54 protein-coding genes and 1 tRNA gene (2 of these 55 only partly in view) are annotated in these 56,757 nt (G+C 61.7%); 42 read left to right on the top strand and 13 right to left on the bottom strand.

From position 1 onward, the window contains the following. The 3 genes in view from Q0799_RS10630 to Q0799_RS10620 are tightly spaced (each overlapping or abutting the next) and all read left to right on the top strand, a layout consistent with a single transcriptional unit that may run on beyond the window. Positions 1 to 773, top strand: the 3' portion of a protein-coding gene (locus Q0799_RS10630) for a GDSL-type esterase/lipase family protein (RefSeq protein WP_298398127.1). 337 nt of this gene lie to the left of the window's left edge; the window shows 773 of its 1,110 coding nt (coding positions 338–1,110); its start codon lies off the left edge, out of view; it ends in the stop codon at positions 771 to 773. Continuing rightward, positions 770 to 1,594 carry a glycosyltransferase gene (locus Q0799_RS10625; protein ID WP_298398125.1) on the top strand — a complete coding sequence of 275 codons (825 nt, stop codon included), beginning with the start codon at positions 770 to 772 and terminating at the stop codon, positions 1,592 to 1,594. The genes Q0799_RS10630 and Q0799_RS10625 overlap by 4 nt, the downstream gene beginning before the upstream one ends. Then, positions 1,594 to 3,018: a lipopolysaccharide kinase InaA family protein gene (locus tag Q0799_RS10620; RefSeq protein ID WP_298398124.1), complete on the top strand. Its 1,425-nt coding sequence runs from the start codon at positions 1,594 to 1,596 to the stop codon at positions 3,016 to 3,018. Before Q0799_RS10625 ends, Q0799_RS10620 begins: the two co-directional genes overlap by 1 nt. A 13-nt stretch (positions 3,019 to 3,031) precedes the next feature. Here Q0799_RS10620 and msbA read toward each other — a convergent pair whose 3' ends face one another. Continuing rightward, positions 3,032 to 4,816 (bottom strand): lipid A export permease/ATP-binding protein MsbA, encoded by a 1,785-nt coding sequence (msbA, locus tag Q0799_RS10615; protein WP_298398122.1) that lies wholly within the window; start codon positions 4,814 to 4,816, stop codon positions 3,032 to 3,034. 121 nt (positions 4,817 to 4,937) lie between these two features. Between msbA and Q0799_RS10610 the strand changes: the two genes are divergently transcribed. Next, positions 4,938 to 5,531, top strand: a complete 594-nt coding sequence (locus Q0799_RS10610; RefSeq protein WP_298398120.1) for a toluene tolerance protein — start codon at positions 4,938 to 4,940, stop codon at positions 5,529 to 5,531. An 11-nt stretch (positions 5,532 to 5,542) separates the two neighbouring features. Here the strand turns inward: Q0799_RS10610 and Q0799_RS10605 are convergent, their stop codons facing one another. Continuing rightward, complete coding sequence (locus Q0799_RS10605; RefSeq protein WP_298398118.1) at positions 5,543 to 5,812, bottom strand: hypothetical protein; 270 nt, start codon at positions 5,810 to 5,812, stop codon at positions 5,543 to 5,545. Between the two features lie 30 nt (positions 5,813 to 5,842). On the opposite strand from Q0799_RS10605, the gene Q0799_RS10600 reads away from it, so the two are divergent. Further along, positions 5,843 to 7,723, top strand: a complete 1,881-nt coding sequence (locus Q0799_RS10600; RefSeq protein ID WP_298398116.1) for a lipopolysaccharide kinase InaA family protein — start codon at positions 5,843 to 5,845, stop codon at positions 7,721 to 7,723. A gap of 99 nt (positions 7,724 to 7,822) precedes the next feature. Continuing rightward, on the top strand, positions 7,823 to 9,673 hold the full coding sequence (locus Q0799_RS10595; protein WP_298398114.1) for a nucleoside-diphosphate sugar epimerase/dehydratase: 1,851 nt from the start codon (positions 7,823 to 7,825) through the stop codon (positions 9,671 to 9,673). A 136-nt stretch (positions 9,674 to 9,809) separates the two neighbouring features. Here Q0799_RS10595 and Q0799_RS10590 read toward each other — a convergent pair whose 3' ends face one another. The 5 genes from Q0799_RS10590 to murJ are packed head-to-tail and all read right to left on the bottom strand — an operon-like array spanning position 9,810 to position 16,076. Beyond that, positions 9,810 to 11,279 carry a CYTH and CHAD domain-containing protein gene (locus tag Q0799_RS10590; RefSeq protein WP_298398112.1) on the bottom strand — a complete coding sequence of 490 codons (1,470 nt, stop codon included), beginning with the start codon at positions 11,277 to 11,279 and terminating at the stop codon, positions 9,810 to 9,812. Positions 11,280 to 11,283: 4 nt separating this feature from the next. Further along, positions 11,284 to 13,197 carry an EAL domain-containing protein gene (locus Q0799_RS10585; RefSeq protein ID WP_298398110.1) on the bottom strand — a complete coding sequence of 638 codons (1,914 nt, stop codon included), beginning with the start codon at positions 13,195 to 13,197 and terminating at the stop codon, positions 11,284 to 11,286. An 11-nt stretch (positions 13,198 to 13,208) separates the two neighbouring features. Beyond that, positions 13,209 to 13,868, bottom strand: a complete 660-nt coding sequence (locus Q0799_RS10580) for a transglutaminase-like cysteine peptidase (RefSeq protein WP_298398108.1) — start codon at positions 13,866 to 13,868, stop codon at positions 13,209 to 13,211. 13 nt (positions 13,869 to 13,881) lie between these two features. Beyond that, entirely contained in the window at positions 13,882 to 14,511 is a 630-nt protein-coding gene (locus Q0799_RS10575) for a YbhB/YbcL family Raf kinase inhibitor-like protein (protein WP_298398106.1), read from the bottom strand. Between the two features lie 14 nt (positions 14,512 to 14,525). Then, entirely contained in the window at positions 14,526 to 16,076 is a 1,551-nt protein-coding gene (murJ, locus tag Q0799_RS10570) for a murein biosynthesis integral membrane protein MurJ (RefSeq protein WP_298398104.1), read from the bottom strand. A 75-nt stretch (positions 16,077 to 16,151) separates the two neighbouring features. Here murJ and Q0799_RS10565 point away from each other — a divergent pair. Next, positions 16,152 to 16,227, top strand: a tRNA-Thr gene (locus Q0799_RS10565). 38 nt (positions 16,228 to 16,265) lie between these two features. Here the strand turns inward: Q0799_RS10565 and Q0799_RS10560 are convergent. Next, on the bottom strand, positions 16,266 to 16,412 hold the full coding sequence (locus tag Q0799_RS10560; RefSeq protein WP_298398102.1) for a hypothetical protein: 147 nt from the start codon (positions 16,410 to 16,412) through the stop codon (positions 16,266 to 16,268). A gap of 34 nt (positions 16,413 to 16,446) precedes the next feature. Next, positions 16,447 to 17,409, bottom strand: a complete 963-nt coding sequence (locus tag Q0799_RS10555; protein ID WP_298398100.1) for a diguanylate cyclase — start codon at positions 17,407 to 17,409, stop codon at positions 16,447 to 16,449. Positions 17,410 to 17,558: 149 nt separating this feature from the next. Between Q0799_RS10555 and Q0799_RS10550 the strand changes: the two genes are divergently transcribed. From Q0799_RS10550 to Q0799_RS10500, 11 genes are all read left to right on the top strand, one after another. Continuing rightward, positions 17,559 to 18,326 carry a 3-hydroxyacyl-CoA dehydrogenase gene (locus tag Q0799_RS10550; protein ID WP_298398098.1) on the top strand — a complete coding sequence of 256 codons (768 nt, stop codon included), beginning with the start codon at positions 17,559 to 17,561 and terminating at the stop codon, positions 18,324 to 18,326. A 56-nt stretch (positions 18,327 to 18,382) separates the two neighbouring features. Further along, complete coding sequence (locus Q0799_RS10545; RefSeq protein ID WP_298398096.1) at positions 18,383 to 20,824, top strand: heavy metal translocating P-type ATPase; 2,442 nt, start codon at positions 18,383 to 18,385, stop codon at positions 20,822 to 20,824. Further along, the gene (ccoS, locus tag Q0799_RS10540) at positions 20,824 to 21,027 is read left to right on the top strand and encodes a cbb3-type cytochrome oxidase assembly protein CcoS (RefSeq protein WP_298398095.1); all 204 of its coding nucleotides are present in this window, start codon (positions 20,824 to 20,826) and stop codon (positions 21,025 to 21,027) included. Before Q0799_RS10545 ends, ccoS begins: the two co-directional genes overlap by 1 nt. Before the next feature lie 374 nt (positions 21,028 to 21,401). Next, positions 21,402 to 22,829: a cytochrome-c oxidase, cbb3-type subunit I gene (gene ccoN, locus Q0799_RS10535; protein WP_298398092.1), complete on the top strand. Its 1,428-nt coding sequence runs from the start codon at positions 21,402 to 21,404 to the stop codon at positions 22,827 to 22,829. A gap of 19 nt (positions 22,830 to 22,848) precedes the next feature. After that, a complete protein-coding gene (gene ccoO, locus Q0799_RS10530) occupies positions 22,849 to 23,481 on the top strand; it encodes a cytochrome-c oxidase, cbb3-type subunit II (RefSeq protein ID WP_366940779.1) in 633 nt (210 codons plus the stop codon). A gap of 5 nt (positions 23,482 to 23,486) precedes the next feature. Next, on the top strand, positions 23,487 to 23,666 hold the full coding sequence (locus tag Q0799_RS10525) for a CcoQ/FixQ family Cbb3-type cytochrome c oxidase assembly chaperone (protein ID WP_298398088.1): 180 nt from the start codon (positions 23,487 to 23,489) through the stop codon (positions 23,664 to 23,666). A gap of 15 nt (positions 23,667 to 23,681) precedes the next feature. After that, positions 23,682 to 24,575: a cytochrome-c oxidase, cbb3-type subunit III gene (gene ccoP, locus Q0799_RS10520; RefSeq protein WP_298398086.1), complete on the top strand. Its 894-nt coding sequence runs from the start codon at positions 23,682 to 23,684 to the stop codon at positions 24,573 to 24,575. Positions 24,576 to 24,688: 113 nt separating this feature from the next. Next, positions 24,689 to 26,095 (top strand): cytochrome c oxidase accessory protein CcoG, encoded by a 1,407-nt coding sequence (gene ccoG, locus Q0799_RS10515; RefSeq protein WP_298398084.1) that lies wholly within the window; start codon positions 24,689 to 24,691, stop codon positions 26,093 to 26,095. An 18-nt stretch (positions 26,096 to 26,113) separates the two neighbouring features. Then, positions 26,114 to 26,614 carry a FixH family protein gene (locus Q0799_RS10510; protein WP_298398082.1) on the top strand — a complete coding sequence of 167 codons (501 nt, stop codon included), beginning with the start codon at positions 26,114 to 26,116 and terminating at the stop codon, positions 26,612 to 26,614. A 42-nt stretch (positions 26,615 to 26,656) separates the two neighbouring features. Next, entirely contained in the window at positions 26,657 to 26,779 is a 123-nt protein-coding gene (locus tag Q0799_RS10505; protein ID WP_298398080.1) for a DUF3149 domain-containing protein, read from the top strand. A gap of 16 nt (positions 26,780 to 26,795) precedes the next feature. Beyond that, positions 26,796 to 27,413 carry a hypothetical protein gene (locus tag Q0799_RS10500; RefSeq protein WP_298398078.1) on the top strand — a complete coding sequence of 206 codons (618 nt, stop codon included), beginning with the start codon at positions 26,796 to 26,798 and terminating at the stop codon, positions 27,411 to 27,413. A gap of 2 nt (positions 27,414 to 27,415) precedes the next feature. On the opposite strand, the gene Q0799_RS10495 is transcribed toward Q0799_RS10500, so the two are convergent. Beyond that, entirely contained in the window at positions 27,416 to 27,946 is a 531-nt protein-coding gene (locus tag Q0799_RS10495) for an NUDIX hydrolase (protein ID WP_298398076.1), read from the bottom strand. Between the two features lie 170 nt (positions 27,947 to 28,116). On the opposite strand from Q0799_RS10495, the gene motA reads away from it, so the two are divergent. From motA to motD, 23 genes are all read left to right on the top strand, one after another. Next, positions 28,117 to 28,974: a flagellar motor stator protein MotA gene (motA, locus tag Q0799_RS10490; protein WP_298398075.1), complete on the top strand. Its 858-nt coding sequence runs from the start codon at positions 28,117 to 28,119 to the stop codon at positions 28,972 to 28,974. Between the two features lie 33 nt (positions 28,975 to 29,007). Beyond that, positions 29,008 to 29,952 (top strand): flagellar motor protein MotB, encoded by a 945-nt coding sequence (gene motB, locus Q0799_RS10485; RefSeq protein WP_298398072.1) that lies wholly within the window; start codon positions 29,008 to 29,010, stop codon positions 29,950 to 29,952. A gap of 86 nt (positions 29,953 to 30,038) precedes the next feature. Then, entirely contained in the window at positions 30,039 to 30,404 is a 366-nt protein-coding gene (locus Q0799_RS10480; protein WP_298398071.1) for a response regulator, read from the top strand. 83 nt (positions 30,405 to 30,487) lie between these two features. Further along, a complete protein-coding gene (locus Q0799_RS10475) occupies positions 30,488 to 32,818 on the top strand; it encodes a chemotaxis protein CheW (RefSeq protein WP_298398069.1) in 2,331 nt (776 codons plus the stop codon). Between the two features lie 18 nt (positions 32,819 to 32,836). Next, a complete protein-coding gene (locus Q0799_RS10470; RefSeq protein WP_298398067.1) occupies positions 32,837 to 33,340 on the top strand; it encodes a chemotaxis protein CheW in 504 nt (167 codons plus the stop codon). 22 nt (positions 33,341 to 33,362) lie between these two features. Next, a complete protein-coding gene (locus tag Q0799_RS15185; protein ID WP_366940778.1) occupies positions 33,363 to 35,750 on the top strand; it encodes a methyl-accepting chemotaxis protein in 2,388 nt (795 codons plus the stop codon). Between the two features lie 23 nt (positions 35,751 to 35,773). Further along, positions 35,774 to 38,596 carry a methyl-accepting chemotaxis protein gene (locus Q0799_RS10455; protein ID WP_298398064.1) on the top strand — a complete coding sequence of 941 codons (2,823 nt, stop codon included), beginning with the start codon at positions 35,774 to 35,776 and terminating at the stop codon, positions 38,594 to 38,596. A 1-nt stretch (position 38,597) separates the two neighbouring features. Continuing rightward, positions 38,598 to 39,503 (top strand): CheR family methyltransferase, encoded by a 906-nt coding sequence (locus Q0799_RS10450; RefSeq protein WP_298398062.1) that lies wholly within the window; start codon positions 38,598 to 38,600, stop codon positions 39,501 to 39,503. An 11-nt stretch (positions 39,504 to 39,514) separates the two neighbouring features. After that, a complete protein-coding gene (gene cheD / locus Q0799_RS10445) occupies positions 39,515 to 40,123 on the top strand; it encodes a chemoreceptor glutamine deamidase CheD (RefSeq protein WP_298398061.1) in 609 nt (202 codons plus the stop codon). After that, a complete protein-coding gene (locus tag Q0799_RS10440; protein WP_298398059.1) occupies positions 40,123 to 41,193 on the top strand; it encodes a chemotaxis response regulator protein-glutamate methylesterase in 1,071 nt (356 codons plus the stop codon). The genes cheD and Q0799_RS10440 overlap by 1 nt, the downstream gene beginning before the upstream one ends. A gap of 77 nt (positions 41,194 to 41,270) precedes the next feature. Beyond that, complete coding sequence (locus Q0799_RS10435; protein ID WP_298398057.1) at positions 41,271 to 41,576, top strand: STAS domain-containing protein; 306 nt, start codon at positions 41,271 to 41,273, stop codon at positions 41,574 to 41,576. A gap of 125 nt (positions 41,577 to 41,701) precedes the next feature. Then, entirely contained in the window at positions 41,702 to 42,664 is a 963-nt protein-coding gene (locus tag Q0799_RS10430; RefSeq protein ID WP_298398055.1) for a chemotaxis protein, read from the top strand. A gap of 14 nt (positions 42,665 to 42,678) precedes the next feature. Next, entirely contained in the window at positions 42,679 to 43,617 is a 939-nt protein-coding gene (locus tag Q0799_RS10425; protein WP_298398054.1) for a chemotaxis protein, read from the top strand. A 25-nt stretch (positions 43,618 to 43,642) separates the two neighbouring features. Continuing rightward, positions 43,643 to 44,038 (top strand): chemotaxis response regulator CheY, encoded by a 396-nt coding sequence (gene cheY, locus Q0799_RS10420; protein WP_028994488.1) that lies wholly within the window; start codon positions 43,643 to 43,645, stop codon positions 44,036 to 44,038. A gap of 10 nt (positions 44,039 to 44,048) precedes the next feature. Continuing rightward, positions 44,049 to 44,888, top strand: coding sequence for a protein phosphatase CheZ (gene cheZ / locus Q0799_RS10415; protein WP_298398053.1), 840 nt, complete (start codon positions 44,049 to 44,051; stop codon positions 44,886 to 44,888). A gap of 12 nt (positions 44,889 to 44,900) precedes the next feature. Then, positions 44,901 to 46,808, top strand: coding sequence for a chemotaxis protein CheA (locus Q0799_RS10410; protein ID WP_298398051.1), 1,908 nt, complete (start codon positions 44,901 to 44,903; stop codon positions 46,806 to 46,808). Positions 46,809 to 46,992: 184 nt separating this feature from the next. Continuing rightward, the gene (gene flhB, locus Q0799_RS10405; RefSeq protein ID WP_298398049.1) at positions 46,993 to 48,126 is read left to right on the top strand and encodes a flagellar biosynthesis protein FlhB; all 1,134 of its coding nucleotides are present in this window, start codon (positions 46,993 to 46,995) and stop codon (positions 48,124 to 48,126) included. Then, complete coding sequence (flhA, locus tag Q0799_RS10400) at positions 48,127 to 50,211, top strand: flagellar biosynthesis protein FlhA (protein WP_298398047.1); 2,085 nt, start codon at positions 48,127 to 48,129, stop codon at positions 50,209 to 50,211. It begins immediately after the preceding gene. Then, entirely contained in the window at positions 50,208 to 51,662 is a 1,455-nt protein-coding gene (flhF, locus tag Q0799_RS10395) for a flagellar biosynthesis protein FlhF (protein WP_298398045.1), read from the top strand. Before flhA ends, flhF begins: the two co-directional genes overlap by 4 nt. Continuing rightward, positions 51,655 to 52,542, top strand: coding sequence for an AAA family ATPase (locus Q0799_RS10390; protein WP_298398043.1), 888 nt, complete (start codon positions 51,655 to 51,657; stop codon positions 52,540 to 52,542). Before flhF ends, Q0799_RS10390 begins: the two co-directional genes overlap by 8 nt. Continuing rightward, positions 52,542 to 53,297 (top strand): RNA polymerase sigma factor FliA, encoded by a 756-nt coding sequence (locus Q0799_RS10385; protein WP_298398041.1) that lies wholly within the window; start codon positions 52,542 to 52,544, stop codon positions 53,295 to 53,297. The genes Q0799_RS10390 and Q0799_RS10385 overlap by 1 nt, the downstream gene beginning before the upstream one ends. After that, the gene (locus Q0799_RS10380) at positions 53,290 to 54,030 is read left to right on the top strand and encodes a flagellar motor protein (protein WP_298398039.1); all 741 of its coding nucleotides are present in this window, start codon (positions 53,290 to 53,292) and stop codon (positions 54,028 to 54,030) included. Before Q0799_RS10385 ends, Q0799_RS10380 begins: the two co-directional genes overlap by 8 nt. Continuing rightward, complete coding sequence (gene motD, locus Q0799_RS10375) at positions 54,030 to 54,827, top strand: flagellar motor protein MotD (RefSeq protein WP_298398038.1); 798 nt, start codon at positions 54,030 to 54,032, stop codon at positions 54,825 to 54,827. The genes Q0799_RS10380 and motD overlap by 1 nt, the downstream gene beginning before the upstream one ends. Positions 54,828 to 54,852: 25 nt before the next feature. Here the strand turns inward: motD and Q0799_RS10370 are convergent, their stop codons facing one another. The 3 genes from Q0799_RS10370 to flgA form a co-directional block, all read right to left on the bottom strand. Then, positions 54,853 to 55,317 (bottom strand): flagella synthesis protein FlgN, encoded by a 465-nt coding sequence (locus Q0799_RS10370; protein ID WP_298398036.1) that lies wholly within the window; start codon positions 55,315 to 55,317, stop codon positions 54,853 to 54,855. Beyond that, positions 55,317 to 55,595 carry a flagellar biosynthesis anti-sigma factor FlgM gene (flgM, locus tag Q0799_RS10365; protein ID WP_298398034.1) on the bottom strand — a complete coding sequence of 93 codons (279 nt, stop codon included), beginning with the start codon at positions 55,593 to 55,595 and terminating at the stop codon, positions 55,317 to 55,319. The genes Q0799_RS10370 and flgM overlap by 1 nt, the downstream gene beginning before the upstream one ends. Before the next feature lie 63 nt (positions 55,596 to 55,658). Continuing rightward, on the bottom strand, positions 55,659 to 56,489 hold the full coding sequence (gene flgA / locus Q0799_RS10360; protein WP_298398032.1) for a flagellar basal body P-ring formation chaperone FlgA: 831 nt from the start codon (positions 56,487 to 56,489) through the stop codon (positions 55,659 to 55,661). On the opposite strand from flgA, the gene flgB reads away from it, so the two are divergent. Continuing rightward, a protein-coding gene (gene flgB, locus Q0799_RS10355; protein ID WP_245580509.1) for a flagellar basal body rod protein FlgB crosses the window boundary here: on the top strand, positions 56,472 to 56,757 show its 5' portion. 77 nt of this gene lie beyond the right edge of the window; only the first 286 of its 363 coding nucleotides appear in the window; the start codon lies at positions 56,472 to 56,474; the stop codon falls past the right edge of the window. The two genes, flgA and flgB, sit on opposite strands and share 18 nt — an antisense overlap.

Raw genomic sequence — 56,757 nt, 5'->3', positions numbered from 1 at the left:
TCGGCGACAGCTATTCCTTCGGACACGGTGTCAGCAACGAGGAAACTTACGCCTACCAGCTGGCTGCGCTGCTTTCTGGCTGGGAAGTGATGAACTACGCGGTGTCGGCGACCGGCACCGATCAGAACTACCTGATGTACGAGCACTACGGCAAGCCGTACAGGCCGGACGTCGTGGTGCTCGGCTTCTATGCGCTCGACTACAATCGCAACACCTACAGCTTCCGCGACTACGCCAAGCCGATGTTCGTGCCGATGGGTAGCGACGGTTCGCTGCAGCTGACCCATGTGCCGGTGCCGGCGCCGGAGGTGCTGATCGACGATTACCGCAGCGGTCGCAAGCAGATCGGTGGCTGGCATTACTCGTATGCGCTGGCTGTCTTCAAGCGGGCGCTGGCTGACCGTATCAAGCGTGACCGCGATCCGGGATCGCTTGGCCGGCGCACGCTGACCGGCATCATGGAACGCTTCGTCGCCAGCGTCCGCGCCGACGGCGGAACGCCGGTCTGGGTTAACTTCCCGATCCGCGACATTCTGGATGAGGAGGAGTCGAAGTATCGTGCAGTCACAGATTTTGCAATGGCCGAAGCGAAGCGTCTGGGTATGCCAGTGATCGATATGGAGCCGGTGTTCCGCGAGCAGCTCGCCAAGCGCCCTGAGGTCAAGACCTTTTGGCGTCCGGAGGAGGTTGGTGGTCACATGAATGCTGAAGGCAACCGGCTGACCGCGGTCGCCCTGCGCGACCTGCTGCAGCGCGAGGGAGTGCTGAAATGAGCGTGACCGGACAGGGCAAACTGGTCACCATCCTGGTGCCGAACTACAAGACGCCGGACATCACTAAAATCTGCCTACGCTTGTTGCGTCGCCACACCGATTTCAGCAGGGTGCATGTGATCGTGATCGACAACGCGTCTGGCGACACATCACTCGACTATCTGCGTTCGCTCGACTGGATCGAACTGATCGAGCGGGTACCGGAAGCAGACGACAACGCGCCGCTGTCGCACTCTCGCGCGCTCGATCTGGCCTTGGCCCAGGTGACGACACCCTATGTGCTGTCGATCCACACCGATACCTTCGTTCGTCGCTCGGAATGGATTGATGTCTTGCTGGCCCCTTTTGCTGAGGACGAGCGCCTGGCCGGCGTCGGTTCCTGGAAGCTGGAGAGCAAGACGACGCTGCAGCGCTGGGGGCGGCTGTTCGAGCAGGGCTGGAAGCTGGCGCTCTTTCGTTTGACCGGCAAGCGAAGCTTCCGCGCCGAACGTTTCGACGAAAGCTTGCACTACCTGCGTAGCCATTGCGCGATGTACCGCACTGACGTCATCCGCGAACTGAACACCGGTTTTTCCGACGAGCGCAAACCGGCCGGCAGCGCGATGTTCCACAAGATGCTCGAAGCCGGCTACCGGATGAAGTTCCTCGATTCGGTCGAGCTTGGTCAGTATGTTGATCACCTTAATCACGCAACGATGATCCTCAATCCAGAACTCGGTACCAGCGCCACCAACATCCGGCGCGGCGGCGCCCGGCTCAAGGACAAGCTACGCGGCATCGATGCCGAGGCGATCCTTGCCGACGCCAGCATGGATCGCTGATGCAGGAGCCGAGGCTCAGCGTCGCCGATCTGCGTTTTGCCGGCTGCTTGCCCGATCTGCCTTGCCAGCTCGAACTGGCAGATGGCGGCTTGCTGCGCATCGAGCGAGTACTGCGTTTCCTGCCAGGCAAGCGGCTAGTTGCGGATGGGCGCTACCGGGAGCAGCGCGTCCTGGCCAAGGTCTTTTTCGCACCAGCCTGGCGCAGGCATGTTAAGCGGGAGGCATCCGGTGTTCAGGCGCTCTCAGAAGCCGGCCTGCCAACACCTCGTCTGCTCGGCTCGCATGAACTTTCCGGTGGCGCTGCCGTCCTCCTTTTCGAGTTTGTCGAAGGGGCCGTCAGTCTTGCCGAATGCTGGCGGGCGCTGCGGGCGTCGCCGGACGACGAGGCGGCGTGGAATTTGCTGACCCCCGTTCTGCTTTTGCTCGCGCGCATGCATCGGGCGGGAATATGGCAGGCGGATCTGCATCTGGGCAATTTCCTACAGGCCGGCGATCACCTGCTGCTCGTCGATGGAGACGCCATCCACGTTGCCGCCGCACCATTGAAGGCGCGGCTGGCGAGCCGCAACCTAGCGCTGCTGGTCGCGCAATTGCCGATCACATGGGGGCGCCGCCTCAAGCGCTTGGTGGACCTCTACTGCTCGCAGCCGGGGGCGCTTCCCATGGATATGGTGGCGCTGGAGAAGGATGTCGTCGGCGAAAGGACGAAACGCCTGCGTGAATACCTGGCGAAGACCCTGAGGAATTGCACGGATTTCCTGGTCGATCACACCCCACGGCGATTTGTCGCTGTGCTGCGCCCGGAAGCGGCGCGCCTGAAGCCGCTGCTGGAACGGCCAGACGCGGTGATGGCGGCGGGCCAGGTGCTCAAGGACGGCGCTACTTGCACCGTCGTTCGCGTGCATCTCGGCGGCCTTGATCTGGTCGTCAAACGTTACAACTTGAAGAGCTGGCGGCATGCGCTGGCGCGCAGTTGGCGTCAGAGCCGCGCCATGCATTCCTGGCGCGAAGCCCATCGCCTGCGCTACTTCGGTCTCACTACGCCTCGCCCCCTGGCCCTCGTTGAGGAACGCCTGGGCGCGTTGCGTGGGCGGGCCTACCTGATCACCGAATACTGTGCCGGGCCGCGCCTCTGGGAGTCGCTCAGGCCGGAATCGCCGCCGACCGAGGCTGAGGCCTCGGCGATCCGTTCGGTGTTTCGAACCTTGTTCGAACTGAGGATCGCCCATGGCGACCTCAAGGCGGCAAATCTGCTGTGGCAGGAAGGCCGGGTTTCGCTTATCGACCTCGATGCGACCGTCCAGTACCAAAATGCTGCCAGTTTCCGCAAGGCCTGGGCACGCGACCGGCAGCGCTTGCTGCGCAACTGGCCTGCCGGGTCGCTACTCTGCCAGTGGCTGGACGAGAATTTGCCGGAGGCCTGAAAGCGGTTCCGGCTCAGGTTTCGCTGAACTGCATCGCGTGCAGGCGGGCGTAGTGCCCGTTCAATGCGAGCAGTTCTACGTGGGTGCCACGTTCGACGATTTCGCCCCGTTCCATGACTAGGATCAGGTCGGCGTGTTCGATAGTCGACAGACGATGGGCGATGACCAGCGTCGTCCGGTTGGCGGTGGCTGTTTCCAGCGCTGCCTGGATGTGGCGCTCGGATTCAGTGTCGAGCGCTGAGGTTGCTTCGTCGAGGATCAGCAATGGGGCATCCTTGAGGATGGCGCGGGCGATCGCCAAGCGTTGCCGCTGGCCACCCGAGAGCAGTACACCGTTCTCGCCGACCAGCGTGTCGTAGCCGTCGGGCAGGCGGGCGATGAATTCGTCGGCGTAGGCGGCGCGGGCGGCGGCGACGATATTTTCTCGCGAGCAGCCGGCGAGGTCGCCGTAGGCGATGTTGTTGGCGACGGTGTCGTTGAACAGCGTCACCTGCTGGCTGACCAGGGCGATGTGGCGGCGCAGGTTACGCAGTGTGTATTCCTCGACATCGACGCCATCGAGCAGGATAGCGCCGGCGCCATGGTGGTAGAAGCGCGGGATCAGGTTGGCGAGTGTCGATTTGCCGCTTCCGGAGCGGCCTACCAAGGCGATCATCTGCCCCGGTTCGGCGGTGAAGCTGATGTTATGTAGCACCGGTTGTTCGCTGCCCGGGTAGGTGAAGCTCAGGCTGCGCACTTCGAGCCGGCCGGCGATGTGGTCGCGCTCGACGGTGCCGCAGTTGTCTTCCCGGCGTTCGTCGAGCTGCGCGAAGATGCTCTCGGCGCCGGCCAGGCCCTTCTGGATCGTTGCGCTGACTTCGGAGAGCTGACGGATCGGTTTCGGTAGCATGCCGGCGGCGGTGATATAGGCGACTAGGTCGCCGGCCGTTGCGTCTCCGCGCAGGTAAAGGACCAGCGTTAGCAAAACTGCCATCGCGGAGAAGGAGACTAACTGCAAGGCTGGAGTGAAAATGGCACCAGTTTTGACCATGCGCAGTTGCTTGCGCATGTTGTCTTCGCTGGCAGCCTTGAATCGTCTGGCTTCGTAAGGCTCGCCGCCGAAACTGCGGACAGCTCGGTAGCCCTGAATGGTTTCCGATGCGACATGCGTCAGCTCGCCCATCGTCACTTGAATCTGCTTGCTCTGCTTGCGGAACTTGCGGCTGGCCCGACTGACCATGGCGCCGATGACCGGCAGGATGACGATCATCACTGCGGTTAGCTTCCAGTTCATCCACAGCAAGTAGCCGAACAGGAAGATCACGGTCAGTCCTTCACGGACGACAACCTTGATGGCGTCAGTCGCAGCCCCGGTGACCATGGTGACGTTGTAGGTGATGCGCGAGATCAGGTGGCCGGAATTGTTTTCATCGAAATAGCGGTTCGGCAATTGCAGTAGACTGTTGAAGAGCGCCTGCCGCAGGTCATTGACCAGACCTAGCGAGACTTTGGCCAGGAAGTAGTTGCCGAGGAAGGAGCCGACGCTGCGCCAGACTACGATCAGTAGCATCAGTAGTGGAACGCCAAACATCAGTTGTACGCTACCGATCAGCGGCAAGTCGTGATGTGTGGTTTCAGGCGGGGCGCTGAGGCCGTCGACGAAATACTTGAGTACCGCGGCCAGCATGGGTTCCGACGAGGCGAAGATACCGTAGCCGAGCAAACTGATGGCAAAGTAGCCGACGTATGGGCGGACGTAGAAGAGCAGCCGGAGGTAGATTTTCAGTGAAGAGGCGGACTGGGCACCGTCATGCGACATGGCTTGGTGATCGTGGATGCGGCACGCGTAATTGGAAGTGGGGCGAGTGTACCATGCGAGACATAACGAACCTCTTGTGCCTTCGATGCTAGAATCTCCTGATTTTTCCGGGTAATTTGGATTGAGAACGCTGACGCAGCAGGAATACCAGGCGATGCGCGAGGGTGCGCGCGTGCTCGAGGCCGATCCGCATGGCGCCAAGGTGCTTCTCCTCTCCGACGGGACGATCCTCAAGCTGTTCCGGCGCAAGCGCCTGATCACCTCGGCGATGCTTTTTCCCTATGCCGCGCGCTTCGCCGCCAATGCCCGCAAGCTTGCCGCGCTCGGTGTGCCGGTGCCGGACGTGATCGACGTCCTGCGCATCCCCGGGCTTGGTCGTGACGCCGTACATTATCATCCGCTGCCCGGTGTTACCCTGCGCCAGCTTGCCGGCGAGGCCTTGCCGGACGCGCGCAAGCGTCGCCTGCGCGAAGCATTCAACCGGCTGGTCGTGCTGCTACACGACAACGGGGTCTATTTCCGCTCGCTGCACATCGGCAACGTCATCGTCACGCCGGACGACCGGCTTGGCCTGATCGATTTTTCCGACATGCGCATCTATCCGTGGTCGCTCGGTACCTACCTGCGCCGCCGCAACATTCAGCGCCTGTACAAGGTGGCGGCGGAAATCGAGTGGATTGACCTACCGCTCATCCTCGGCAAGGGGCGGCGATGAGTATGGGCATGCTATGGCCTTTCCTGGCCTGCCTGTTGCGTGGCCGCCTCGCATTCCCCAGCGGTCATCAGCCACCTGCCGGGCACACTGTTCCGTTGCGGTTTGCCGGCGTCGGCGTTGCTGCTTCGCCCGATCCGGCAGTTGACGACTGGATCATCGCTACCCTGCGCACGGCCGGCATCGCCAACGTCCGTCTCGATTTTTCCTACGGTGATGCTGACGGGCCGGCCGGTCGTCTGCTTGATCGCCTGCTCGACGCCGGTTTCTATGTCGTCCTCCACCTGCTGCAGCCTTCCGAAGCCGCGCGGGCGATGCCCGATGCCACCGCCGTTGCCGTCTGGCGGCAGTTCCTAGGGGGCTCGCTGGATGCTTGGGGCGGGCGGGTGGCGATGATCGAAGCCTGTTCGACGATTAACCGCCAGCGTTGGGCCGGCTATACGCCGGACGGGTTTTTCGCTGCCTGGGACATCGCCTGTCAGGAAGTCCGGGAGCGCGGACTGCTGCTCGCCGGGCCGAGCATCACCGACTTCGAACCACCGTGGAACATCGGTGTCCTGGCAGCTTTGCAGAAACGTGGCCGTCTTCCCGATATCCATACCGATAACCTCTTCGCCGAGCGGGCGACTCAGCCGGAGCGCGATGATCCGAAGGTTCTCGGTCCGCGGCTGGCCGGCCTGCTGCGCATGAACCTAGTCAAGAAGGCCCGCCTGCTGCAGCGCATCGGCGCCGATTTCGGCGTTCCCAGGCTGTTCTCGCCTGCCGCCTTCTGGACTCTGCCGCGCATCGGCCGCCTGCTGCCGGCCACTGAGCAGAAACAGGCCGATTACCTGACCCGCTACCTGGTCCTCGCTGCTGCCTCTGGGGCTCTCGATGGGGCATGGTGGGGACCGCTGATCTGCCACCGCGAGGGACTGGTCGACGATGGCGTGAGCGAATATCCGGCGCTCGAGCGGATCACCCATTACGCTGCTGTCGACGGTGCATTGGCTGATTTCCGCCCGCGTCCGGCCCTGGCCGCCCTGGCCGCGTTCAATGCCCGCATCCCGGGGCGGCGCTATCTCGGTTGCTTGTGCGGCGGCGATGGTCTTGAGATCCATGCCTTTGTTGGCAATGACGGCGCCCTGACCCATGTTGCGTGGACCATCAACGGCCGGGCCGCCGCCCTAGTCGATGCGTACGATACCGCGACGCTGGCCGCCGCCAGCTTCCATGGCCGCAATGGTGCGGCGCTCGATGAAGCGCCGACATTGCTGACCGAGATGCCGGTCTATATCGACTGGCCCGCAGCGACGGCAGTTGCTGTGAAGGCTGGGGCGGGGCTGCTGCCGGACGTGGCGATCGACGTTCATGGTGGCAAGGTGCTGCATTTTTTCCGCGCTGATGGCTGGCAGGGTATCGTCGCCGCCGAGACCCAGGCTAAGGCCCGGGCGCTGCTTGCAGCACTGCCGCCGGCATCGCTGCAGGTGCAGCGGGCGGCCGTGCTGCGCCACGCCCGCAACGCGATCTGGTCGGTTGCCGACCCACGCGATCCGGCGGCGCGCCTAGTTATCAAGCAGCCGGTGAAAATGCATCTGCACAAGCAATGGTTCGACCGTTTCAAGCCATCGAAGGCGCTGCGTAGCTGGAGCGGCACCTGCGAACTGTTGCGTCGTGGCATCGGCGTCGCGCCGCCGGTGGCTTGGTTCGAAAAGATCGGGGATTCGACGCTGAAGCAGAATTTCTATCTTTGCGAATACGTCGAGGCGGAGTTTTCGGTGCGCCAGATGTTTGCAGCCTTTGCTGCGGGTGAATCGAGCTTTGCCGGTCATGCGGCTGAGGATGCCTATCAGCAGGTAGCCGCCTTCCTGCTGCATCTGCATCAGAGCGGGGTGTTTTTCCGCGATCTGTCAGGCGGAAACCTCTTGGTGCAGCGAGGTCAGGCAGGGGAATTGGTGTTTTCCCTGATAGATACCGGGCGAATTCGGGTTTTCCCGGGGCCTTTGCCGATGCTCGTGCGACTTGCAGATCTGGTCAGGGTGTGCAACAAGCTGCATTGGCCGGGGCGTGAGCGGCTATTGTCGATCTATTTTGCAGCCATCGGAAAAGAATTTTCTTGGTACCACCGCCTGTTTTTTGCACGCTATGACCTGAAGGTGGAGTTGAAGCGCCGTTTCGGGCGGAAAGCCTTGCGCGATCTATTTCGAACGTATTGAATTAAAAGCGATTGCTTTCGATTCTGGGAGGGAAAGATATTGATTGGTATCGGGAAAAAAATGGTGGCCTGGCCGAGAGTCGGGAAGCAGCTGGCAATCATGTTCGCCGACCTCGTTTCTCTCGAAATAGCGATTGTCGCAGCCTTTATCCTTCGCCTGGATACCTTGGACATTCCTTGGGATAGCGTGTTTTCGCTGCTTCTTGTCGCGCCGCTAATCATGCTTCCCGTGTTCGTGCTTTTCGGGCTTTACCGCTCGGTTATCCGCTATCTAGGCGTACGCTCCCTATTGACGGTGGGACAGGCGGTCATCGTCAGTGAGGCCCTTCTTGCCTCGTTTGTCTTTTTGTCGAAACTTCCGGACGTGCCTCGTTCGATCGTCTTCATCCACGGGATGCTAAGCGGATTGTTCATTGCTGGCACAAGGCTTGTCGCCTGGTACTGGCTGCGGTATAGCGATACGTTTTCGGAGAACCTCGATGCACCGAGAAAAACGGTAGTGATTTACGGTGCTGGTGCAGCGGGTGTCCAGTTGGCTGCTGCACTTGCCAATAGCCGGGAAATGCGGCCAGTCGCCTTCCTCGACGATAATCGCAATTTGCATCGCAAGCGGATCGGGAACCTGGAGGTTTACGATCCCGCACTCCTTGCCCATCTAGTAGCCAGATACGAAGTTCAGGAAGTCTTGCTGGCGATCCCTTCGATTTCTCGCTCGCGCCGTACGGAAATCATTCAGGAGCTGGAAAAATATCCGGTTCAGGTGCGTACTTTGCCCGGTCTTGCGGAATTGGCCGAGGGCAAGATCAAGACCCAGGATTTGCGCGAGGTCGGGATTGAGGACCTGCTGGGGCGGGAGCCGGTAGCACCGATCCCTTCGCTTATCCAGGCCAATATCACCGGCAAGGTCGTGATGGTGACCGGGGCGGGGGGGTCGATTGGCTCCGAGTTGTGTCGTCAGATACTCAATCAGTTGCCTGCTACCCTGGTGCTCTACGAACTGAATGAATATGCGCTGTACAGCATCGAACAAGATTTGCTGATACGACGCGGGGGGATGAGCGGCATCCCTGTGCCGGTGATTGCCATCCTTGGCTCTGTGTGCGATCAGGAGCGCCTTGAGCGCGCCATCGCCCGTTTTGGTGTGCAGACCATCTACCATGCGGCAGCTTACAAGCATGTGCCGATGGTTGAAAGAAACCCTGGCGAGGGTGTCAGGAACAACGTGATCGGGACCTGGTGTTGCGCTCATGCTGCGCTGGCCCAGGGGGTTGAAACTTTTGTCCTGATTTCGACGGACAAGGCAGTTCGTCCGACTAACACCATGGGCGCCAGCAAGCGTGTTGCAGAGTTGATCCTGCAGGCCCTGGCTGAGCGTCATCCAGATGGGACGCGTTTTACCATGGTGCGTTTTGGGAACGTGCTTGGGTCATCCGGGTCCGTGGTGCCACTCTTCCGCGACCAGATCAGGCGCGGTGGGCCGATTACCATCACTGATCCTCGTATCATTCGTTATTTCATGACGATTCCGGAAGCTGCTCAATTGGTCATCCAGGCTGGTGCTATGGGACGCGATGGCGATGTGTTCGTCCTTGACATGGGGGTGCCGGTGCAGATCGTTGATCTGGCTCGCCGGATGGTTCATCTGAGCGGCCTCGAGGTCCGTGACGAGAACAATCCTAGCGGCGATGTTGAAATTGTCTACACTGGTTTACGTCCGGGAGAAAAGCTTTACGAGGAGCTCCTGATTGGTGATCGGGTGGCAAATACCGAACACCCAAGGATTATGCGTGCAACCGAAAGCATGCACCCGCTGGAGCGCATGGAGTCAGTCATGAAGTCGCTAGGAGCCGCCTGCGAAGCAGGCGACAGTGAGTCCATCCGGACGACCCTACTTGCGGCGGTGGATGGTTTCCTGCCGCAATGTGGCAATGAGGATGTGCTGGGGGGCTGAGTCTGTAGTCAGGCGGAAATCCCCCGGAATTACTGACGATCGGAAATAGAACTACGCGGCCATGTGAAGTTGCTTGTTTCCATAGCGGTTCCTTATAGCAGTCAAAAATCGCAAATTGTCTGCTGTAGGGAACTGTTCATGACAGCCCTGGGTCCGCTTTCAACCACGCTGCCAACAATTCCGGCACCCGTCCGATCAGTAATTCATGCCGCCCGGCAACCCAGCCGTGCGCAGCTGTCGCGGATTTCTGGCCGAGGGCTTCGTTGATCAGCAGTTCGGCGGTGACTTGGTCGTTGATCAGCCCCAGGGTTTCCTGCAGCTTGGCCAGGGTGTTGAGGTAGGTTTTCATGCCGCGGGTCGGTAGCAGCGGGGTCATGAATTCCATTGCGTAGCGCAGTTTCTTGAAGCGCAGGCGCATGATGTGGCGTTGCTCCGGGGTGAGCGTGTCGTACTGTTCGGCCATCTTGCGCACGCTGCGGGTGTGGGCGGCGATGCGCTCGTCGGCGAAGCGCTTCAGCGGGATGTCGACGGTGTCGGTGAGTGCATGCACGGCGGCGGTGAATTCGACCATCAGGCGCGGGTATTCCTTGAGTGCGAGCAGGTGCTTGATGGCGTGGCGGGCCGATTTGACGCGGCGTCTGGCTTCGTTGCGCAGGCGGTGCAGGTCGTGGTTGTGCGGGAAGGCGGCGTGGATCGGGGGCAGGGTCTCTTCGAGGAAGACGTCCCAGTTGCGGGCGTCGCCCAGGGCGCCGGCCAGGGTTTGCCAGCTGCGTCCGTAGGCGGCGACGAAATCTTCCGGCAGGGCGGGGGCGAACAACTTGATGGCCGAGCGCAGGCGACGCAGGGCGACGCGGGCCTGGTGGATGAATTCGGCTTCGCCGCCGGCCAGCAGACCTTCCTCGTTGCGCTGGAAGTGTTCGAGACAACCCAGGGCGATGATACGAAAGGCGGCCACCGGCGTCTGCCGGGCGTTGATCGGCAGGGGCTTGGCGCGAAATGCCTGGCGCGGTTCGTCGAGATAGAGCCGGTACCCGCGTTCGGCCTTGCTGGCGACGGCCGGATGCAGGTTGATCTGCGCTTGCAGCTGCCGGGTCAGGGCAAAGATGTCTTCGATGCGGCCGGAGACCAGTTCCAGCTCGACTTCGCAGATCGCTTCGCGACGACCCCGGGCAGCGATATGGCCGCGATCGAGCGCCATTTCGATGAGCGATTCGCCGCACGGCAGCAGCCATGCCTGGCGCCGGAAATCGGTGGTGAATGCCGGCTCCAGGCGGTCGCGGTGCTGTTCGAGGAAATTTCGCAGTTCAGTGGCGTCGACATGGGTGAAGTCGAAGACGCCGGGGACGGCCGCCGTTTCCCATTCGTTGCGCACGGCCAGTCCGCCGCTGGCGGGCTCGGCCGATTTGACCGTGAGCAGCCATTCCCAGCCCTTCTTGCGAAAGCGCATGGCGACGCGGCGGGCACGCAGAGCGAGTTCCGGGGTGTCGTAATAGGTGTTCAGCAGATGCTGCTTGCTGCTCGGTGTGCCGGTCAGCAGGGGGTGGGCGAGCAGTTTGCGGACGTTCTTCGGGTCGAGGCGCAGCTTGAGTTCGATTTCGGTGGCCATGCGCTCAGGTCCTCGGCACGGCCGGGCCGGTGGCGCCGTCGAAGCCCAGTTCGGGCAGGATGTCCAGTTCGGCCTGGGTTTGCACGCCTTCGGCGATTACGGTCAGGCCGATGTTGTGGGCGATGCCGCACAGCCCCTTGAGGAAGGCCTGGTTGCCCGGCTGGCTGTCGATGGCGCGGATGAAACTGCCGTCGACCTTGAGGTAATCCAGGCCGATATCGTGCAGGCGGCCGATCTGGCTGAACTGGCGGCCGAAGTGCTCGATGCCGAGGCGGCAGCCGAGCGGGCGGATCAAGCCGGTGAAGGCGACGAATTCGTCGAAGTGCTGGAAGGCACCGGTTTCGGCAACTTCCAGCCAGAGCCGGGCGGCCAGTTCGCGGCGATTGCCGAGCATGGCATGCAGGCGCTGGCGGAAATCGGCGTCGTAGATGGATTCGCCGGAGAGGTTGACTGCTACGGCAGGGAGGCCGAGCGCCAGGCGGTCGAGCGCGAGGTTGACGGCGGCCAGGTCGAGCTCGCTGGTCATCGCCAGGCGGGAGGCGACCGGCATGAAGCTGCCGGCGGCCAGCCATTCGCCATCCTCGGCGGCTTGCAGGCGCAGCGGGCATTCCAGGTGGAGCAGTGTGCCGCTGCTGTTGGCGACGGGGAATTCGATCAGGCGCAGGCGTTGGGTCTCGATGGCGCATTCGAGCACCTTCTTCCAGTCGGCGTTGTTGTTTGCGCATTGGGCATCGTCGCTGTTGGCGCAGCGCCAGCCCAGGTTGCCTTCGCCCTCGGCGGAAGCAATCGCGGCGTCGACGCGGGACAGCAGGCTGGCCAGGCTTTCGCCATGACGATATACGCCGCTGCCGATATGGCCGATGCCGTCGCCGTCGATCAGGCCGGCGGCGACCAGGTCGCGCAGCAGGGCCAGCAACTGGTCGGCGACCGGTGCCGGGTTGTCGTTGCCGGGGAGCAGCAGGGCGAAATCGGCGCCGTTGAGACGGGCAGCCGCGGCGCCGGGGTGGGCGCTGACGTTGCCGGCCAGATGGCTGCCGATCCGGCGCAGCAGTTCGTCGGCGCTTTCGCGACCGAGGCGGCGATTGACCCCGGCCAGGTCGGCCAGGCGCAGCATGACCAGGCTGCCGTTGGACGGCGCGTCGTCGTCGTTGAGCGCCGACGCCAACTGGTTCATGAAGTAGGCGCGGTTGGCCAGCCCGGTCAGGCTGTCGAGGGTGGCTTCGCGGCGGACCTGTTCGAGGCGCGCAGCTTCTTCCTCGAACATGGCCTTGACTCGCGAGACCATGGCATTCATCGCGCTGGCCAGGCTTTTCAGTTCCGGGGTGGTGGGTTCGTCGATACGGATGAAGCGACGCTCGCTGATCGCCTGTGCCTGGCCGACCACGGCATCGAGCGGACGCTTGATGCGTAGCAGGATCTGCATGCCGATCAGGCCCATCAGCACCCCGCCGGCACCAAACCAGACGAGTAGCCGGAAGGCGCCGTTCCACAGTTCGCTGTAGGCAAACTGGTTGTGACTGACCAGTTCGACCGTGCCGAACTGGGTCCAGCCGTTGGTGACCTGTGCCGAGCCGGGGTGCGATTCGATCGGGAACAGGCTGATGAACCAGGCCGGCACGCCACCGGCGGACGGCGGGCTGGTCTTTTCGATCATCGGCTTGCCGTCGGGGTCGATCACCCTGACCTGGGCATACTGGCCGCTGTCGAACACGGCGGCGACCTGCAGTTCGACGGTGATGGGATCCTTGTCCAGTTGCGACATGGAGAGGGCCAGCGAAGCGGCGTTGTCGTTGTTCTTGATCGCCAGCTGCTGCTCAAGATAGTCGCGGGCGGTCACCATGCTGACGATGAAGCTGCCGGCAAAGGCGATGATGGTGCTGGCGATGACGGCGAGCCAGAGTTGTCGGAACAGGGACATGGACATTTACCTCACTGGAAGCCTTCGGCGCGGGCACGGGCGAGCAGATCCTGCCAGCGGGAGAGGTTGCTCCTGCTGGTCTGGTTGCCGGTGCCTTGCCAGAGGCCTGCACTGTTGAAACTGAAAACCGGGGAAAGATCGTGCCGTTGCGACGCCGGCAGGATCCGTTTGTTCAGGTTGTCGAGAACCAGCGGGTCGGCGTTGGGGCGCGGATAATAGGCGAGGACCATGTGCGCCTGCTGGATGCTGCCACCGCCGGGCACGGCCTGGGTGGCACGGACATACACCAGGCGCAGCTTGCTGACCGGTATGCCGAGTTCGAGCAGCGAAAAATACTTCGAGATGGAGAAATCCTCGCAGTCGCCACGACGCTGGGCCATGGTTTCGAGCGGCGTGGCCCAGTAATCGGTCTGGCCCCACAGCGAGTAGTCGTCGTCGAAGGCGATGCGCTGATTGAAGAAATCGTTCACCCGCCGGACCTGCTCCTGCTCGCCTGTACCGCGGGCGCTGCCGAGCATGCGCTGCCAGTCCTCGAACAGCGCCAGCGGCTCCTGGCCGTGGCGGGCGAGCAGCGTGTCCCTGAGGCGTTCGAAATCCAGCCCGAACGCCGATCCCAGCCCGATCCATGCGAGCAGCAGCAGGGTGATCAGGCCGGGACGTGCGCTGGGCATGGTGCCTTCCGGTTTATTCCGTCAGTGCCGGGTTGAGCGTGTAAGTCCCGGTCAGGCTGGCTTGGGCGAGAATGTGCCCGGCCATCGCAGCACGGACCTCGGCGCCGCCAAAGCGGCCCTCCAGCGGCAGGCGCTCGATATCGAGTGCATAGACGGTGAATACGTAGTGATGGAGGATTTCATCGTTCCACGGCGGGCAGGGGCCGTCGTAGCCGTAGTAGTCGCCGCTCATGTCGTGATCGCCGGCGAACCAGGCGGTGTAGTCGTTGATTCCCTGGCGGGCGCCGTGGGCGGCCGAAGGGCCAGGTTTTCCTCGGGGTGTGACTTCGCCGCTGAACTCGCCTTCGCCGATGCTGGCGATGCTGGCCGGCAGATCGATCAGAACCCAGTGGAAGAAATCGACGCGTGGCAACGACGCCGGAACGGTTCGTCCTTCCTGATTGACGTCGTCGCCCTTGCTCGGCACGTCGGGGTCGTGGCATATGACGACGAAGGATTTTGTGCCGTCAGGGGCGCCCGACCAGGCCAGTTGCGGATTGCGGTTGCTACCCAGGCAGACATGCCGGGCGGGGTCCGGCGTGCAGAAGGAATAATCGCCGGGAATACGCTGGCCATCGGCAAAACTGCTGCTGCTCAGTTGCATGGTGAGTCTCCTGATTATTGTGCTGCCTGCCGTTTGAAGTCGCGCAGGCGGAAACCGAGAAGCCATAGTGTAGCGAAATATGCGCCGGCGCCAAGCAGAACCAGCCAGCACAGACGCAGGATGCGCTCGCCGACCGGACTGGCGAACCAGAGATTCGCCGGTCCGCTGGCAAACCACAGGGCGGCGCCCATGACTGCCATGGCGCAGGACAGTTTCATGAAGAATAGCAGCCAGCCGGCTTCCGGTGTGTAAATACCTGCACGGCGCAGCCCGCGGTAGAGCAGGCCTGCGTTCAGGCAGGCGGCCAGGCCGATCGACAGCGCCAGTCCGGCGTGCGCGATCCAGCCGACGAACGCCAGGTTCATGGCCTGGGTGGCAGCCAGCGAAATCAATGCAATCTTGACCGGTGTGCGGATGTTCTGCCGGGCGTAGAAGCCCGGTGCCAGTACCTTGACCAGGATCAGTCCGGTCAGGCCGACCGAATAGGCGATCAGTGCATGGCGGGTTTGCCAGACGTCGTTGGCGGTGAAGGCGCCGTGGAAGAACAGGGTCGAAATCAGCGGCACGGCCAGGATTGCGAGCGCCAGCGCGGCCGGCGCGGCGAGCAGGAAGGTCAGGCGCAGTCCCCAGTCGAGCAGGCGCGAGTATTCGACGAAATCCTGCCGGGCATGGCAGCGCGACAGCGACGGCAGGAGGATGGTGCCGAGGGCGGCGCCGAGCAGGCCGGACGGAAATTCCATCAGCCGGTCGGCGTAATAGAGCCAGGAGACGCTGCCGGTCTGCAGGAAGGATGCGAAGATGGTGTTGATCAGCAGACTGATCTGCGACACCGAGACCCCGAGCAGGGCCGGCAGCATCAAGGTGCTGATCCGTCTGACGCCGGGATCGGCCCAGGCGGCCCGCCAGTTGATCGACGGCCGCGGCAGCATGGAAATGCGGCGCAATGCCGGAATCTGGATCAGCAGTTGCAGGAAGCCGCCGAGGAACACCGCCCAGGCCAGCGCCATCACCGGCGGTTCGAAGTAGGGCGCGGCAAACAGGGCCATGCCGATGAAGGAGAGGTTGAGCAGCACCGGCGTGAATGCGGGCAGGGCAAAACGGCTCCAGGTGTTCAGGATGCCGCCGGCAAGCGCGACCAGCGACATGAACAGGATGTAGGGGAAAGTCACCCGGGTCAGCGCCACCGTCAGTTCGAATTTCCCCACGTCGTCGGCGAAGCCCGGCGCCGACAGCCAGACCAGCAGCGGTGCTCCGGCCACGCCAATGGCGGTGATGACGAACAGGGCCATCGACAGCAGGCTGGCGACATGGTCGACCAGCGTCCGCGTATCTTCCGGCGAGCGCTGATTCTTGTATTCGCCGAGGATGGGAACGAAGGCCTGGGAGAAAGCGCCTTCGGCGAACATCCGCCGCAACAGGTTGGGCAGCTTGAAGGCCACGAAAAAGGCATCGGTCGCCGCTCCGGCGCCGAATGCCCGGGCAATGACGAAATCCCGGACAAAACCGAGGATACGGGAGAGCAGGGTCATGCCGCTGACCGTTGCCAGCGCGCGCAGCAAATTCATTTGTCGCAGCCTTGTTGCCTGAAGCCAGGGGGAAAAGCTATAATTCTACGCTGTGCTGCTCGTCGGGTGGCCTGTGCCGTTGTAGCTCAGTTGGTAGAGCAACTGATTCGTAATCAGTAGGTCGAGTGTTCGATTCACTTCAACGGCACCAAAGAATTCAAGGGGTTACGGTCAAGCCGTAACCCCTTTTTACTTTTCCTGTGCTCCGTTCGGCGCGAAAAACGCCCACCAGGCGCCGCCGATGGCTATGATCAGTGGGAGTTCGAACAGGAAAGGATAGTGCCAGGCCAGTGTGCCGGTTGCGGCAAGGGCGACCAGGTAGATCAGTTTACGCACGCTGCCTCCCGTGGCCTTCTCGGCGCTTCCTGCCTCAGGTCCGGCATTCCGGATGCAGAACGATACGGTTGCGGCCCGCGTGTTTGGCTTCGTACAGGCTGTGGTCGGCGGCCTGCAGCAATTGTTCCGCCGTCTGTTCGGCGGCCGGGTGGATGCTGGCAATGCCGATGCTGCAGGAAACGAAGCTATCCACGCCGTGTTTGTGGGGGATGCGCAGTTCGCTGGCCGACGCGCGCATGCGTTCGGCGACGGCGAGTGCGCCAGCAGCGTCGGTGCCGGGGAGGATGGCGGCAAATTCCTCGCCGCCGTAGCGGGCGACGCTGTCTTCGACCCGGAACAGCGATTCGTTGAGCGCCGAGGCGACGGCCTTGAGGCATTGGTCACCGGCCTGGTGGCCGTAGGCGTCGTTGAATTGCTTGAAATAATCGATGTCGATCAGCAGCAGGCTGAGCGGTGCGCCGGCGCGCTGGCAGCGTTTCCATTCGGTGGTCAGCGTGTCGTCGAAGTAACGCCGGTTGGGAATGCAGGTGAGCCCGTCAAGGGTGGCAATCTGCTTGAGTCGGCGGTGGGCGGCGTGAATGTCGCGCTGCATGCCGACGATGCGCAGCATGGCGCGGACCTTGGCCAGCAGGATGACTTCGGAGACCGGTTTGTGCAGGAAGTCGTCGCCGCCGGCAATGATGCCTTGGGCGAGCATGTCTTCATCCATGACTGAGGACAGGAAAATGACCGGCGTCCACAGGTTCAGGTCGTTTTCCGCGCCCAGCAATTCCCGGTTGCGTATTCTGCGAACTAGGCTGATGCCGTCGGTGTCGCGCAGGTTCATGTCGATCAGGATCAGATCCGGTCGGGTGCTGGCGATGAGTTCCACGGCCGATTGGCCGTCGGCAGCCAGGGAGACGCTGGCGTCGTCGAGTTGGGACAGGCATTCGCCGATCAGCTTGCGATTGGCGCTGGAACTGTCGACGACGAGTAGTTGGTACTTTCCGGCAGGCATCGCGTCCGGGCGAAAAATGATGTGGGCAAATCATAGCATCTGCATCGCGCTTGCGGATTTGGCTGGCGTTGCTGGGAGGGTTAATATGCTGCTTCAGTCCATACGCTACCGTTTGGTTTGGGCTGTCGAATAATTACAGGAGAAAGCATATGCAACTGAAAAATAAGGTGTTTGTGGTTACCGGCGGTGGCTCGGGTCTGGGTGCGGCGACGGCGCGCGGTCTGCTCGAAGCGGAGGCGCGGGTAGTCCTGGTTGATGTCAATCGCGATGCCGGCGAGGCCTTGGCCAGCGAGTTGGGTGAGAACGCGATCTTTGTCGAAACCGATGTCACCAGCGAAGCTTCGGCACAGAACGCCATTGCCGCCGCCCTGTCGCGCTTCGGTGCCGTTCACGGCCTGGTCAATTGCGCCGGTGTGGCTCCGGCCGAAAAGGTGCTGGGCAAGGAAGGCCCGCATCGTCTGGACAGCTTTGCCCGGGTCATCAACATCAACCTGGTCGGCACCTTCAACATGCTTCGCCTTGCCGCCGAGGCCATGATGAAGAACGAGCCGGATGCCGGCGGCGAGCGCGGGGTGATCGTCAATACGGCTTCGGTAGCCGCTTTCGAGGGGCAACTCGGGCAGGCCGCCTATGCCGCTTCCAAGGGCGGGATCGTGGCACTGACCCTGCCGGTGGCCCGCGAACTCGCGCGCAGCGGTATCCGTTGCCTGACCATCGCACCGGGGATCATGGAAACGCCGATGCTGCTCGGCATGCCGGCCGAAGTTCAGGAGTCGCTGAACAAGATGGTGCCGTTCCCCACGCGCATGGGCAAACCGGCGGAATATGCGGCGCTGGTCCGGCATATTGCCGAGAACGCTTACCTGAACGGCGAAGTCATTCGTCTGGACGGAGCAATCCGGATGGGGACCAAATAATCTATACTTGGCGTCCATCCTGACCCGCAAAGGCACTCCGGTGCCTTTTTTGTTGCATGTCACAAGCCTCCTGTTATCACTGCGGTCTGCCCATTCCGGATGATGTCGATCTGCCGGTTGTCATCAACGGCGAAACGAAGGCGATGTGTTGTTACGGTTGCCAGGCGGTGGCCCAGTCGATCGTGGAGAACGGTCTGGCCGACTACTACCGGAGTCGCGACGCGCTGCCCGAGTCGCCGCGCGAGGCCATGCCGGCGATCCTGGAGCAGATGGCGCTCTACGATCACGCCGAGTTCCAGAAGAGTTTCGTCAAGGCGCTCGGTGAGAACGAGCGGGAAGCCTCCCTGTTGCTCGAAGGCATCACTTGCGCCGCCTGCATCTGGCTCAACGAGCAGCACATCGGTAAATTGCCCGGCGTGATCGCCGTGGACATCAATTACGCCTCGCGGCGGGCGCGGGTCCGCTGGGACGAGTCGCGCATCAAGCTGTCCGACATCCTGCGGGCAGTCGCCGCCATTGGCTATCGGGCCTATCCCTACGACGCGGCGAAGAACGAGGAAATTTCCCGCAATGAGCGACGTGGCGCGATGTGGCGTCTGTGGGTCGCCGGTTTCGGCATGATGCAGGTGATGATGTACGCCTATCCGGTGTATATCGCCGACGGCGACATGAGCGCCGACATCGAGAGCCTGATGCGCTGGGCCAGCCTGATCCTGACCATCCCGGTCGTTTTCTACTCGTCGGCGCCATTCTTCCGCAACGCCTGGCGCGACCTCAAGCTCAAGCGCGTCGGCATGGACGTGCCGGTGGCGCTGGGCGTCGGCCTGGCGTTTGCCGCCAGTTGCTGGGCTACCTTCATTCAGGGGGGCGAAGTCTACTTCGACTCGGTGACGATGTTCGTCTTCTTCCTGCTCGGTGGTCGCTACCTCGAAATGACCGCCCGCCAGAAGGCCTTGAGCGTGACCGAGGCGCTGACCAAACTGCTGCCGGCCTTTGCCCAGAAGATCGTGAACTTCCCTGCCGACCGCGAGGCGACGCAAGTGGTCGTGGCCGATCTGCGGGTCGGCGACCATGTGCTGGTTCGCCCGGGGGACATCGTTCCGGCTGACGGGCGGGTGGTCGAAGGCATCAGTTGTGCCAACGAAGCGCTGCTCACCGGGGAAAGCCTGCCCGTGCCGAAGCGGCCCGGCGATCCGGTGACCGGCGGTTCGGTCAATGCCGAGAGCCCCTTGGTCGTGCGGGTCGAGCAGGTCGGCGAGGGAACCCGGCTGTCGGCAATCATCGACCTGATGGAGCGGGCTTCGCTGGAAAAACCGCGCATCGTCGAAATTGCCGACCGGATCGCCACCTATTTCGTGGCGGCGCTGCTGGTGGTGGCGATCCTGACTGCGTTTGGCTGGTACCTGGTCGAGCCCTCGCGTGCCCTGTGGATCACCGTTTCTGTGCTGGTGGTGACCTGTCCGTGTGCGCTGGCGCTGGCTACCCCGATCGCCCTGACCGTGGCCGCCGGTTCGCTGGCCCGCGACGGCCTGCTGGTCACGCGCGGTCACGCGATCGAAACCCTGGCGCGAGCGACGCATTTCGTTTTCGACAAGACGGGAACGCTGACTACCGGGCAGATGCATCTGCAGGACATCCTGGTTCTCGGGGAAATGTCCCGGGAGGATTGTCTGAATCTGGCGGCGGCGCTGGAGCAGGCTTCCGAACATCCCCTGGCCATGGCTCTGCGCCATGCGGCGCCCGGTGATGCCCGCTGGCAGGCGATGGATTCGATCAGCGAGCCAGGCCAGGGGATCGAGGCGCTGATCGACGGCCGGCGTTATCGTATCGGCCGCCCGGCGTATGCGCTGGCGATCAGCAATGGCGCCCTGCCGGCAGTGGCGAGCGATTGGCTGGAGAGCGGCGATACCGTGGTCCTGCTGGCCGATGAGCAAGGGGCGCTGGCTCTGTTCCGCATCGGTGACCAGTTACGCCCCGAGGCGCGCAAACTGGTCGGGGATCTGCGCCGAGGTGGACGTCAGGTCGTCCTGTTGACCGGCGATGCGCCGGCGGTAGCAGCCCGCGTGGCGACCGAGCTGGGGATCGACGACGTGCGTGCCGGCATGACGCCGGCCGGCAAACATGCCGCCGTGACCGAATTGCAGGCGGCAGGGGCCATCGTCGCCATGATCGGTGACGGGGTCAACGACGCACCGGTGCTGGCGCAGGCCCAGGTGTCGGTGGCCATGGGCAGTGGCGCGCAACTGGCGCGGACGCAGTCCGATTTCGTGCTGCTTTCGGAAAATCTCGGGCATTTGCACAAGGGACTCGGCCGGGCCGGCTTTGCGCTGGTTGTCATCCGGCAGAACCTGTGGTGGTCCTTCGCCTACAATGTTGTGGCCCTGCCGGCGGCGATTGCCGGTTATGTAACCCCGTGGATGGCCGGAATCGGCATGTCCCTGAGTTCCTTGCTGGTGGTGGTCAACTCGCTGCGCATCCAGCGCCTGGAGAACGATTGATGGAAAGTGTCTATTTGCTGGTGCCGATTTCGGTGCTGCTGGTCTTCGGTATCGCGGCAGCCTTCTGGTGGTCGGTCAAAAGCGGGCAGTTCGACGATCTGGAGGGGCCGGGATTCAAGGTATTGATGGACGATGACGAGGCTGCGCAGGGAAAGGTGGCTGAGCAGGAAAAGAAAAAGGAAGAGAAAAAAGACGAAATTTGACCTGTGTCAACACCCGGGGCCGTCGTGGCTGTCAATATTCCCGGCGATGCAAGTCGAGAGTCTTGCGAAATTTCTCTGTTGGGGTTGGGGTGCGTTGCGACGCACCCTTTTTTTGTCCGCCTTTTTCAGAGGGCATGGATTTTGACGGGTATACCATTTGGTGCTTTTTCGCCGCATTTTTGCCGTTTTGGGTAGCGCCGTCATACCGTGAAAGGCTTGTGGTTGACCGGATTTCTCTGCTTTTGGGTCAAGATAGTCAGTAGCTTGATCTAGGTCAAAACACCCCGTCTCAACTAGAATACCATCCGCTTTTATGTGCCCCCTTGGGTTCAGGGAGGTGGGCATTCCGTTTTTCATTAACGAGAGGTGGGTTCATGTCTGGAACACAAACCACATACAACGATAAGGTCGTACGGCAATTCGCCGTCATGACTGTCATCTGGGGCATCGTCGGCATGCTTGTCGGTGTCATTATTGCCGCCCAGCTTGTCTGGCCGGAGCTTAATCTGGGGCCGTGGCTGACGTATGGTCGTCTGCGTCCGCTGCATACCAACGCGGTTATTTTTGCGTTTGGTGGCTGCGCCTTGTTTGCAACGTCTTACTGGTGCGTACAGCGTACCAGTCACGCCCGCCTCTGGGGCGGCCCGCTGGTTCCCTTCACCTTCTGGGGCTGGCAAATTGTCATCCTGCTGGCTGCGATTTCGCTGCCGCTCGGTTTCACGACCGGCAAGGAATACGCCGAGCTCGAATGGCCGATCGACATCCTGATCACGCTGGTCTGGGTTTCCTATGGTCTGGTCTTCTTCGGCACCATCGCCAAGCGCACGGTTTCCCACATTTACGTGGCCAACTGGTTCTTCGGTTCGATGATCATCGCCGTTGCCCTGCTGCACCTGGTTAACAGCGCCGCCGTCCCGGTTTCGCTGACCCGTTCGTTCTCCGTCTATTCCGGCGTGCAGGACGCAATGATCCAGTGGTGGTACGGTCACAACGCCGTCGGCTTCTTCCTGACCGCAGGCTTCCTGGGCATGATGTACTACTTCGTGCCGAAGCAGGCTGGCCGTCCGGTGTATTCCTACCGTCTGTCGGTGGTGCACTTCTGGGCGCTGATCTTCACCTACATGTGGGCGGGTCCGCACCATCTGCACTACACCGCGCTGCCTGACTGGACCCAGTCCGTCGGTATGCTGTTCTCGCTGATCCTGCTGGCGCCGTCCTGGGGTGGCATGATCAACGGCATCATGACCCTGTCGGGTGCCTGGCACAAACTGCGCGACGATCCCATCCTGAAGTTCCTGATCACCTCGCTGTCCTTCTACGGTATGTCGACGTTCGAAGGCCCGATGATGTCGATCAAGACCGTCAACGCGCTGTCGCACTACACGGACTGGACCGTCGGTCACGTGCACTCCGGTGCGCTTGGCTGGGTGGCCATGGTTTCGATCGGTTCGATGTACTACCTGCTGCCGCGTCTGTTCGGCAAGACCGAAATGTATAGCACCGCCCTGGTTACGGTTCACTTCTGGATCGCCACCATCGGTACCGTTCTGTACATCGCTTCGATGTGGATTGCCGGTGTGATGCAGGGCCTGATGTGGCGTGCTGTCAATGCCGACGGTACCCTGGCTTACAGCTTCGTCGAGTCGGTCAAGGGTTCCTATCCGTTCTGGGCAATTCGTTGGCTCGGCGGCGTGCTGTTCCTGTCCGGTATGTTGATCATGGCTTACAACATGTTCAAGACCATGGCTGGTGGCAACACCAAGGATGCGCCGGTGATCGCTCCGGCTGCTCATCACGCCTGATTAGGGAGAGAAAACAATGTTGAAGCATGAGCAAATTGAGAAGAACGTAGGCCTGCTTTTCGTTCTGACCTTGTTTGTGGTGCTCTGGGGTGGGCTGCTGGAAATCGTGCCGCTCTTCTTCCAGAAGTCCACGACGACGCCGGTTGAAGGGGTCAAGCCCTACACGGCAGTCCAGTTGGCCGGTCGTGAGGTTTATCTGCGTGAGGGCTGCTACAACTGCCACTCCCAGATGATCCGTCCGTTCCGTGCCGAAACCGAGCGTTATGGCCACTACTCGGTGGCGGGTGAGTTTGTCTATGACCACCCGTTCCAGTGGGGTTCCAAGCGTACCGGTCCGGACCTGCATCGTGTCGGCGGTCGCTATTCCGATGAATGGCAGCGTGCCCACCTGATGAATCCGCGCGACGTCGTGCCGGAATCGAACATGCCCGCCTATGCATTCCTTGCCTCCACCAAGGCCAAGGACAGCGTGGCAGCGCAGATCGAGGACAAGATGGGCGTGATGCGCATGTACGCCAACATGCGCGGCATTCCGACCTACTCGGACGATGAAATCAAGGCGGCCAAGGCTGATATCGGCGACATGACCGAAATGGACGTGCTTATTGCCTATCTCCAGGGCATGGGTACTGCATTGAGCCAGATGAAGTGATGGCCATGGACATCAACGATCTGCGTTCGCTACTTACGGTTGCCGGATTGATCTGTTTTCTGGCAATCGTCTGGTGGGCATATGTCAGCAAGAGCAGCAAGAAGGGGTTTGAAGAAGCTGCCAACCTGCCGTTCGCAGAAGGTGATGATGATGGTGCGGCGTCCCGTACGTCGCACCCGCGCTGAAATAAAGGAAAGCAAATGAGCGATTTCGTTAGCGAGTTTTGGAATCTGTACGTCATCGTGATCGTGCTGGTCAGTATTCTGGCCTGTGCGGTTCTCCTGATCGTCCAGGGCAAGGCGACTTTCACGCCGGGCAAGACCATGGGTCACGTCTGGGATGAAACCCTTGAGGAATACAACAATCCGATGCCCAAGTGGTGGAGCTGGATGTTCGTGATCACCGTGGTGTTCGCGTTGGTCTATCTGGCCCTCTATCCGGGGCTGGGCAACTTCAAGGGCATGCTGGGCTGGACCTCTGCCGGTCAGCATGCTGCGGAAGTGGCCAAGATGGATGCCCAGGTCAAGCCGCTGTACGACAAGTACATGGCCATGGACCTCAAGGCGGTCGCTGCCGACAAGCAGGCCATGGAAATGGGCAAGCGTCTGTACCTGACCTACTGCATGCAGTGTCATGGTGCCGATGCCCGCGGCTCCAAGGGCTTCCCGAACCTGACCGATGCCGACTGGCAGTGGGGCGGTGAGGCGGAGCAGATCGTCGAGACCATTGCCAACGGCCGCATGGGCGTGATGCCTCCGCATTCCGCACTGGGTGGCGAGACGATCAAGGATCTGGCCAACTACGTCCGTTCCCTGTCCGGTCTGCCGCATGACTCCGTGCGTGCCGGCAAGGGTCAGACTGCCTACACCGAAGCCGGCTGTATCGGCTGCCACGGTGCTGACGGTACGGGCATGCAGGCCCTCGGTGCGCCGAACCTGACCGACAAGGTCTGGCTGTACGGCTCTTCCGAAGCCACCATCATCGAGACGATCACCAACGGTCGTCAGAACAAGATGCCGGCCTGGAAGGAATTCCTGGGCGACGCCAAGGTGCATCTGCTGGCTGCCTACGTGACCAGCCTGGGTGGCAAGTAAGCGCGTTTGACAAAAAAGGGTGGCCGGAAAGGGCCACCCTTTTCTTGCGATGTCGAAGCGGTTTTATCAAAATTGCGTTGCCTGCAGCAGCGTAATTTTGATAAAGAGATAAGATGAAATCTGGCGACGAAAAAAAACCGGAGGCAAAGCCTGCGGCCGAAGTGTCTTTTTACGAAAAGCACAGGAAGATTTATGTCCGCGATGTCCAGGGCTGGTGGACGACATGGCGCTGGGTATTCGTCTGGTTGACCCAGATCATCTTCTACCTGACCCCCTGGCTGGTCTGGAATGATCGTCAGGCAGTGCTTTTCCATCTGGTTGAACGCAAGTTCTACCTCTTCGGTCTGGTGCTGTGGCCGCAGGATGTATTCTATCTGGCTGTCCTGCTGATCGTTTCCGCCTACGCGCTGTTCCTGTTCACCGCGATTGCCGGGCGGCTGTTCTGCGGTTATGCCTGCCCGCAGACGGTCTATAGCGAAATCTTCATGTGGATAGAGAGCCGCATCGAAGGTGATCGTTCGGCGCGGATGAAACTGGATAAAGGGCCGATGACGGCGCGGAAGTTCCGGCTGAAGGCGATCAAGCATCTGTTGTGGGTCGCCCTGTCGCTGTGGACCGGGTTCACGCTGGTGGCCTATTTCACGCCCATGCAGGAACTGCTCGCTGCCCTGCCGTTCGGTCTGTCCGGCTGGGAAATGTTCTGGACACTGTTCTATGCCGGCTTCTGTTACATGCAGGCCGGTTTCCTGCGTGAGCAGGTGTGCAAGTACATGTGCCCCTACGCCCGTTTCCAGGGGGTGATGTTCGATCCGGATACGCTGGTCATCACCTACGATCCGGAGCGGGGCGAACCGCGGGGGGCCAGGAAAAAGGATGGCGATGCGTCGGCGCTCGGCGATTGTGTGGATTGTGGCCTGTGCGTTGCCGTCTGCCCGACCGGAATCGACATCCGTAAAGGCATACAGTACGAGTGCATCGGTTGCGGGGCCTGTATCGACGCCTGCGATCCGGTCATGGACAAGATCGGCAAGCCGCATGGCCTCATCCGCTATACCACCGAGAATGCCCTGGAAAAGAAATTCGGCGCTTCGGAAGTCGTCAGCCACATCCTGCGTCCGCGTATCCTGTTGTATACGGTCATTCTCGTTCTCATCTGCATTGCAACCGCTTGGTCGCTGGCTACCCGTGTCCCCTTGATGGTCGATGTCATTCGTGATCGATCAACCTTGTCTCGGGAAGCCGACGACGGTTCGATCGAGAATGTGTATAACCTGAAATTCATGAATACGACCGAGCAGGCGCAACGCTACCGGATCACGGTTGACGGACTGTCCGGCGTGCATCTGGCGGAAGAGCGTTTGCTTGAGGTCGGTAGTGCAGAGAATCTCGAATTCACCGTGGTTGTCCGTGTCCCGCCGGAATCTGGCAAGAGCGGGGCGAACACCATCTATTTCAATATTCAGGCTGAGTCGGACGAAAAAATTGCCGTTCGCGAAAAAGCCTCTTTTTTGATGCCTTGAGGAATTATGAGCGTTAGTATGACAAACGATACCAAACCTTGGTACAAGGAACCCTGGCCCTGGATTCTCATGGCCGGCCCATTCATCGTCATTATTGCCTGCATGAACTTGCTGTGGACTGCCATTGCAACTAACGACGGTCTGGTTTCCGACGATTATTACAAGGAAGGCCTGGCCATGAATCAGCGCCTGGAGCGCGATCATCAGGCCTCGCAGCTGGGGCTGCATGCAGATGTGATGCGCGCCGGTCTGAATGTCCGTCTGTTGATCACGACCAAGGAAACGGTGGCCTTGCCGGAAGAGATTGTCTTGCGCCTGACGCATCCGACGATCGACGGCAAGGATCAGAAAGTTGCGTTGAAATCCGAAGGGGCGGGTTTCTACGGTGGGGTACTGGCCGAGGATCTGGCCGGTCGCTGGCATGTCACGCTTGAAGATCCTGCGGGCCAATGGCGTCTTCAAGGGGAGTGGCAGGCCGGCTTTGATGAGCCGCTGCGCCTGGATGCGAAAGCGGGTTGATTTTTTTGTTAGTGGGAGGTGTTTATGGCTTGGGAACTGTTGTTGACGAGTGATATCGGCTTGATGAGCCTGGGAGTGATTGTCGGCGTGGTGGTAATCGGCGCCGTCATGGGCAAGCTCTACTCGAGCAAGATGAACGAGGAACTGAACGCCAAGGGTAAATAATCCCCGGCATTCGGTCATGAACGATCCCCGCTGCTTCAAGGAGAGTGGCGGGGATTGTTTTTTTCCGGCGGGCAGGGCGATGGTCTTGTCCTTGGTCCTGCATGCACTTGTGTTGTGGGGTACGGAATTTCCCCGGCCGCTGCAGCCGGAAGGGCGCGCCAAGCTCAGTGCGGTGATTGGCGAGCCGAAGGATTCGGCCCGGCCTGCGGCAAATTCTGCCCAGCCTTTACACGCTCACGAGGAGGCCTGGGTGCAGCCGACCCATATGCCTGAGAGGCGTTCGGGCGCGCGGTCCCATACCCAAAGCGGACAATCCGGGCTTGATCAAGATTTGCAGCCCTTGCCTCCCGGTGAGGACTTGTCGGCTTACCGGCTGGCTCTGGGACGGGCTTTTGGCAGTTTGCTCGACGAAGAATTGAGAAGGGTATTGCCGCCTGGGGAGTTGCTTTTCCGTATCCACTATCGGGCGGGGCCGATGCCCCCTTCCATGCGCCTGACGGCGGGAGTCGCCCCGGCGATTTCAGCGCGTCTGCTGGATGCGATGGCCCGGGCCGTCGCCATGACTCCCTTGCCTTCGTCTTGGCAGTCAGGGAACTATCGACTGGAGTTACGGGCCCAGGTGGTCGGTGCTTGAGATTACGGTTCCAGGTCGTGTTCGTGGAAGCCGAAACCGCCATGCTGCCGATCGGCCAGGTAGCGCTCCAGACAGAGGCGTACGCTGCGAAAGGAAAGGTCCTCCCAGGGGATGTCCTCCGGGCGGAACAGGGCGACTTCGAGGCTTTCCTCGCCGGCGGAGAACGACGGAGAGGTCATCCGCCCACGATAGAACAAGTGGACCTGATTGATGTGGGCGATGCTGACCAGCGCGAAGGCAGCCTCGACACTGACCTCCGCTCCCGCTTCCTCGAGCGTTTCGCGCCGGGCCGCTTCGGCTGTCGTTTCGCCGTTTTCCATGAAGCCGGCCGGTAGCGTCCAGTAACCCAGGCGGGGTTCGATGGCGCGCCGGCAAAGCAGTATCCTGTTTTCCCATTCGGCAATGCAGCCGACGATCATGCGCGGATTGTCGTAGTGAATATGCCCGCAACTCGTGCATACTTGTCGCGCCAGATTGTCGCCGGCAGGGATGGTCAGGGAGGCAGCGCTGCCGCAGCGGGTGCAGTACGACATTCCGGAGGTGTTGGGAAACGGTGGACTTGCAGTCTATCACTGCCGATCCTCGCTGTAGCAGGTGGCAACTTCCTTTGCGCTTCCCGGAAGCCTGTGGCTACAATAGCGAAACACAATATAGATAGAACGACCTGTCGGTAACGCCTCAGGGGGCGCTAAAGGGGTTTCACATGTTTTTGATCGTCGGCTACGTCATCATCCTGGCTTCGGCATTGGGCACTTATGCCGTGCACGGCAGCTTGCTGGCGCTCTGGGTCCCGCTGGAATACATCGCCATCTTCGGCCTGACCGTCGGTAGTTTCGTCGCCGGCAACAACATCAAGGTGGTCAAGGCCACGGTGGCGGCCATCCCGGGCGCGCTCAAGGGCTCGCCTTACAACAAGGCCTACTACGTCGATGCGCTGGCGCTGTTGTTCGAGATCCTGTCCAAGGTGCGCAAGGAAGGCTTGATGTCGATTGAAAACGATGTCGAGAATCCCGAGGCCAGTCCGATTTTTTCCAAGTACCCGAATATCGTTTCCGATCACCACGTACTCGATTTCATGACCGACTATCTGCGCATGATGGTCGGCGGCAACCTGAACACGGTTGAAATCGAAAGCCTGATGGATGTCGAACTGGAAACCCATCACCACGAAATGGCCGAGCCGGCGCACGTCATCCAGAAGGTGGCCGATGGCGTACCCGCCTTCGGTATCGTCGTCGCGGTCATGGGGGTCATCAACGTGATGGGTTCGGTCGGCGAGCCGCCGGCCGTGCTGGGCAAGATGATTGCAGGTGCGCTGGTCGGTACCTTCCTCGGTATCTACCTGGCCTATGGTTTCGTCGCGCCGATTGCCGGTCAGGTCGAGCAGAAGGCCAACGAATCCGGCGTGATCTACAAGACCATCAAGATGGTCCTGCTGGCGTCGATGTCGGGCTACGCGCCGCAGGTGGCCATCGAATTCGGGCGCAAGACCCTGGGGGCGCACGAGCGTCCGAGTTTCCGTGAACTCGAGGAAGAGCTCAAGGCCCGCAAGGGCAAGTAAGCGGCACATGCTGCCGACACAGAGCGAATATAGATGAGCGACGACTCCACCCGCCCGATTATCATCAAACGCAAGAAGGTCGTTGCCGGCGGCGCGCACGGTGGCGCCTGGAAAATCGCCTACGCCGACTTCGTGACGGCAATGATGGCCTTCTTCCTGCTGATGTGGCTGCTTGGCTCGACGTCCAAGGGCGATCTGCAGGGCATTGCCGACTATTTTCAGAACCCGATGAAGGTGTCGATGTCCGGCGGTGCGGGCTCAGGCGACGCAACAAGCATTCTCAAGGGTGGCGGCCAGGATCTGACCCGCCAGTCCGGTCAGGTCAAGAAGGGCGACGTCGAAGCCAAGCGCACGACCTTCTCCAAAGAAGCCCAGCTGGAATTCCGGCGCAAGGAACAGGAGCGCCTGGAACTGTTGAAGGCGGACATCGAGAAGATGATCGAGCAGAGTCCGCAACTCGCCCAGTTCAAGAAGCAGTTGTTGCTCGACATCACTTCCGAAGGCTTGCGCATCCAGATCGTCGATGAACAGAACCGGCCGATGTTCGATTCCGGCGGCGATACGGTCAAGCCTTATACCCGGCAACTGCTGCAGCAGATCGGTCTGGCCCTGAACGGCGTGTCCAACCGGATCAGTCTTGCCGGCCATACCGATGCGGCCCCCTTCGTTGGCGGCGTCGGTGGTTTTTCCAACTGGGAATTGTCGGCCAACCGGGCCAATGCCTCGCGGCGCGAGCTGGTCGCCGGCGGCATGGACGATCACAAGGTCCTGCGCGTGGTCGGACTGGGATCGACGCTGTTGTTCGACAAGAACGACCCCTTGAACCCGGTTAACCGCCGGATCAGTATCGTGGTATTGAATCAGCGTACCGAGCGGGCGATCCTGAATGAAGATAGCAGTCCGGACGATGTCGAGGGAGATGATATTGCGCCGCCCGTCCTGCAGTTGCCAACGACACCCAACGGGCGAGCTGGCTGATCCGGGCGCATTTTGCATACGCGGTTCCCGGAACAACTGTCGTTATCCGGGATGAATTTGAGTTTCTGTAGAGAGATGAGGGAAAAATGGCCAAAACCATTCTTGCTGTTGATGATTCCGCCTCCATTCGCCAAATGGTTTCGTTCACGCTGAAAAGTGCCGGTTATGAAGTGGTCGAGGCGGTTGATGGGCAGGATGGCCTGGACAAGGCCAAGTCGCGCGGCGTCAACCTGGTGCTGACCGATCAGAACATGCCGCGCATGGACGGCCTGACCCTGATCCGCAATCTGCGCGCCATGCCCCAATATGCCTCGACACCGATCCTGATGCTGACCACCGAGTCTTCCGATGCGATGAAGTCGCAGGGGCGCGCGGCGGGCGCCACCGGCTGGTTGGTCAAGCCGTTCGATCCGCAAAAACTCATCGAAGTCGTACGCAAGGTGATTGGCTGAGAGTATCTGGCTCGTCCGGGGCGCACGCCCGGATGCATCCGTTTCTGGCCGCCGGTCTAATCGCGGTCGTCTGAGGAGAAAGCATGTCGATTGACATGAGTCAGTTTTACCAGGTCTTCTTCGAGGAATCGGAGGAGCATCTGGCCGCGATGGAATCCTTGTTGCTCGATCTGGATATCGACAATCCGGATCTGGAGCAACTGAACGCCATCTTCCGGGCTGCCCATTCGATCAAGGGAAGCGCCGGTACGTTCGGTTTCACCGACCTTGCCGAAACCACGCACATCCTGGAAAACCTGCTGGACCGCATCCGCAAGGCGGAGCTGTCGCTGCGCCCCGAGATGGTCGATGCTTTTCTCGAGGCCGGCGATGTGCTGCGCAGCATGCTCGAAGCCCATCAGGGGCGCGGTTCGGTCGATCCTGAACTGGTGACGCGGATTTGCGGCCGCTTGCGGCAGTTGTCCGATGCGCCTGCACCGGCTGCTGCGCCCTCGCCGGAAGCGGCGCCGGTGGCGCCAGCCGATGACGAGGTGGCAGTAAGGATTCCCGAGGAAACCGGCCGACGCCTGTTCGACATCCAGTTCGTGCCCACCGAGATTGCCGTGCAGGGCGTCGGCCTGGACAATCTGCTCGATGAACTGCGCTCGTTGGGCGAACTGGAAATTGTCAGCCGCAGCGAGCCGGGCGAAGAAAGTGCCGCTTACTGGGAACTGCGCCTGTTGACCGACAAGCCGCAGGAGGCCTTTGTCGACCAGATCGATTTCATCGCCGAGAACGGCGCCTGGCGCATCACCGAAGACACCGCCGTGGCGGCAGACGGTTCGACGGCTTTCGGGTTTTTCCCCGATTCTCCGGGACTGCCGGACGAGGCGCGCGGTTACGGCCTGTACGCGTCTGCCGCCAAGGAAGAAGAGGCCTATGGCTTCTTCGAGCCGTTGCCGGCAACGACGGTCGAGGATGAAGCTTACGGGTTCTTCGAGCCTCTGCCGACGGTGGCCACGGAGAAGAAGGACGACGACGCCGGCTACGGCTTCTTCGAACCCCTGCCGGCTGCTGTGCCGGCACCGGCTGAACCGGTCGCGGCGGCGCCGATGGCCGAAGAGGGCGATGGATTCGGTTTCTTCGCGCCGCTGACGCCGCCGGTTCCGGTGACGCCGCCGGTGGAAGCCGTCGCGCCCAAGCCTGCCCCGGCGCGCGCCGAGCGGCAAGCCAAGACGCCGGTCAGCGCATCGGCGGACTCGTCGATCCGTGTCAGCATCGAAAAGGTCGACCAGCTGATCAACCTGGTCGGCGAACTGGTGATCACCCAGGCGATGCTGCTGCAGACCTCGGCGCAGATGCAGGATGCCGCACCGGAGCGCCTGCTCAACGGACTCACCCAGCTGGAACGCAATACCCGCGACCTCCAGGAATCGGTGATGTCGATCCGGATGATGCCGATTTCCTTTGTCTTCTCGCGTTTCCCGCGGGTGGTTCGCGACTTGTCGGCCAAGCTCGGCAAGCAGGTCGAGCTGAAAACCTTGGGTGAGACGACCGAACTCGACAAGAGCCTGATCGAGCGCATCACCGATCCGCTGACCCACCTGATCCGCAACAGCCTGGATCACGGCATCGAGTCGCCGGAAAAACGCATTGCCGCAGGCAAGAGCCCGACCGGGACGATTACCCTGAAGGCCTATCATCAGGGCGGCAACATCGTCATCGAGGTCGGTGACGACGGTGGCGGCCTGCCGCGCGATAAGATCCTGCAGAAGGCCCGCGAGCGCGGCTTGCCGGTTTCCGATCAGATGAGCGATCAGGAAGTGTTCAACCTGATCTTCGAAGCAGGGTTCTCGACCGCCGACCAGGTGACCGATGTTTCCGGACGCGGGGTCGGCATGGACGTTGTCCGCCGCAACATCCAGTCCATGGGAGGGCGCGTCGAAATCGACTCGATGCTCGGGATCGGCACCCGGATGACAGTCCGTCTGCCGCTGACCCTGGCCATTCTCGACGGCATGTCGGTGGCGGTTGGCGACCAGATCTACATCCTGCCGCTGTCGTATGTCCTGGAATCGCTGCAGCCGTCGCCCGGTGACATCAAGACACTGTCCAACCAGGCCCGGGTGGTCCAGGTGCGCGGCGAATACCTGCCGGTGGTCGTGCTGCACGAGATGTTCAATCTCAAGTCGGCGTGGACCGATTTCACCCAGGGGATCATGGTCGTGCTCGACGCCGACGGTGCCCGCGTCGCCCTGTTCGTCGACGCCCTGCTCGGTCAGCACCAGGTCGTGATCAAGAGCCTGGAAGCCAATTACCGCAAGGTGCCGGGTGTCTCCGGCGCGACCATCATGGGCGATGGTCATGTGGCCTTGATTCTCGATGTATCGGCCATCGCTGCGATGGCCAGGACAAGCATGCAGAAGGCCGGGTGACCGGCAGATGAGGAGTTGATGATGGAAGCCATGATTTCCGCAGGAGCGGTCGCCGGCGACGAAGAGCAGGTGGCCAGCGAGTTCCTGACCTTTACGCTGGGCAGCGAGGAGTACGCCATCGATATCCTGAAGGTTCAGGAGATTCGCGGTTACGAGACGCCGACACTGATCGCCAATGCACCGCCGTTCATCAAGGGCGTGATCAACCTGCGCGGCATCATCGTTCCCATCGTCGATCTGCGCATCAAGTTCCGGCTGGGCAAGGTCGAGTACACCCCGTTTACCGTGGTCATCATCCTCAACATCGCCGGGCGGGTCATCGGCGTCGTCGTCGATAGCGTTTCCGACGTGCTTTCGCTGACCCCCGCGCAAATCCGCCAGGCACCGGACTTCTCCGGCAGTTTCGATACCAAGTACATCGTCGGTCTGGCCAGCGTCGAAGCGCGGATGCTGATCGTGACCGACATCGAGCGCCTGATGACCAGCGCCGATATGGAGTTGATCGAGGCGGCAGCCGAGTGAACGGACGTTTCGGGAGGGCGAAATGTTGAATGTGCGCAATTTCAGGATAGGCAGCCGGCTGATCGCCACCACGGTCGGCGCGCTGGCGCTGATGATTGCCTTCGTCGTGATTGCCCTGGTCAGCCTTGGCTTGATCGGCGACAAGGTGCAGACCATCGCCGTCGATAACAATCAGGGCATGGAACTGGCCCACGAAATGCAGGGCTATCTCGGCAACATCGGTCTGCATGCACGCAATGCCTTGCTTTATGAAGAAATCAGCCGGCAGCGCGAGGAGCGGCAGGGTGTCGACCTGGCGATCAAGCGTTACCAGGCCAACGAACGGCAACTGGCCGACATGGCCCTGGCGCCGGAAGCCAGGGCGCAGCTGGGGGAGTTGTCGGCCCTGCGCCAGGGCGCAGAGGCCCGTCTGACGCAACTGTTCGTGCTCGTCGGCGAGGGGAACCGGCCCGATATCGAGGCGTATTTCGTCGATGAACTGACGCCCGCCATGCATGCCTGGCAGGGCGCCATCGGCCAGCTGGTGTCCCGCCAGAAGGCTGCCAATGCCGCGGCGCTCGACGAGGTTGCGAGCATCCGCTCGACTGTCGAACGCACCCTGTTCGGCCTGATCGCATTCGCTGTCGTGATCATGATCCCCGCCGGCATCTGGGTCACGCGGGCGATCACCCGGCCCCTGTCGTCGGCGGTGGCGGTGGCCGAGTCGGTGGCCGGCGGCAATTTCGATAACCGGATCGACGCCGAAGGGCGCGACGAACCGGCGCATCTGCTGCGCACGCTGGCGCGCATGCAGTCCGACCTGAAGGCGCGTACGGCCAGCGAGCGTAAGGTGGCTGCCGAAACCCTGCGTATCAAGGTGGCGCTCGATGTCGGCTCCAACTGCGTCATGCTGGCCGACCCCGGCGGGCGGGTCATTTACTGCAACGACGCCCTGCTGGACATGATGCGGCGCGCCGAAGCCGATATCCGTCAGCAATTGCCGGATTTTCAGGCCGCCGCGCTGAATGGCGGGGCGTTTCGTATCGAGGCGCTGAATCCGGCATTCCAGTCGGACCGGCTGGCTGCCTTGAGCGAGCCGCAGCGCAGCCAGATCAAGCTGGCCTCGCGGACCTTCGCCCTGGTTGCCACGCCGGTGATCGGCGAAGGCAATAGCCGCCTGGGAACTGTCGTCGAGTGGCTGGATCGTACCGGCGAGGTGGCCATCGAACAGGAAATCAGCGACATCATCGATGCTGCCGTGGCCGGTGATTTTTCGCGCCGTGTTTCGCCGGCGGACAAGCAAGGCTTCTTCCTCAAGCTGAGCACCGGCATCAACAGCTTGCTCGATGCCAACAGCCGGGCACTGGAAGAGATCGGCCGGATGCTGTCCCGGCTGGCTGCCGGCGATCTGACCGAGAAGATCGACATGCCCTATCAGGGGCTGCTGGCCAAGGTCAGGGACGATGCCAACGGCACGGTCGACAACCTGAGCGAGATCGTCCTCTCGATCAAGCAGGCCACCGACGCGATCAACACGGCCGCCAAGGAGATCGCCCAGGGGAATCAGGACTTGTCCGGGCGGACCGAGCAGCAGGCGTCCAGTCTCGAGGAAACGGCGTCGAGCATGGAGCAACTGACCGGCACCGTGCACCAGAATGCGGAAAATGCCCGTCGGGCCAACGAACTGGCCGATACCGCGCAGCGGGTTGCCGAGCAGGGGGGCGCCGTCGTCGGCCAGGTGGTGACGACGATGAGCGCCATCCAGCAATCCAGTCGCCGTATCGCCGACATCATCGGCGTCATCGACGGCATTGCCTTCCAGACCAACATCCTGGCCCTGAACGCGGCGGTCGAGGCGGCCCGTGCCGGCGAGCAGGGCCGTGGCTTTGCCGTGGTCGCCACCGAGGTGCGCAACCTGGCCCAGCGCAGCGCGGCGGCCGCGAAGGAAATCAAGGGGCTGATCGGCGACTCCGTCGATAAGGTGGCGGTCGGTAACCGGCTGGTCGAAACCGCGGGGACGACCATGGCCGAGGTCGTTTCCAGCATCCAGAATGTTGCCCGCCTGATGAGCGATATTTCGGCCGCCAGCCGCGAGCAGAGTGCCGGCATCGAACAGGTCGGGCGCGCCATCAACCAGATGGACGAGGTGACACAGCAAAATGCCGCCCTGGTCGAACAGGCCGCGGCAGCCGCCGAAAGCCTGCAGGAACAGGCGCATAGCCTGGCGCAGGCGGTGGCGGCGTTCAGGCTGTCGCCGACCGGCGAAGTGCCCGCCCCCGTTGCTGCCAGGAGGCCGGCTGCCTTGCCGGATCGCCGGCCAGCGCCCGGCAAGGTTGCGGCGCCGATGCTGACGGAAAAGAAACCACAAACACTAGCGATGGGGCGCGTTCCCGTCATGTCTGCCCGTGAAGACGGTTGGGCAGAGTTTTAACCTGGAAGGAAAAGGGCCGATTCATGCGTAATAACCAGCCTGTGACCCAGAACGAAGTCCCCCTGACGGCGGACAGCCTGATCGTCTCCAAGACCGATCTCAAAGGCCTGATCACCTACGTCAACAAGGATTTTCTCGATATCAGCGGTTTCACCGAGGATGAGCTGATCGGCCAGCCGCACAACATCGTCCGCCATCCGGACATGCCGACCGAAGCCTATGCCGATCTCTGGCGCGATCTCAAGGAAGGCCGGCCGTGGACCGGACTGGTCAAGAACCGCTGCAAGAACGGCGATTTCTACTGGGTGCTGGCGACCGCCACCCCGATCCGGGAAAACGATCAGATCGTCGGCTACATGTCGGTGCGCCGGCAGCCGACCCGGCAGCAGGTCGAAGCCGCCGAGGCTGCTTATCGCATGTTCCGCGAAAACCGGGCCGGCGGGCTGCGCATCCGTCACGGGGCGGTGGTCAACGGCGGGGCCGGATTGTTTGCTGGCTGGTCCTTGCGCCAGAAGCTGTTTGCCGGATTTTCGACGCTCCTGCTGGCCAGCGTCCTCATCGCTGCACTGGGCATCTGGGGGATCGGCAAGGTGCGCGACAATACAACCGCGCTCAACCAGGATGGCGTCAAGCCGACGCAGGCACTGGCGGTGATCGGCCGCTTGATGGCGGAAAACCGCAGCCAGGTGCTGCTGACGCTGCAACACGATCCGGAAGGGCGCTACGCCGCGTTGCACGATCACGACCTCAGTTTCCATACCAAGCAGATCGATGCCAATCTTGCCGAGGTCGATCGTCAGTGGGCCTTGTTCAACCAGAATCCGCATTCGCCCGATCAGCAGCAACTGGTCAACGAGTTCCAGATTGCGCGGACGGCCTATGTGCAGGAGGGCTTGTTGCCGGCCAAGCAGGCGCTGCTGGAAGGTCGGTTCGACGATGCGAACATGATCCTGTTGCAGAAGATCAACCCGACCTACACCGCAGCGGCGGCCAAGGCCGAGGCCCTGTTCAGCGCGCAGGCGGAGGAGGCGCAGCAACTGGTCAGCGAAGGCGAGGCGCTCTATCGCTCGCAACTGACCTGGGCCGCTGCCATCGTCTTGCTGGCGCTGGCAATCGGTCTGTGGATCGCGATGGCCATCACCCGCTCGATCACCGGGCCGATCCATGAAATCATTGCCACCTTCCGTTCGCTGGCCAACGGCGACTTCACCCGCAATGTCGACGTCTCGCGCAACGACGAGATGGGCAGGATCCTGCAGGGCCTGCAGTCGATGCAGATCCAGCAGGGCTTCAACGTGGCCGAAGCCAAGCGCATTGCCAACGACAATCTGCGCATCCGCATTGCCCTGGATTGCGTGAATTCCAATCTGCGCATTGCCGACGACGACGGGTTGGTGCTTTACGCCAACAAGGGACTGCAGTCGACGCTGCGCAAGATTGAACCGGCATTGCGCGAACAGATTCCCGGGTTTGCCGTCGACAGTTTCGTCGGCAGCAATATCGGTGGTTTCTACGCCGATCCGCAGGCCGCCCTGAAGACCTTGCGCGAATTGCGCGACACCCGCGTGACCGAGATGGAAATCGGCGGTCGCATCTTCAATGTGGTGACCAATCCGATCATCAACGAGCGCGGCGAGCGTCTCGGCACGGTCGGCGAATGGCAGGACCGGACGGCGGAAATCACCGCCCAGCGCCTGGTTGCCGACCTGATCAAGAAAGCCTCCAGCGGCGACCTTGATGCCCGGCTCGATGCCGAATCGCTGGAGGGCTTCTACCGCGAACTCGGCAAGGGGATCAACAGCCTGCTGGAGACCACCGCTTCGGCGATCGGCGAGATCGCCGACCTGCTGTCGCGGATTGCCGCCGGCGATCTGGTGCATACCGTGGAAACCGATTACCAGGGAACTTTCGGCCGCCTGAAGACCGACGCCAACCAGACGGTGCTGCGGCTGCGCGAACTGGTGGGCGGCATCCAGTCGTCGGCCGAAATGATCAATGTGGCGGCCAAGGAAATCGCCTCCGGCAACCAGGACCTGTCGGCGCGCACCGAGGAGCAGGCCAGTAGTCTCGAGGAAACCGCGTCGAGCATGGAAGAACTGACGGCGACGGTCAAGCAGAATGCCGAGAACGCCCGCCAGGCCAACGAACTGGCCGGCAGCGCGCAGCGCGTGGCCGAACAGGGGGGCGATGTGGTCGGCCAGGTGGTCGAAACCATGGGCTCCATCCACCAGGCCAGCGCCAAGATCGCCGACATCATCAGCGTCATCGACGGCATCGCTTTCCAGACCAACATCCTGGCGCTCAATGCTGCGGTGGAAGCCGCACGAGCCGGCGAACAGGGTCGCGGCTTTGCCGTGGTGGCCACCGAGGTGCGCAACCTTGCCCAGCGCAGTGCGGCTGCAGCCAAGGAAATCAAGGGCCTGATCTCGGACTCGGTCGGTCGCGTCGAGGTGGGCAGCAAACTGGTCAACCAGGCCGGTACGACGATGACCGAGATCATGAGCAGCATCAAGCGCGTGGCCCGGATCGTCACCGATATTGCCGAGGCCAGCCGTGAACAGAGCGCCGGTATCGAGCAGGTCAGTCTGGCGGTCAGTCAGATGGACGAAGTGACGCAGCAGAATGCCGCACTGGTCGAGGAAGCCGCCGCCGCTGCAGAAAGCCTGGAAGAGCAGGCCGAGTCCATGGCTCGAGCCGTCGCGGTTTTCAAGCTCGCCGAATCGCGCACGCCCAGCCTGCCGCCGCCGTCCGCACCGGCCATCGAGCGGCGGCCTGCGTCGTCGCAGCCGCGCGAGAAGATGCGCAGCTTGCCGGCCAGCCTCGACGACGAGTGGGAAGAGTTCTGAGATGGCGCTCGATCCGAAACGCCCGCTCGCCACGCCGGGTAGCCTGCGCACTGAATTGAGCAAGGCCTTGCCGGCCAGGGAGCCGGCAGCCCGCGAGTTCTCCTTTTCCGACGCCGACTTCGACCGGGTGCGCAAGCTGATCTACCAGCATGCCGGGATTTCCTTGTCGCCGGTGAAGAAGGACATGGTCTATTCGCGCCTGGCGCGTCGTTTGCGCGCCCTGAACAAGGCAACCTTCGGCGATTATCTCGATGCCTTGGAGCGCAACGGCGGTGATGAGTGGGAGCGTTTCGTCAATTCCCTGACCACCAATCTCACTTCGTTTTTCCGCGAGCCGCATCATTTTCCGATCCTCGCCGATCATCTGCGCAAGCTGGGCAACCGGCGGCCGGTGCGAATCTGGTGCTCAGCAGCATCGACCGGTGAGGAGCCCTATTCGATTGCCATGACGGTTGCGGAAACCTTCGGCGCGGAAGTTTCGCATGTCAGCATCGTCGCCTCCGATCTCGATACCAACGTGCTGGCGACGGCCCAGAAGGGTGTGTACGGCATGGATCGCCTGGAAAAGATGTCGCCGGAACGGCTGCGCCGTTTTTTCCTGCGCGGCACCGGTGCCCAGGAAGGCTTTGCCGCCGTTCGTCCGGAACTGAAGCGATTGATCGAGTTCCGCCGGATCAACCTGCTCGATGCCAGCTATAGCGTCAAGGGGCCGCTGGATGTCATTTTCTGTCGCAATGTGATGATCTATTTCGACAAGCCGACCCAGTACAAGATACTGTCCCGCTTTGCCCCGATGATGCAGCCGGATGGCCTGATGTTCGCCGGACATTCGGAAAGTTTCCTGCATGCCGCCGACCTCTTCCGTTCCATAGGCAAGACGGTATACACCCTGGCCGGATCGCGCTGAAAAGGAAACGCGTGCAGCACGCCTACGACGAAAATCTGGCAACCAACCGCTATTTTGACCGGCATTTCGAAACGGATGCCGCCAAGATACTGCCGGGGGAATATTTCGTTTCCGACAAGGGGATGCTCCTGGTCACCGTGCTCGGTTCCTGCGTTGCTGCCTGTGTCCGCGACGTCGATGCCGGTATCGGCGGCATGAATCATTTCATGCTGCCCGACGATGGCAGCCGCCGCGAAACCGTCGCCACTTCCGCGCGCTATGGTTCCTACGCCATGGAAGTGTTGATCAACCACCTGCTCAAGATGGGGGCGCGCCGCAACCGCCTGGAAGCCAAGGTGTTCGGCGGCGGCGCGGTGATGGCCAGCCTGGCCAGCAGCAACGTCGGTGTGCGCAATGCAGAATTCGTCCTCAATTACCTGAAGACGGAAAAAATACCGATCGTGGCCAAGGATTTGCTCGATTCCTATCCGCGCAAAGTCTATTTCTTCTCTGAGAGCGGCCGGGTGCTGGTCAAGAAGCTGCACCGCGTTCATAACGAAACCCTGTTCAGTCGCGAACGGGATTACAAGGCCAGGCTGTCCGGCGATCCGATGGCTGGCGATGTGGAGTTGTTCATTTGATGGCGACCAGAACCCGTGTCCTGATTGTCGATGATTCCGCCCTGATGCGCGGATTGCTGACAACGATGATCAATGCCGCGCCCGATCTCGAGGTGGTCGGTGCCGCGCAGGATGCCCAGACGGCACGGGATCTGATCAAGACCCTGAATCCCGATGTGCTGACGCTCGATGTGCATATGCCGGGCATGGACGGTATTGAGTTCCTTGAGCGTCTGATGCGGCTGCGGCCGATGCCGGTGGTCATGGTCTCCTCCTATACCGGCGCAACCTCCGAAACCACCCTCAAGGCGCTTGAACTGGGCGCGGTGGATTTCATTGGCAAACCGCGTGCCGAAGGTGCGCATTCGATGGAAAGCTATGCTGAAGAACTGGTCGACAAGATCCGCGCCGCGAGACATGCCCGTCTGCGTGGACGTCACCTCGTCACCGCGCCGGCCGCGTCGACCGGGGGGCGTCCGATGTCCGTGACGACGGCGCCCTCCCAGGCAGCGGCGGGCGCGGGAAATGGCCGGATCATCTTTCTTGGCGCGTCTACCGGCGGTACCGAGGCGATCAAGGAGTTTCTCCTTGGCATTCCCGAGACTTGCCCACCGATATTGATTGTTCAGCATATGCCGGAGACTTTCACCGCCTCGTTCGCCAAGCGTCTCGACGGCCTGTGCGCGCCAAAGGTGGTCGAAGCACGGGGTGGCGAGCGCCTTGAGCCGGGAACGGTTTATATTGCGCCGGGGCATTCGCACTTGCTGATCCGGCGTGGCAGCAACGGTTTTCAGACCGAACTGTCGGCCGCCGATCCGGTGAATCGGCACCGTCCTTCGGTCGATGTCCTGTTCGATTCGGCGGCCCAGCTGGTCGGCCGGCAAGCTGTCGGCGTCATCCTGACCGGGATGGGCAAGGATGGCGCCCAAGGCTTGTTGCGCATGCGTCAGGCAGGTGCCCGCACCTTCGGTCAGGATGAGGCCAGCTGCGTGGTGTACGGTATGCCCAGGGAGGCCTTCCTGATCGGCGCCGTCGAGGAGCAATGCGCGCTCGACGAAATGGCGCGCAGGGTGATGGCGGCGGTGCGGTAATATTTCCGGGCAGGGCTTGCCGGAATCAACGAAAGTATTAAACTAGGCCGAGATTTGGTATTTTTTTAGGAATGACAATGCAGACAAGCGTCAAGCAGGAAGCCGGAGTCGCCACGATCGCGCTGGTCGGTCGTTTTGATTTCAATACGCATCGGGATTTCCGAACCGCCTATGAGCCGTTGATCACCGATGCCGGTTGTCAGGCGGTGACGGTTGATTTTTCCGGCGTGGACTACCTGGACAGCTCGGCTCTGGGCATGCTGCTGATGCTGCGCGACAAGATGGGCGGTTGCGGCAAGGATGTCGTGCTCAGTGGCGTACAAGGCAACGTGCGCCAGGTTCTGGAGATCGCCAATTTCAGCAAGCTGTTCCGCATCGTCTGAGCGGTTTTTATGGTTTTGTCAGCGCTTGAGCGCGCGGGCCGGTGACTTGTCTGGCTTAAGTGCCCGTTGCGTGGTAGTTTTGCCCGATGTGAGCGCCGCTGGGCGTATCAGGCGAGGGGATGGGAATGTCGGAATTACTTAAAAATATTGATGCACGGACCAAGCTGGCCGGAACGAACAAGCTTGAGATCCTGCTGTTCTTCCTCGGCGTCGACCAACGGACCGGCCGCCGGGAAACCTATGGCATCAACGTGTTCAAGGTGCGCGAGGTGATGCGCACGCCGATGATCACGGCCGCGCCGGAAATGCCGGCCTCGGTCGAGGGGATGGTCAGTCTGCGCGGTGCGCTGGTGCCGGTGATCGACCTGGCGAAGTATTCCGGGATATCTGCCGACACCCCGCGTGAAATCATGATCGTCACCGAATACAACGGGCACACCCAGGGCTTCCTGGTCGAGGGCGTGGATACCATCCTGCGCCTGGACTGGAGCAAGATGCGGGTGCCGCCGGAAATGCTGACGGCCCAGACCGGCGGTCTGGTGACCGCGGTGACCGAACTGGAAGACAATCGCCTGGTCATGATGATGGACGTGGAAAAGGTGCTTGCCGAAACCACCACCATCGAAAACGAGATCATGTTCCGCAGCGTGGTCAACGTCGACCGCCCCGACGTCACCGTGTTTTATTGCGATGACTCCAGCGTGGCGCGCAAGCAGATCGAGCGCACCCTGGAAGCGATGGGCATCAAGGGCGTCAGTGCGGTTAACGGGCGGCAGATGTGGGACGAGATGGAAAAGGTTGCGTCGTATGCCAAGTCGGTCGGCAAGCCGGTTTCCTCGATCATCAACCTGTTGCTGACCGATATCGAAATGCCCGAGATGGATGGCTACATCCTGACCAAGAAGGTCAAGTCCGACCCGCGGTTTGCCAACATTCCGGTGATCATGCATTCCTCGCTGTCGGGAATGTCCAACCAGAAGCTCGGTCAGTCGGTCGGCGTTGACGAGTATGTGCCCAAGTTCGAGCCGCAGCGCCTGTCCGAAACGCTGGCCCGTCGTCTGGGTGTCGATGAAGCAGCCAAGGGCTGAGGCAGGAGACGAAGATGAATCTGGTCGAAAGCAAGAATCTGCTCGATAGCGTTGATGCGCGCACCCGCCTGGCCGGGTCGAACAAGATGGAAATCCTGCTGTTCTCGCTGGGAACGCGTGAGATATTCGGCATCAACGTGTTCAAGGTGCGCGAGGTCGGTCGCACACCGCACATCACCAAGACGCCCAACATGCCGCGTGGCGTCGAAGGGCTGATTTCCCTGCGCGGCAACGTCATCCCGGTGCTGTCGCTGGCGCCGTTCATGCAGCTCGACGGCGTGCCGCCGGGGCTGGGCAAGACCATGATGGTGGCCGAGTACTCGAAGCGGACCCTGGGGTTCCTGGTGCATGAAGTGGATCGCATCATCCGCGTCGATTGGGAGCGGGTGAAAGCCCCGGAAAGCGTGCTGACGGCCAACCATGGCCTGATTACCGCAGTCATCGAACTGGAGGGGGGCGGTCTGGTCTCCATCCTCGACGTCGAGCAGATTCTGGCCAATGCCTTCGGCGAAGCGATGATCATCGACATCTCGCCGGCCCGTGTCGATCCGGATACCAGTATTTTCTTCGTCGACGATTCCATCGTCGCCCGGCGCAAGATTTCGGAAGTTCTCGACAAGCTGGGTGTACGTCACAAACATGCCACCAACGGCATGGAGGCCTGGACCCGCCTGCAGGCCATCGCCGCGCATGCGCAGCAGGTCGGCGCCAATATCCGCGACGAAATCCGCTTGATTCTCGTCGATGCGGAAATGCCCGAAATGGATGGTTACGTGCTGACCAAGAACATCAAGTCCGACCCGCGCTTCGAAGGCGTGCCGGTGGTCATGCATTCATCCCTTTCGTCGGAGGCCAACCGGGCCATGGGCAAGTCCGTCGGCGTCGATGCCTACGTTGCCAAATTTGATGCTGAGGCGCTGGCCGATACCCTGCGTCCCTTGATTGAGCGTTAAACAAGAATGTCTATTGGAGTGTTGCATGGCTGCTGATCCCAAAACGAGGTTTCTGGTCGTAGACGATTTTTCGACCATGCGTCGTATCGTCCGCAACTTGCTGAAGGAGTTGGGCTTTACCAACGTCGATGAGGCCGAGGATGGGGCCATCGCATTGCAGAAACTGCAGGGAGGCGGCTTCGAGTTTGTCGTCACCGACTGGAACATGCCGAACATGGATGGTCTGACCTTGCTGCAGACTATCCGGGCGACGCCGACGCTAAAGCATCTGCCGGTGCTGATGATTACCGCAGAAGCGAAGAAGGAAAACATCATCGCGGCAGCCCAGGCCGGTGCCAGCGGTTATATCGTCAAGCCCTTCACCGCGGGAACCTTGTCCGAGAAACTGAACAAGATTTTCGAAAAATACGGTCAGGCCTGAGGGGAATTGTATGTCTGCAACTAACGATTCCGCCGATCTCGAAGCCCTGTTCGATTCGATCGCAACCGACTACCAGCCGGTGGCCCCGCAACCCGCCCCGCCGCCTGCCCCCGCGCCGGCTGCGACGGGAGACAACGACGAATTGCAGGCGCTGTTCGACAGCGTCGCCGCCGAGGCCGTGCCGCCGCCGGTTGCTGTCGAGGCAGTTGCCGCGTCAGGCGATCCGGCGGAAAACTGGTCGCAGCAGGAGGCCGTGTTCAACCGTATCGGTCAGATGGCGCGTGTCCTGCACGACACGCTGGGGCAACTGGGTTACGACAAGCTGATCGAGAAAACGGTCTCCGCCCTGCCCGATGCCAAGGATAGGCTGGCTTATGTCGCCAACCTGACCGAGCAGGCTGCCTGCCGCGTGCTCAACGCCACTGATGTGGCCGGTCCCCTGGTCGATGGCATGGAAAGTCGTTCCCGCGATCTGGGGGCTGCCTGGGACAAGGTGTTTGCCAACCAGATGAGCCCGGAAGAGTTCAAGGCGCTGGCCGTGGAAACCCGGCAGTTCCTGAAGCAGGACCTGCCGGGGCAAGCAAAGGCGACGCATGCGCAATTGACGGAAATCATGATGGCTCAGGACTTCCAGGATCTGACCGGGCAGGTGATCAAGAAGATCGTCGCGCTTGCCCAGGAACTGGAGACCGGTCTGATGGGCTTGCTGATTGAGGTCTTGCCCGAGGCCAAGAAAACCGAAGAAGTGACCAGCCTGATGAATGGTCCGGTCGTGAATGCGGCAGGTCGTACCGATGTCGTGGTCAATCAGGAGCAGGTCGATGACCTGCTCGAAAGCCTCGGCTTCTGAGGAGGATGAAAAATGAGTGATTTCTCGGGAATGGAGGATCTGCTGCAGGACTTCCTGCAGGAGGCCCACGACCTCTTGTCCGATGTGGACAACAAGCTGGTTGATCTGGAAAAGACACCGGACGACAAGGGGCTGCTCAACGACATCTTCCGTGGTTTCCATACGGTCAAGGGCGGTGCGGGCTTTCTCAACGCCACCGAACTGGTGACGCTGTGCCATCTGACCGAAAACCTGTTCGACCGCCTGCGTAACGGCGAGCTCGAGCTGACCGCAGAGTTGATGGACGTCATCATGGATGCCACCAAGGGCGTGCGCGAAATGTTCGGCGAACTGGGCCAGGGCGTTCAGCCCCAGCCGGCCGATGCTCGCGTTATCGCGGCCCTGCAGGGGGCATTGAATGGCGAATTGCCGACAAGTGGTGCACTGGCTGCTGCCGAGCCGCCGCCGGTGCAGGCACCGCCGCCGAGCAGCGCTCCCGGGGGAGAACCCGACTGGGCCAGCTTGCAGTCGGCGATTACCGGTGAACCGGTGAAGGCCGCTCAAGGCGAGTTGATTACCCGTGCCGAGGCTGAGCCGGTCAAGGCGTCGGCGGCAGCAACTCCGGCGGTTGCCGGCGGCAAGGATGCGGCCCCTTCGCCGTTCGGACGTCGCGCCAGCGATCGACCGGCGGCGACCGCCAGCAATTCGCGTCGCGCCGAGGAACGGGGGCGTGAAAATACCATCCGCGTCGATACCTCGCGTCTGGACCAGGTGCTCAACCTGTCCGGCGAAATCGGCCTGACCAAGAACCGCCTGACCAGTCTGCGCGCCGACATCCTTGCCGGCAAGAGCGATTCGGAAACGCTGCACGCCCTCGATCAGGCGGTCAGCCAGCTTGATCTGCTGGTTTCCGATCTGCAGAACTCGGTGATGAAGACCCGGATGCAGCCGATCGGACGGCTGTTCCAGAAATACCCACGTATTGCCCGCGACCTGGCCCGCCAGTTGGGCAAGGATGTCGAGCTGGTGCTGGCAGGGGAAGAAACCGAGGTCGACAAGACGATGATCGAGGATCTGGCCGATCCCCTGATCCACCTGATCCGCAATGCCGTCGATCATGGCGTCGAGATGCCCGACGAGCGCGCTGCCGCTGGCAAGCCGGCGAAGAGCCTGGTGCGCCTGGAGGCGCGTCAGGAAGGCGATCATATCGTCCTGATCATTGCCGACGACGGCAAGGGCATGAGTGCCGAGCGTATTCGCGCCAAGGCGGTGGACAAGGGCCTGATTTCCGAAGAAGAAGCCAATACGCTGGACGAGCGGCAGAGCCTGAATCTGATTTTCCTGCCCGGTTTCTCGACCAAAACGCAGATTTCCGACGTGTCCGGCCGGGGGGTCGGCATGGATGTGGTCAAGACCAACATCCAGAAGCTCAACGGCTCGGTCGAGATTCGTTCCGAACCCGGCAAGGGCTCGGTGTTCCTGATTTCCCTGCCGCTGACCCTGGCCATTCTGCCGGTCTTGCTGGTGCTCCTGGGCGACCAACCCTTCGCCCTGCCGTTGTCCTTGGTGCGGGAAATCCTGCCGATCGACCAGCAGCGCGTTCAGGAAGTTGGCGGCAAGGAAACGCTGGTGGTCCGCGGCGAGGTGCTGCCGGTCATTTCCCTGGCCAAGCTGCTCGGCTGGCCGGCCGACCGTTCTCCCGAGTACGGGGTGTTCATGCAGACCGCGGAGCGAAGTTTCATCCTCGGTGTGGACAGCTTCGCCGGCCGCGACGATGCGGTCATCAAGTCGCTCGAGGACTTCCGTCCGAAGGGGGTTGCAGGTGTCACCACGCTGTCGAACGGTCAGATCGTGTTGATTCTCGACATGAAGGAACTGCTCACCGACTTCAGTCAGCATGGCGATACCGGCATGGCGATTCGCAACTTCGAGTTTTCCTGACGCACGAAATCCTTACCGGTCAACGAGTTAACGAGGGGGCATTGCCCCCTCTTTTTTTTTGAAGGTTTACCTGTCTGTCATCGACTTAAGCGGTCTACCTCGAAACGGAATAAAAAAAGTACGCTACCTATTTAATTTTCTTGGTTTTTTTCTATAATAGGCTCAACCTGTTTAGATAATGGCCATGGCTGAAGATAGCGATCTGGAGAAAACCGAGGAGCCTACCGGTAGGCGAATCGAGCAAGCCCGGGAAAAGGGGCAGATTCCCCAGTCCCGGGAACTCGGTACGTTTACCGTGCTCATCGTCGCTGCCATGACCCTGTGGATGATGAGCGGCTGGTTCATGGACCGCACGCTGGCGCTGACCCGCGATGCCTTTATGCCTGATCTGAAGCACATGCAAGAGCCGGCCATGATGGTGTCGCGTCTGGCCGAGATGTTCGCCGATGCATTTTTCGTCTTCGCGCCCTTGTTCGTTGTGCTGGTCGTCGCCACCCTCCTGCCGCCGTTCTTCCTGAATGCCTGGGTGTTTGCCCCCAAGGCGCTGGTGCCCGATCTGAAGCGCATGGACCCACTGGCCGGTCTGGCCCGGATGTTCTCCTGGAACAGCCTGATGGAACTGACCAAGGCCATCCTCAAGGCGGTGCTGGTCGGCGTTGTGGCTTACCTGCTCATTTCCTGGCAACTCGAAGAGATTTTCGGTCTGCTGGCCGAGCCGCTGGAAACGGGTCTGGCGCACGCCGGCCGGATGATCCTCTTCGCTTTCCTGATGCTGGTGCTGACGCTGTTGATCGTGGTCGCGGCCGATGTGCCCTTCCAGTTGTGGCACTACTACCACAAGCTGAAGATGACCAAGGATGAGGTCAAGCAGGAAATGAAGGAAATGATGGGCGATCCGCACGTCAAGGGTCGGATTCGCAGTCTGCAGATGCAGGCAGCGCGTCGCCGGATGATGCAGGCGGTGCCTCAGGCCGATGTGATCGTCACCAACCCGACCCATTTCGCGGTGGCGCTGGCTTACAAGGCCGGCATGGCGGCGCCGAAGGTGGTGGCCAAGGGCACCGGAGCGGTGGCGCTCAAGATAAGGGAAGTGGCGGCGGAGCACGCGGTGCCGACCCTGGAGGCGCCACCGTTGGCGCGGGCGCTGTTCAAGCACGCCGATCTCGACAAGGAAATTCCGGCCACCCTGTATAACGCGGTGGCCGAAGTGCTTGCATACATCTATCAACTGGCGCAGTGGCGGCAGGTGGGCGGGGCGTACCCGGTTCCGCCGAGGGATCTGCCGGTGCCGCCCGAACTCGTACCGGAGGCAGCGTAAATGGCCGCCGGTTCGCTGAGCTTGCAAAATCTGTTCGGTCGTCTGAACGTCATTCAGATTGCGTCGCCGGTCCTGATCCTCATGGTTCTGTCCATGATGGTTCTGCCGTTGCCGCCGTTCGTGCTGGATCTGTTCTTCACCTTCAACATCGCGATTGCCATCCTGATCTTGATGGTCGCGGTGAATACCCAGAAGACGCTGGACTTTTCGGTGTTCCCGACCGTGCTGCTGGTGACGACGCTGATGCGTCTGTCGCTGAACGTGGCCTCGACCCGCGTCGTCCTGCTCGAGGGACACAACGGTCCGGATGCCGCGGGCAAGGTGATCGAGGCGTTCGGCCATTTCCTGGTTGGCGGTAATTTCGCGGTCGGTATCATCGTCTTCATGATCCTCGTGGTGATCAACTTCATGGTCATCACCAAGGGCGCCGGGCGGGTCGCAGAAGTTTCCGCACGGTTCACGCTCGATGCCATGCCGGGTAAGCAGATGGCCATCGACGCCGACCTCAACGCTGGCCTGATCGGTGAGGACGAAGCCCGTCAGCGCCGTTCCGACATTGCCCGCGAATCCGAGTTCTACGGTTCGATGGACGGTGCGTCGAAATTTGTCCGCGGCGATGCGATCGCCGGCATCATCATCATGCTGCTCAATATCGTCGGCGGACTGGTCGTCGGCATGATGCAGCACGATCTGGCGCTCGGCGACGCGGCGCGTATCTACACCCTGCTGGCTATCGGCGACGGCCTGGTGGCACAGATTCCCGGACTGGTCATTTCGATTGCCGCCGGTCTGGTGGTGACCCGCGTTTCCGACGACCGCGACATGGGTCAGCAATTCGTGACCCAGGTGTTCAGCAGCACCAAGGTGCTGGCGATTACCGCGGGCATCGTCGGCCTGATTGGCTTGATCCCGGGGATGCCGAACCTCGTCTTCCTGCTGATTGCCGGTTCCCTGGCCTGGTTCACGTGGAAACTCAGTAACAAGCAGCGGCGTATCGTCGAGACGCCGGTCAAGGTGGCGCCGCCGCCGATTCCGGAAGCGGTCGACGCGAGCTGGAACGATGTGGCGCCGCTCGATGTCCTGGGGCTGGAAGTGGGGTATCGCCTGATTCCCCTGGTGGACAAGACGCAGGACGGCGAGCTGCTGCGCCGCATTCGCGGCATCCGCAAGAAATTCGCTCAGGAAGTCGGTTTCCTGGTGTCGCCGGTGCACATTCGCGACAACCTGGAATTGAAGCCGAACGCCTACCGCATTCAGCTGAAGGGTGTCGAAGTCGGTGCCGGCGAAGCCTTCGCCGGCCAGTTCCTGGCCATCAATCCGGGTCGCGTTGCCGGAACGCTGAACGGAACGGTGACCACCGATCCGGCCTTCGGCCTGCCGGCCGTGTGGATCGACATCACCCAGCGCGATCAGGCCCAGGCCTACGGCTACACCGTGGTCGACGCTTCGACCGTGGTCGCCACCCATCTGAATCACCTGATCCTGACGCATGCCGGGGAACTCCTCGGTCGTCAGGAAGTGCAGCAACTACTCGATCACCTGGCCAAGGAGATGCCCAAGCTGGTCGAGGATCTGGTGCCCAAGATTCTGCCGCTGGGGACGCTGCAGAAGATACTGCAGAGCCTGCTCGAAGAAGGCGTGCACATCCGCGACATGCGCACCATCATCGAGACGGTCGCCGATCATGCGACGCGGACGCAGAATGCCGACGAACTCGTTACCCAGGTGCGCATCGCGCTGGGCCGTGCCATTGTCCAGCAGATGTTCCCGGGGACCGGCGAAATGCAGGTGATGTCGCTCGATCCGACGCTGGAGCGCCTGTTGTCGCAGGCCGTTGCCGGCGGTTCGGAAAACACCAGCTTCGAGCCGGGCCTGGCCGATACCCTGGTCCGCGAAACTGCCGCCGCCAGCCAGCGTCAGGAAGGCCTCGGCCTGCCCGCCGTGCTGCTGGTGCCGGCCAGCCTGCGCCTGCTCTTGTCCAGATTCCTGCGCCGCACCGTGCCGCAATTGAAGGTGCTGTCGCATAACGAAGTTCCAGAAAATCGAATCATCAAGGTGACCTCGATCATCGGAGGTAGAACATGAACGTCAGAAAATTCATCGCCGCCAACGCCAGGGATGCCTTGCGCAAAGTCAAGGAAACGCTGGGTAACGACGCGATCATCCTGTCCAACCGCGGCGTTCCCGGTGGCGTCGAGATCATGGCGGTTGCCGCCCGGGACATGGCGATGATCGTGCCGACCCCGGCCGGTGACATGGCACCGCCACCGCCGGTCGAGCGCACGCCACAAGTGCCGGTGGATGAAGACTATCGTGTCCTGCTCAGCTCGGCCCGGGCGAGAATCAGTGGCGCGTCGCCGGCCAGCATGGTGCCGCCGCGCCAGCCGGCTGCCGCCCCGCAACCGGCGCCGCGCGCCGCCGCGCCGGCGCAGAAGGCACCGATGCAGGTCAATGCCGGCATTCCCCGGACCGGCGCCTTGCGCAATCCCGATCTGCAGCGCCCGGCGGTCAATCCGCCGCCAGTCGCGGCCAAGCCTGCCGCGGCGCAGACTCAGGCGGGTGCCGCCCGGCGTGCCGAAGCCGAGGTGGTGCCGCAGGCGGTGATGGACGAAATCCGTTCGCTGCGCAAGATCGTCGAGCAGCATCTGGCGGGCTTTGCCTGGGGCGAGGCGGCCCGTTCGGAGCCGGTGAAGACGGAAGTGCTGCGCCAGATGCTCGATGCGGGCTTCTCGCCGCAACTGGCGCGTGATCTGATCGGTGACCTGCCGCCGGAAATGGATGCGGTGCAGGCCATGGCCTGGGTCAAGGGGGCAGCCGACCGCTCGTTGATGACGGTCGGCAGCGAGAACGACATCGTCGATCGCGGCGGTGTCTATGCGCTGGTCGGCCCGACCGGCGTCGGCAAGACCACCACGACCGCCAAACTGGCGGCGCGCTGTGTCCTGCGTCACGGCCCGAGCAAGGTGGCCCTGGTGACCACCGACGGTTACCGGATCGGCGCCCATGAACAGTTGCGCATCTACGGGCGCATTCTCGGCGTCGCGGTCTATCTGGTGAAGGATGCCCTGGAGCTGCGTCAGACCCTGGCCGAACTGCAGCACAAGCACATGGTGCTGGTCGATACGATGGGGATGAGCCAGAAGGACAAGCTGGTTCCCGAAATGACCGACATGCTCGCCGGCTGCGACGTGCAGCGCCTGTTGCTGCTGTCGTCCACCTCGCGCGGCGACACGCTCGACGATGTGGTCCGGGCGTATGCCGGCGACAGCCTCTCCGGCTGCATCCTGACTAAGATCGACGAGGCGGCCAGCCTGGCGACGCCGCTCGACGTGATCATGCGGCACGGCCTGCCGCTGTACTACGTCTCCAACGGCCAGCGCGTCCCGGAAGACCTGCATCTGCCCAATCGCGGCTACCTGCTGCATCGCGCCTTCAAGGACGTGCCGGAGAATTCGCCGCACAAATACAGCGGCGTCGAACCGGGCCTGATGATGGCGAATGCCGGCATGCAGGCGATGGGAGGCCGTCGTGGCTGATTTTCGCGTCGATCAGGCAGCCGGTTTGCGCCGTATGCTCGGCGGCAGCGGTCTGCAGGTGATCACTTTTGTTGCCGGGTGCGAAGGCGTCGGCCGCAGCGTGACCGTGGCCAACCTGGGCGTGGCCTTGGCGCGGCTGGGCAAGGAAGTTTTGCTGATCGACGAACATGCCCCCGGCGACGATATCGCGGCATCCTTCGGCATGCAGTCGACCTACGATCTGCTCAATGTCGTACAGCGCGAGTTGCCGCTGACCCAGGTCCTGTTGCGGCCAATGAACGGCCTGTCCATCCTGCCGGCAGCCAAGGCGGCACGCAAGCTGGGACGCCTCTCCTTGCATCAGCAGCAGACGCTGGTCGATGCGATGTCGGGCCTCGAGCGCGCCATCGACGTCATCCTGGTCGACGCCAGCATGGCCCATCCATCGGGCTTCTCGCCGTTCGGTCTGGTCTCGCAGGAAACCGTGGTCGTGCTGTCGGGCAGCAGTGCTTCGATTACCGAAGCCTATGCCTTGATCAAGAAGGTCAGCCAGGCCTTCTCGCGCCGTCATTTCCGCATTCTGGTCAACAAGGTGCGCAGTCAGGCCGACGCCCGTTCGATCTACGAGAATATCGCTCAGGTGGCGACGCAGCGCGGTGTGGCGGTGCTCGACTACGCCGGTGCCGTGCCCCTCGACGAATCGCTGAAGCTGGCCAGCCAGTTGTGTCGGCCGGTGTTGTTCCAGGCCCCGGACTCGCCGTCGGCAACCGCCTTCCGCGACCTCGCCGCCGATATCCAGTACTGGCAACAGGCACAGGGCGAGCAGGGGGGGGTCCAACATTTCCTTCAGCAACTGTTACACTTGAGCCAACGCATAACACCGAACATCCTTAGAGCCTGATGTACACCGCAGCGGGGCAGCCAGACCGGAATGAGTTGGTTCAGCGCTTCGTGCCGCTGGTGAAGCGTGTCGCCTATCATCTGATGGCCCGTCTACCGGCCAACGTGCAGTTCGAAGACTTGGTGCAGAACGGCATGATCGGCTTGCTCGATGCCATCGATCGCTTCCAGGAAGGCTTTGGCGCCCAGTTCGAAACCTACGCCACGCAGCGCGTGCGCGGGGCCATGCTCGACGGCCTGCGCGCCAACGACTGGTTGCCGCGCAACATGCGCAAGGAACTCCGGCGTATCGAACAGACCATCAATCAGCTCGAACATGCCCATGGTCGGGCGCCGTCCGAACAGGAGCTGGCGGATGCGCTGGGGATGCCGCTGGCCGAATACCAGAAGGTGCTTCAGGATGCGCGCGGTCACCAACTCGTTTATTACGAGGATTTTGCCGGCGACGACGATGCGGATTTCCTCGACCGGCACTTCACCGACGATGACAGCAACCCGGCCAGCATCCTGGAGGACAAGGATCTTCGCGAAAACCTGGTGAAGGCCATCGGGCGACTGCCGGAGCGCGAAAAATTGATGATGGCCCTGTACTACGAACAGGATCTCAACCTGCGGGAAATCGGTGAAGTCATGGGGGTCACCGAGTCCCGGGTCTGCCAGTTGCACAGTCAGGCCATCGCGCGTTTGCGCGGGCAGCTGGTCGGCGAGGTCAAGAATGTCGCCAGCAAGCAGCGCAAGGGGAAGGCGCTTGGATAAACTCAGCTTTGCCGGTCTTGTACTGGGGCTGGTCGCGATCATCGGCGGCCAGATTCTCGAGGGCGGGCATGTCAGCTCGCTGGTCCAGCCGACGGCGTTGCTGATCGTGCTCGGCGGGACGATGGGGGCGGTGCTGCTGCAATGCCCTTTTCACGTTTTCAAGCGCGGCATGCTAATGGCGAAATGGGTATGGGTGCCGCCGGTCATCGAGCAGAAACGCACCATCGACCAGATTCTTCAATGGAGCCAGTTGTCGCGTCGCGAGGGCTTGCTGGTTCTGGAAAACTACCTGCCGGGGATCAAGGATGATTTCACGCGCAAGGGGTTGCAGCTACTGGTCGATGGCGCAGAACCCGAGCGTATCCGCGAACTACTGGAAGTCGACGTCGACACTTACGAGGAGGAATGGCGCCAGTCGGCCAAGGTGTGGGAGTCGGCCGGCGGCTATTCGCCGACCATCGGCATCCTGGGGGCGGTGATGGGACTGATCCATGTCATGGAGAACCTCTCCGATCCGACCAAGCTCGGGCCCGGCATCGCGGTGGCGTTCGTCGCCACGATCTACGGCGTCGGCCTGGCCAATCTGATCTATCTGCCGATCGCCGGCAAACTGAAATATTACATTTCCCGGATGGTGGCCGCGCGCGAGATGATGATCGATGGTCTGGTCGGGATTGCTGTCGGTGATAACCCGCGCATCATCGAAAGCCGGCTGAAGGGCTATCTGCGCTGATGGGCCGTCGCCGCCGCCGCGAAGAGGAGCACGAGAACCACGAACGCTGGCTCGTCTCCTACGCCGATTTCATCACCCTGCTGTTCGCCTTTTTCGTCGTCATGTACGCGATTTCCTCGGTGAACGAAGGGAAATACAAGGTGCTCTCCAATTCCCTGGTCAACGCCTTCAAGAACACGACGGGCGAAGTGGGCGGTCAGCCCATGGCGATCATTCAGGGGGCGCCGATCATGCCGCCCAAGCCGGTGACCAAGCCGGACCGGCAAGCCCCGAGCCAGGCCGATGAAGTCAGGGGCGTACAAAGAGAAAAGATGCGCAACGTCGCCGGGGATATCCTGCAGGCCTTGCAGCCGCTGGTTGCCCAAGGCAAGGTACGGGTGCTCGAAACCAGCCGCGGCGTGACCATAGAAATCAATGACAGCATTCTCTTCGCCCTGGGGCAGGCCAGCTTGCAGACCGAGTCGATCAGCGCGCTGAGGGCCGTCGCGGCGGTGCTCGCCGATTCGGATTTTCCGATCACGATCGAAGGGCATACCGACAACGTACCGATTGCCACCCCGCAATTCCCCTCGAACTGGGAGTTGTCCGCCATGCGGGCGACCACCGTGCTGCGTCTGTTCAACGATTCGGGGGTGGGGGCCGAGCGCCTGACGGCGATCGGTTACGGGGAGACGCGTCCGGTGGAAACCAATACCAGCGCCGAAGGACGGGCACGGAATCGCCGGGTCAGCATCCTGATCGACTCGAATCGGCCGGAGGAGCCGACCGAACTGATCAGCAAGCCGCTATCCCAATAAAGCGGAAATCAGTCGGGGCGATGGTTCAGGCCGAATCGACAATGCGGCTGCCCGAGCCGGTGGCCGCCTGACCGTCGCTGCCATAAAGCGACGCTTCGCTCTGCCGTTGGGTCAGGATGTCGAGTGCTTCGCTGGTCCTGGCCAAGTGCATGGCAATCAGTTCGCCGTTCATGGCGTGGATTTCCCGCGCTTCGCGGGCGAGCGTAATCAGCTGTTCCCAGGATTGCCGGGCGGCAGATTCTGCCGGATTCCGGCGTAGCCACTCAGCCATGTCCTGCCGGCTTGACTGTGCCGGTGTCAGTCCAAGCAGGCGAAGCCTGGCCTGCTCCGAAGCATTCAGCTTTTCAACGAGATCGAGTTTTGTTGCACCGACTTCGGCCAGGGCATCGGTTTGACCGGAGGTCAGCAAGGATTGCTCTTCGCGCAGCACTTCGATGAAGCGACGCAACAGCGCCGTCTCGTCGAGCAATGCGCGGTGTAGCTGGGACATCAGGCCTTGCGTTGGCTGTTGACCAGATCGCGAGCCGTCTCGATCAGTCCGTCAGCAATGGCTTCCGGGTTGATCTGGAAACGACCCTGGGCGATCGCATCCTTGATTTCCTGAATCTTGCCCGCGTTTACCGGCGGCTTTTCGCCGCTCATGAGCGGTGCTGCCGTCTGGCTGATGCTGACGGCTTCGCTTGCCCGAGCGGTATTTTCCGGCGTTTTTTGCGGCGTATTCGCGGTGCGCAGCGGGGGCGTCTTGAAGGTCGAAGTGTCGATTTTCATGATGGGACTCGAAATGCCATGATTGTTGTACGTTATTACGGACGCTGCAGGCAGAACTTTAGCCTAATTCGTCAAAAGAATGGAGCCGTCTTCCTGGGCGATGCCGCTGATGGTCCTGCCCGATGGCATCTTTACCCTGGCCAGTTCACCGGCGGCGGCATGATTCAGCGCCTTGCCCTCCGCTCTCACAGCAAAACCCGTGCCCTGGGAAACGACGCGCACCGTCTGTCCCTGGCGGATGACCCGGGGGGCCAGCAACTGATGGGTGCGCAATGCCTGGCCTGCACCAATCGAGTTGCGCAAGGTCTTGCCGATGGCCTGTTCCGGCTTGATCACGGTGCCTGTTGGCAAGGCCCCGAGGTCCCCGCTGACGGTGGAGAGATCGTCGGCCTGAATGGTTTTGCCGGCCAGCAATGCCCGGCGGGTGGTGACATAGGTGGAGATTACCCCGATCCGGACAGGGACCAGGATGTTCCAGTTGGCGCCGGCCAGGCAGCGGATGCCGATATGGGTGCGGCCGATGCTGCGGGTATTTGGCGGTGAGTAGGCTTCGCGTTGGGCACAGGCTTGCAGCCGGCTGTCATCGATGGGTCCGGCTTCGATGTGAATCTCGCCGGCATGCCCGGCGGCAAGCTGGCGGGCGTGCTGTTCGACGGCGGCCAGAATCGCATCGCCCTCGCTGGCGGCGGCAGATGTGACGACGAGAAGTAGTGCAAGGGTACGAAAAAGCATCACCGAATTGTGCCCCAGCTTGTCCTTGGCTGAAAGTCTGGTTTCTGGCACGTACATTGCTTTTCTGGATGCAAATGCAACATCTGGAGAGTTTGTATGGCAAATAATCAAAGTCATGTCGAGGTTTACAGCAAAGCGATAGGTTTGCGCGTACAGCGCCATCAGTTGCTGGCCTCGAACATCGCCAACGCCGATACGCCGAATTACAAGGCGCGTGACTTCGATTTCAGCGCCGCCATGCAGAACGCACTGGCCGGCCGCGCAGCTTCTGGTGCGATGCCCTTGGCCAGGACCGCCGGTGGTCACCTCTCGGGTGAGGGCATGACCGGCAGCGCTCATGTTCAATACCGCAAGGAAACCCAGTCGGCAGTCGACGGCAATACGGTGGATATGGATGTCGAGCGCGCCCAGATCGCCGATAACGCCATCC

The sequence above is a fragment of the uncultured Azonexus sp. genome, from assembly GCF_937982035.1.
Classification (GTDB): domain Bacteria; phylum Pseudomonadota; class Gammaproteobacteria; order Burkholderiales; family Rhodocyclaceae; genus Azonexus.
The sequence above is the reverse complement of the archived record's forward strand: the minus strand, read 5'-3'. Positions and strand labels throughout refer to the sequence as shown.

Excerpts from the sequence above, each read along its gene's own strand:
- cheZ (WP_298398053.1), top strand. The coding sequence starts at position 44,049 with ATGTCTGCAACTAACGATTCCGCCGATCTCGAAGCCCTGTTCGATTCG.
- Q0799_RS10600 (WP_298398116.1), top strand. The coding sequence starts at position 5,843 with ATGCCCGATGCCACCGCCGTTGCCGTCTGGCGGCAGTTCCTAGGGGGC.
- flgA (WP_298398032.1), bottom strand. The coding sequence starts at position 56,489 with ATGGCGCTGTACGCGCAAACCTATCGCTTTGCTGTAAACCTCGACATG.
- flgM (WP_298398034.1), bottom strand. The coding sequence starts at position 55,595 with ATGAAAATCGACACTTCGACCTTCAAGACGCCCCCGCTGCGCACCGCG.
- motA (WP_298398075.1), top strand. The coding sequence starts at position 28,117 with ATGTTTTTGATCGTCGGCTACGTCATCATCCTGGCTTCGGCATTGGGC.
- Q0799_RS15185 (WP_366940778.1), top strand. The coding sequence starts at position 33,363 with ATGTTGAATGTGCGCAATTTCAGGATAGGCAGCCGGCTGATCGCCACC.
- Q0799_RS10510 (WP_298398082.1), top strand. The coding sequence starts at position 26,114 with ATGACAAACGATACCAAACCTTGGTACAAGGAACCCTGGCCCTGGATT.
- Q0799_RS10430 (WP_298398055.1), top strand. The coding sequence starts at position 41,702 with ATGTCGGAATTACTTAAAAATATTGATGCACGGACCAAGCTGGCCGGA.
- flhA (WP_298398047.1), top strand. The coding sequence starts at position 48,127 with ATGGCCGCCGGTTCGCTGAGCTTGCAAAATCTGTTCGGTCGTCTGAAC.
- Q0799_RS10495 (WP_298398076.1), bottom strand. The coding sequence starts at position 27,946 with ATGTCGTACTGCACCCGCTGCGGCAGCGCTGCCTCCCTGACCATCCCT.
- Q0799_RS10500 (WP_298398078.1), top strand. The coding sequence starts at position 26,796 with ATGAACGATCCCCGCTGCTTCAAGGAGAGTGGCGGGGATTGTTTTTTT.
- Q0799_RS10620 (WP_298398124.1), top strand. The coding sequence starts at position 1,594 with ATGCAGGAGCCGAGGCTCAGCGTCGCCGATCTGCGTTTTGCCGGCTGC.
- Q0799_RS10550 (WP_298398098.1), top strand. The coding sequence starts at position 17,559 with ATGCAACTGAAAAATAAGGTGTTTGTGGTTACCGGCGGTGGCTCGGGT.
- motD (WP_298398038.1), top strand. The coding sequence starts at position 54,030 with ATGGGCCGTCGCCGCCGCCGCGAAGAGGAGCACGAGAACCACGAACGC.
- ccoG (WP_298398084.1), top strand. The coding sequence starts at position 24,689 with ATGAAATCTGGCGACGAAAAAAAACCGGAGGCAAAGCCTGCGGCCGAA.
- cheY (WP_028994488.1), top strand. The coding sequence starts at position 43,643 with ATGGCTGCTGATCCCAAAACGAGGTTTCTGGTCGTAGACGATTTTTCG.
- Q0799_RS10590 (WP_298398112.1), bottom strand. The coding sequence starts at position 11,279 with ATGGCCACCGAAATCGAACTCAAGCTGCGCCTCGACCCGAAGAACGTC.
- Q0799_RS10625 (WP_298398125.1), top strand. The coding sequence starts at position 770 with ATGAGCGTGACCGGACAGGGCAAACTGGTCACCATCCTGGTGCCGAAC.
- Q0799_RS10450 (WP_298398062.1), top strand. The coding sequence starts at position 38,598 with ATGGCGCTCGATCCGAAACGCCCGCTCGCCACGCCGGGTAGCCTGCGC.
- Q0799_RS10470 (WP_298398067.1), top strand. The coding sequence starts at position 32,837 with ATGATGGAAGCCATGATTTCCGCAGGAGCGGTCGCCGGCGACGAAGAG.
- ccoP (WP_298398086.1), top strand. The coding sequence starts at position 23,682 with ATGAGCGATTTCGTTAGCGAGTTTTGGAATCTGTACGTCATCGTGATC.
- ccoS (WP_298398095.1), top strand. The coding sequence starts at position 20,824 with ATGGAAAGTGTCTATTTGCTGGTGCCGATTTCGGTGCTGCTGGTCTTC.
- Q0799_RS10585 (WP_298398110.1), bottom strand. The coding sequence starts at position 13,197 with ATGTCCCTGTTCCGACAACTCTGGCTCGCCGTCATCGCCAGCACCATC.
- Q0799_RS10475 (WP_298398069.1), top strand. The coding sequence starts at position 30,488 with ATGTCGATTGACATGAGTCAGTTTTACCAGGTCTTCTTCGAGGAATCG.
- flhB (WP_298398049.1), top strand. The coding sequence starts at position 46,993 with ATGGCTGAAGATAGCGATCTGGAGAAAACCGAGGAGCCTACCGGTAGG.
- Q0799_RS10525 (WP_298398088.1), top strand. The coding sequence starts at position 23,487 with ATGGACATCAACGATCTGCGTTCGCTACTTACGGTTGCCGGATTGATC.
- Q0799_RS10370 (WP_298398036.1), bottom strand. The coding sequence starts at position 55,317 with ATGTCCCAGCTACACCGCGCATTGCTCGACGAGACGGCGCTGTTGCGT.
- Q0799_RS10480 (WP_298398071.1), top strand. The coding sequence starts at position 30,039 with ATGGCCAAAACCATTCTTGCTGTTGATGATTCCGCCTCCATTCGCCAA.
- Q0799_RS10580 (WP_298398108.1), bottom strand. The coding sequence starts at position 13,868 with ATGCCCAGCGCACGTCCCGGCCTGATCACCCTGCTGCTGCTCGCATGG.
- Q0799_RS10440 (WP_298398059.1), top strand. The coding sequence starts at position 40,123 with ATGGCGACCAGAACCCGTGTCCTGATTGTCGATGATTCCGCCCTGATG.
- Q0799_RS10410 (WP_298398051.1), top strand. The coding sequence starts at position 44,901 with ATGAGTGATTTCTCGGGAATGGAGGATCTGCTGCAGGACTTCCTGCAG.
- Q0799_RS10435 (WP_298398057.1), top strand. The coding sequence starts at position 41,271 with ATGCAGACAAGCGTCAAGCAGGAAGCCGGAGTCGCCACGATCGCGCTG.
- Q0799_RS10385 (WP_298398041.1), top strand. The coding sequence starts at position 52,542 with ATGTACACCGCAGCGGGGCAGCCAGACCGGAATGAGTTGGTTCAGCGC.
- Q0799_RS10595 (WP_298398114.1), top strand. The coding sequence starts at position 7,823 with ATGTTCGCCGACCTCGTTTCTCTCGAAATAGCGATTGTCGCAGCCTTT.
- msbA (WP_298398122.1), bottom strand. The coding sequence starts at position 4,816 with ATGTCGCATGACGGTGCCCAGTCCGCCTCTTCACTGAAAATCTACCTC.
- Q0799_RS10575 (WP_298398106.1), bottom strand. The coding sequence starts at position 14,511 with ATGCAACTGAGCAGCAGCAGTTTTGCCGATGGCCAGCGTATTCCCGGC.
- murJ (WP_298398104.1), bottom strand. The coding sequence starts at position 16,076 with ATGAATTTGCTGCGCGCGCTGGCAACGGTCAGCGGCATGACCCTGCTC.
- motB (WP_298398072.1), top strand. The coding sequence starts at position 29,008 with ATGAGCGACGACTCCACCCGCCCGATTATCATCAAACGCAAGAAGGTC.
- Q0799_RS10545 (WP_298398096.1), top strand. The coding sequence starts at position 18,383 with ATGTCACAAGCCTCCTGTTATCACTGCGGTCTGCCCATTCCGGATGAT.
- Q0799_RS10455 (WP_298398064.1), top strand. The coding sequence starts at position 35,774 with ATGCGTAATAACCAGCCTGTGACCCAGAACGAAGTCCCCCTGACGGCG.
- ccoN (WP_298398092.1), top strand. The coding sequence starts at position 21,402 with ATGTCTGGAACACAAACCACATACAACGATAAGGTCGTACGGCAATTC.
- flhF (WP_298398045.1), top strand. The coding sequence starts at position 50,208 with ATGAACGTCAGAAAATTCATCGCCGCCAACGCCAGGGATGCCTTGCGC.
- Q0799_RS10425 (WP_298398054.1), top strand. The coding sequence starts at position 42,679 with ATGAATCTGGTCGAAAGCAAGAATCTGCTCGATAGCGTTGATGCGCGC.
- Q0799_RS10555 (WP_298398100.1), bottom strand. The coding sequence starts at position 17,409 with ATGCCTGCCGGAAAGTACCAACTACTCGTCGTCGACAGTTCCAGCGCC.